The following is a 56709-nucleotide window of genomic DNA, read 5'->3' on the forward strand; positions in this document are numbered from 1 at the left end:
TGCGGGTGCGTTGTGGGTCTCGCGCAGTTCCCCGCGCCCCTGGGTGGGCTGCGGACGCCCGTCGTATGCCCCGGCCGTAGCCACGGTTCGTGGGGCACCCCGGTGGAGTGGGGAGTGGGGAGTGCGGGTGCGTTGTGGGTCTCGCGCAGTTCCCCGCGCCCCTGGGTGGGCTGCGGACGCCCGTCGTATGCCCCGGCCGTAGCCACGGTTCGTGGGGTACCCCGGTGGATTGTCGAGTGCGGGTGCGTTGTGGGTCTCGCGCAGTTCCCCGCGCCCCTGGGTGGGGTTCGGGCGCCCGTTGTATGCCTCGGGTCGCTGTGGGTTCCTAGTGGAAATTCCGCCCCGGACAGTCGCGCGCGGGCCGTCGCCCCGGGGGGATTGGCCGGGGTGACGGCGCGGGCGTCGGTCGGGGGTGGGTCAGACGGCGAGCGCCTGGGCCCGGCGCTTCACCTCCGTGCCACGATTCTCACTCAGCGCCTGCGCGGGCGTACCCGGCAGACTCGGGTCGGGCGTGAAAAGCCATTCGATCATCTCGTCGGCCGTGAAGCCGTCGTCCCGCAGCAGCGTCAGGGTCCCGGTGAGGCCCTTGACGACCTTGTCCCCGTCGATGAAAGCGGCGGGGACGTGCAGCGCGCGGTTCTCACCACGGCGTACGGCGATCAGCTGGCCGTCCTTGACCAGCTGGCGTACACGCGTCACCTCGACGCCGAACTGTTCGGCGATGTCGGGGAGGGTGAGCCAGGCGGGGACGAGAGCATCGATCTTTGCGTCAATCTCGGTCACGACACCAAGCGTGCCATCTCCCACTGACAGTCGGAAGCGCGACCCCCGTGACCTGCGTTTTCCTCGAACCCGATCAGAGCATCGCGGCCGCTGGGGCGCGCGCCCCGATCAGGCCGTCGCCGCTTTCAGGGGCCGGGCCGGGTCGGCCAGCAGCTCCGGGTCCATCAGCGCGCCCGCTTCGAGCAGGCGGCGCCCCTGGGCCAGGTCACGGGGGCGGCCGACGGCCAGCAGGGCGACGAGGCGGCCCTCCCGCAGCCAGCACACGGACCAGGCGGGTCCGGTCGGGTCGCCGCGCCACAGCAGCGTGTCGGCCCCGGCGTGGTGGCCCGCGTACTGGACGAAGCGGCCGAACTGCTCGGACCAGAAGTACGGGACGGGGTCGTAGACGGCCGGGGTCTCGCCGATGATGTTCGCCGCGACCGTACGGGGCCCCTGGAGGGCGTTGTCCCAGTGGTGGACGAGCAGGCGGGTGCCGTAGCGGGCGGACGGGAAGGAGGCGCAGTCTCCGACCGCGTACACGTCGGGCGCCGAGGTGCGCAGGTGGTCGTCGGTGAGGACCTCCCGGTGGGCGCCGAGCGCGATGCCGGAGTCGGCCAGGCGGGCGGTGGCGGGGCGGGCGCCGATGCCGACCACCACGGCGTCGGCGGGCAGCCGGGTGGCGTCGTCCAGGACGACCGCGCCGGGCTCGACGCGCGTCACGCGCGCGTGGGTGCGCAGCGCGGCGCCCGCGTCGGTGTACCAGTCGGCCATGTACGCGGCGACCTCGGCGGGCAGCGCCCCGGCGAGGGGCCGGTCGGCGGCCTCGACGACGGTCACCGCGCACCCCGCCTCGCGCGCGGCCGTCGCGAACTCGGCGCCGATCCAGCCCGCGCCGACGACCACCACGTCCCGTTGCCCGGTCAGGACGGGCCGCAGCCGGGCGGCGTCGTCCAGGGTGCGCAGCAGATGCACGCCGGGGACGCCCTCGGTGCCGGGCAGCGTGATGGGTTCGGCGCCGGTGGCGAGGACCAGGACGTCGTAGGCGACGGGCCCTTCGGCGGTGTCGATCGCGTGGTCGGCGGGGCGGACGGCGAGGACCTCGCGGCCGAGCAGCAGTTCGACGCCGAGGGCGGTGAAGTCGACCTCGAAGGCGGCGCCGTCGGCCTTGCCGAGCAGGACGGCCTTGGACAGCGGTGGCCGGTCGTACGGCTGGTGGGGTTCCGCGCCGATCAGCGTGACGGTGCCGGTGAAGCCCTGTTCGCGCAGGGCGACGGCGGTCTGTACCCCGGCCATGCCCGCGCCGACCACGACGACACGGCGCCCGGCCGGAGTCGCCCGTTCCTGCGTCTGCTCGCTCACCGGATCACCATAGTCAGCTGACCATTCGTCAGCCACCGTTGGTACTCCGTGGCCCGTTCCGGATGGCCGGTTCCGCGCGCGGGCGCGGCGCCGGGCTCTCTTACCGGGGCGCGATCCACGGGCTAGGGTGGCCGACGTACACGCACTCGCGGGAGCCCGGACGCACCGGGCTGAGAGGGAGGCTGGCGGCCTCCGACCGTAGGAACCTGATCCGGGTCATGCCGGCGAAGGGAGGGGCTGGACGCCCATGTCGTCACGTACGTCAGAGGTTCTCGTCGTCGGAGGCGGGATCATCGGCCTGGTCACGGCCTGGCGGGCCGCGCAGCGCGGGTTCGGGGTCACGGTGGCCGACCCGGAGCCGGGCGGCGGGGCCGCCCAGGTGGCCGCCGGGATGCTGGCCGCCGTCACCGAACTGCACCACGGCGAGCAGACGCTGCTCGGCCTCAACCTCGCCTCGGCGGAGCGTTATCCGGACTTCGCGGCCGAGCTGACCGACTTCACCGGGCAGGATCTCGGCTACCGCCGCTGCGGCACGCTCGCCGTCGCGCTGGACGCCGACGACCGTGCCGAACTGCGCGAACTGCACGCCCTGCAACGGCGTTCGGGGCTGGCGTCGGAGTGGCTGACCGGGCGCGAGTGCCGGCGTCTGGAGCCGATGCTCGCGCCGGGTGTGCGCGGCGGGCTCCGGGTGGACGGCGACCACCAGATCGACCCGCGCCGACTGGCCGCCGCCCTGGTCACCGCCTGCGAGTGGGTCGGCGTGACCTTCCACCGGGGCTGGGCCGAGCGCCTCGACGTGGTCCGGGACCGGGCCGTCGGGGTGACCCTGGCGGACGGCACCGCGCTCACCGCCGATCAGGTGGTGCTGGCCGGCGGGAGCCTCAGCGGGCGGCTCGCGGGCGTGCCGGAGGGGGTGCTCGCGCCGGTGCGGCCGGTGAAGGGGCAGGTGCTGCGGCTGACGGTGCCCGCGCGCCGCGCGCCGTTCCTCCAGCGCACGGTGCGGGCGGTGGTGCGTGGCGGCCATGTCTATCTGGTGCCGCGCGAGAACGGCGAGCTGGTCGTCGGCGCGACCAGCGAGGAGCTGGGCTGGGACACCACGGTGACCGCGGGCGGCGTGTACGAGCTGCTGCGCGACGCCCATGAGCTGGTCCCCGGCATCACCGAACTGCCCCTGACGGAGACCCGGGCGGGCCTGCGTCCCTGCTCCCCCGACAACGCCCCGCTGCTCGGCCCGACCGGTCTCGACGGACTGCTCCTGGCCACCGGCCACCACCGCAACGGCGTGCTGCTGACGCCGGTCACCGGCGAGGTCCTCGCGCATGCCCTGGCCACCGGTGAACTGCCGGACGTGGCACGGCCGTTCACCCCGAGGCGGTTCTCCCGTACGGAGCTGCCCGCATGATCGTCCGCGTCAACGGCGCACCCCGCGACCTCACCCCCGGCACGGACCTCGACGCCGTCGTCAGGTCCCTCGTCCGGGCGCCCTCCGGCGTGGCCGCCGCCCTGAACGAGACCGTCGTCCCGCGCGCCCTGTGGCCCTCGACCCGGCTGGCCGAGGGCGACCGCGTCGAGATCCTCACCGCCGTCCAAGGAGGCTGACCCGATGGCCGACGATCCTTTCGTCCTCGGCGGCAGGACCTTCTCGTCCCGCCTGATCATGGGCACCGGCGGCGCGCCGGGCCTCGATGTGCTCGAACGGGCCCTGGTGGCGTCCGGGACCGAGCTGACCACGGTGGCGATGCGGCGCGTGGACCCCTCGGTGCACGGTTCGGTGCTCTCCGTCCTGGAGCGGCTCGGGATCGAGGTGCTGCCCAACACGGCGGGCTGTTTCACGGCCGGGGAGGCGGTCCTCACCGCCCGCCTCGCGCGCGAGGCGCTCGGCACCGAACTGGTCAAACTTGAAGTCATCGCCGACGAACGCACCCTGCTGCCCGACCCGATCGAACTGCTCGACGCGGCCGAGACCCTCGTCGACGACGGCTTCACGGTGCTGCCGTACACCAACGACGACCCGGTCCTCGCCCGCAAGCTCCAGGACGTGGGCTGCGCGGCGGTCATGCCGCTCGGCTCGCCCATCGGGTCCGGGCTCGGCATCCGCAACCCGCACAACTTCGAGCTGATCGTCGAGCACGCGCGCGTACCGGTCGTCCTGGACGCGGGCGCGGGGACCGCGTCGGACGCGGCGCTGGCGATGGAACTGGGGTGCGCCGGTGTGATGCTCGCCTCAGCGGTGACCCGCGCCCAGGAGCCGCCGCTGATGGCCGAGGCGATGCGGCACGCGGTGTCGGCGGGGCGCCTCGCCCATCGGGCCGGGCGCATCCCCCGGCGCCGTTTCGCCCGTGCTTCCTCGCCCGACGAGGGTCGCGCCCGGCTGGACCCGGAGCGGCCCGCGTTCTGACCGGGCAGGCGGGATCGGCCCTGGTGCGAGGGGTCCGCCGGGTCACGGGTCGGCCTCGTTCGGCCAGGGACAAAGGCGGCGCACAGGGGGTTGTCAGCGGTGGCTCGTACACTCACGTGCGTGGATACGACCCTTCAGGACCCTCTGGTCGGGCAGGTGCTCGACGGGCGCTACCGCGTGGACGCGCGGATCGCGGTCGGCGGGATGGCCACGGTCTACCAGGCCCTGGACACCCGCCTCGACCGTGTTCTCGCGCTCAAGGTGATGCACCCGACGCTGGCCGCCGACGTCTCGTTCGTCGAGCGGTTCATCCGGGAGGCGAAGTCGGTCGCCCGGCTGGCCCACCCGAACGTCGTGCAGGTCTTCGACCAGGGCGCCGACGGGTCGTACGTGTACCTCGCCATGGAGTACGTCGCCGGGTGCACCCTGCGGGACGTGCTGCGCGAGCGTGGGGCGCTGCAACCCCGCGCGGCCCTGGACGTCCTGGAACCGGTGCTGGCCGCGCTGGGCGCCGCGCACCGCGCCGGGTTCGTGCACCGGGACATGAAGCCGGAGAACGTCCTGATCGGGGACGACGGCCGGGTCAAGGTCGCCGACTTCGGTCTGGTGCGCTCGGTGGACACCGTCACCCACACCACCGACACGGTCCTGGGCACCGTCTCCTATCTGGCGCCCGAGCAGATCGAGCACGGCACCGCCGATCCCCGCGTCGACGTGTACGCGTGCGGTGTCCTCTTCTACGAGATGCTGACCGGCGACCGCCCACACTACGGGGACTCCCCCGCGACGGTGCTCTACAAGCACATCCACGAGGACGTCCCGCCGCCCTCGGCCGTGGTGCCCGGCATGCCGTACCCGCTGGACGAGTTGACGGCGTCGGCGACCGCGCGCAATCCGGACGTGCGCCCCTATGACGCGGTGGCGCTGCTGGCGCTGGCCCGGGGGACACGGGCCGCGCTGAGCGAGGAGCAGTTGGACGCGCTGCCGCCGCAGGCGATCGACGACGGCCGGCTGGGCTCGGAGGCCCGCACGAGCGTCATCCCGCGACTGCTGCCGGTCGACGAGGACGCCGAGTACGCCGAGGATGCGGAGCGGGAGGTGCTGCGCACCAGCCGGTTCGAGTCTCCCCCGCCGCTGCCGCCCGGACGCCGTTCCGCGCGCGCCCGTCGGCGGGGACCGCTGGCCGCCGTGCTCGCCGTGCTGCTCGCCCTGGGAATCGGGACGGGCGTCTGGTACATCAACTCCGGCCAGTTCACCAAGGTCCCGGCGGTCCTGTCGAAGACGCAGGCGGCCGCGGAGAAGAAGCTGTCCAGCGCCGGTCTGGACGTCGGGAAGGTCACCCACCGCTACAGCGACACGGTGGACCGGGGCACCGTCATCAGCTCGTCCCCGGCGCCAGGCGCCCGTATCCGGGACAACGGCTCGGTGACCCTGGTCGTCTCCGACGGCCCCGAGACCGTGCGGATACCGGCGCTGAGCGGCGTCACCCTCGCCAAGGCGCGGGCCCAGCTGAAGCGGGACGGCCTGGAACCGGGCATGGTCACCAGGGAGTTCAGCGAGGACGTCCCGGAGGGCTCGGTGATCTCCACGGACCCGGCGGCCGGTACCGAGCGGCACGCGGGCGCGGCGGTCGCGCTGACCGTCAGCAAGGGCAGCCCGGTGGAGGTCGCGGACGTCACGGGCGCGGACCTGGCGGACGCGCGGGCGGAGCTGGAGGAGGCGGGCCTGAAGGTGAAGGTCGCCGCCGAGCAGGTCACGTCCGACGAGTACGACAAGGGCGAGGTCGCCGCGCAGACCCCGGACGGCGGCACCGAGGTGGCCGCGGGCGACACGGTGACGTTGACGGTCTCCAAGGGGCCCGAGACGGTCGAGGTGCCGGATGTGGTCGGGGACAGCGTGGACGACGCCAAGCAGGCGCTGACGGACGCCGGTTTCCAGGTCAAGGAGGACCGCGGGCTGCTCGGCCTGTTCGGGGACACCGTCAAGAGCCAGTCGGTGGCGGGCGGCGAGTCGGCGGCCAAGGGGTCGACGATCACCATAAAGATCCGGTGACCGGGCGGCCGGCGCCGCATGGCACCCTGGGCGGGTGAACAGCCAGCACCTCTCCCGCAACCCCGTCGGCGGCCATGTCCCGGTGGCCGGCGGCCTGCACTCCGTCGGCCTGTCGTACGCCCGTGAGCTGAAGGCGGAGACCGTCCAGGTCTTCGTCGCCAACCCGCGCGGCTGGGCGACCCCGGCCGGGAACCCGCGGCAGGACGAGGCGTTCCGGGCGGCCTGCGCCGAGGAGTCGATCCCGGCGTATGTGCACGCCCCGTACCTGATCAACTTCGGCTCGCACACCGAGGCGACGGTGGAGAGGTCGGTCGAGTCGCTGCGGCACTCCTTGCGCCGGGGCCGGGAGATCGGCGCGCTCGGCGTCGTCGTGCACACCGGCAGCGCGACCGGTGGCCGGGAGCGTGCCGTGGCGCTGCGCCAGGTGCGGGAGCATCTGCTGCCGCTGCTGGACGAGTTGACGCACGACGACGATCCGTTCCTGCTGCTGGAGTCGACGGCGGGGCAGGGTTCCTCGCTGTGCTCGCGGACCTGGGACTTCGGGCCGTACTTCGAGGCGCTGGACGCCCACCCGAAGCTGGGGGTCTGCCTGGACACCTGTCACATCTTCGCCGCCGGACATGACCTGACCGGCCCGAGCGGTATGCACCAGACGCTCGATCTGCTGGTGGAGACGGTCGGGGAAGGGCGGCTGAAGCTGATCCACGCCAACGACTCCAAGGACGTGGTGGGCGCGCACAAGGACCGGCACGAGAACATCGGCTCCGGGCACATCGGCGAGGACCCGTTCCGGGCGCTGATGACGCATCCGGCGACCGAGGGCGTGCCGTTGGTGATCGAGACGCCCGGCGGCAAGGAAGGTCACGCGGCGGACGTGGAGCGCCTGAAGACGCTGCGGGACGGCTGAGCCCACCCCTTCCCCAAAACGGGACAACTCGGACTAAGGCAGCACTTACTTACTAAGTGCAGACTTACTGGACGATCTTCGCCGCCAGTGCAATCATGCGGCGCAACCTGCCAGTTACCCCGTGCGGAAGGAGCCTCTGCCATGCAGGGCGACCCCGAGATCATCGAATTCCTCAACGAGCAGCTCACCGGCGAGCTGACCGCGATCAACCAGTACTTCCTGCACGCCAAGATGCAGGAGAACTTCGGCTGGACGAAGCTCGCGAAGTACACGCGGCACGAGTCGTTCGACGAGATGAAGCACGCCGAGGTGCTCACCGACCGCATCCTGTTCCTGGAGGGGCTGCCGAACTACCAGCGCCTCTTCCATGTGCGCGTGGGACAGACGGTCAAGGAGATGTTCGAGGCGGACCGGCAGGTCGAGGTCGAGGCGATCGACCGCCTCAAGCGGGGCATCAAGGTGATGCGCGAGAAGGGCGACATCACGTCGGCCAACATCTTCGAATCGATCCTGGAGGACGAGGAGCACCACATCGACTACCTCGACACCCAGCTGGAACTGGTCGAGAAGCTCGGTGAGGCGCTGTACATCGCCCAGCTGATCGAGCAGCCCGAGAGCTGAGCGAGCGGCCCAGGGGCGGCTAGGCGGCCTCGTTCAGTTCGGTGAGGACCGGGCGGCCCTGGTCGGCCAGGTCGCGGCGGGGGCAGGAGCCGCGGCCCAGGATCGCCTGGATACGGCGGACGCAGTTGCCGCAGTCGGTGCCGGCCTTGCAGGCCGAGGCGATCTGCCGGGGCGTACAGGCCCCGTCCTCCGCGTGTCGCTTCACTTGCGCTTCGGTCACCCCGAAACAGCTGCACACGTACACGCGGAGTCACCTCCCGACGGGATCGATTCGGTTCGCCGTCCCGCTGAGTCGGTGAGGCTAACCTAACCTTACCCGCCACTCCGGGCCCGCAAAAGTGGCGAGGGGCGTGGATCGTCTGTGATCCACGCCCCATCTGCGGTTCTGTGTCCCGCGAGCCCCTCGGGACCCCCTGGTGATGGCTACTGGTCCCGGTACATCTCCGCGACCAGGAACGCCAGGTCGAGCGACTGGCTGCGGTTGAGCCGCGGGTCGCAGGCCGTCTCGTAGCGCTGGTGCAGGTCGTCGACGAAGATCTCGTCGCCGCCGCCGACACACTCCGTGACGTCGTCGCCGGTCAGTTCGACGTGGATGCCGCCCGGGTGGGTGCCGAGCGCCTTGTGCACCTCGAAGAAGCCCTTGACCTCGTCGAGCACGTCGTCGAAGCGGCGGGTCTTGTGCCCGGAGGCCGCCTCGTAGGTGTTGCCGTGCATCGGGTCGGTGATCCACGCCACGGTCGCGCCGGAGGCGGTGACCTTCTCGACCAGCTCGGGCAGCCGGTCACGGACCTTGTCCGCGCCCATCCGCACGATGAACGTGAGCCGACCGGGCTCGCGGTCCGGGTCGAGGCGCTCGATGTACTGCAACGCCTCCTCGGCCGACGTCGTCGGACCGAGCTTGATGCCGATCGGGTTGCTGATCTTCGACGCGAACTCGATGTGCGCGCCGTCCAGTTGGCGGGTGCGCTCACCGATCCACACCATGTGCCCGGAGACGTCGTACAGCGAGCCGGTGCGGGAGTCCACGCGGGTCAGCGCCGACTCGTAGTCGAGCAGCAGCGCCTCGTGCGAGGAGAAGAACTCGACGGTCTTGAACTCCTCCGGGTCGGTCCCGCAGGCCCGCATGAAGTTCAGCGCGTTGTCGATCTCGCGGGCCAGCTGCTCGTAGCGCTGGCCGGACGGGGACGACTTCACGAAGTCCTGGTTCCAGGCGTGCACCTGGCGCAGGTCGGCGTAGCCGCCGGTGGTGAAGGCACGCACCAGGTTGAGGGTCGACGCGGAGGCGTTGTACATCCGCTTCAGCCGCTCGGGGTCCGGGATGCGGGCCTCTTCGGTGAAGTCGAAGCCGTTGACGGAGTCGCCCCGGTAGGTCGGGAGCGTCACCCCGTCGCGGGTCTCGGTCGGCTTGGAGCGCGGCTTGGAGTACTGCCCGGCGATCCGGCCGACCTTGACCACCGGCACCGAGGCGGCGTACGTCAGCACGGCGCCCATCTGGAGCAGGGTCTTGAGCTTGGCGCGGATGTGCTCGGCACTCACGGCGTCGAACGCCTCGGCGCAGTCGCCGCCCTGAAGGAGGAACGCCTCCCCCTTGGCGACGGCCGCCAGGCGAGCGCGCAGCTGGTCGCACTCGCCGGCGAAGACGAGCGGAGGATACGACTCAAGCTCCGCGATCACCTTGCGCAGAGCCTCGGAGTCGGGGTATTCGGGCTGCTGCGCCGCGGGCAGGTCGCGCCAGGTCGCCTGAGCGGCAACGGCTTGGGAATCAGCGTTCACGGTCACATCCTCCACATTAAAGGGTCGTGTCGAATGGTTTTCGTCCCGGCTCGACAGGTGAGACGGATATGCGCTCATCTGTGAACCCCGGCTCGACGCGGAATCGACGGGGCGACGACGGTGCGGTGCTGAGACATCGAGGGACATCGAGGTACATCGATGAGCGTCAAGGGACATCGAGGTACATCGAGGGGATATCGGTGGGATGTCGCTGGGCGGTCGATGGGATAGAGTCCGGCCCATGTTCGCGCATTCGACCCAGAACTGGTGGTGGACCGCTCATCCGGCGGCCCACTGACTGCGCGTACCCAAGACTTCGCGAAGGCCGCCCACGGGGCGGCCTTCCTGCGTTTTCGGGGTCGTCCCACTCCCTCCGGTCCACCGCCTCCCGGTGGACCCTCGTGACGAAGGACACCCCTCATGCCACCGCGTGACCTCTCCGATCTCCTCGCCGGTTCCCGCCCGTTCGCCCTGCTGCACCGCCGCACCCCGGGCCACGACGACCGGAACGTCGATGTCCTCGTCGGCCCGGTCCACACCTACGACCGGCTCACCGAGCTGCCCGACACGTGCCTCGCGCTGGTGCCGTTCCGGCAGATCCGGGAGCGTGGCTTCGACGTCCGCGACGACGGCACGCCCCTCGCCGCGCTGACGCCCGAGGAGACGTACACGCTGCCCCTGGCCGACGTCCTGGACCGGCTTCCGGCGCATGACGTGCGGGTGGACGACGGCGGCTTCGACGTCGGCGACGAGGAGTACGCCGAGATCGTCGGCCGGGTGCTGCGGGAGGAGATCGGGCGGGGCGAGGGCGCCAACTTCGTGATCCGGCGCACCTACACCGGGTCCGTGCGCGGTTTCGGGCGGGCCGACGCGCTCGCCCTGTTCCGGCGGCTGCTGGCGGGCGAACGGGGCGCGTACTGGACGTTCGTCGTGCACACCGGGGAGCGGACGCTGGTCGGGGCGAGCCCGGAGGTCCATGTGCGGATGTCCGGCGGGACGGTGGTGATGAACCCGATCAGCGGCACGTACCGCTATCCGGCGGGCGGACCGACACCGGAGCATCTGCTGGAGTTCCTCGCCGACGGCAAGGAGATCGAGGAGCTGTCGATGGTCGTCGACGAGGAGCTGAAGATGATGTGCACCGTCGGCGACCGGGGCGGGGTCGTCGTCGGTCCCCGGCTGAAGGAGATGGCCCATCTCGCGCACACCGAGTACGAGTTGCGCGGCCGTTCCTCGCTGGACGCGCGCGAGGTGCTCAGGGAGACGATGTTCGCGGCCACCGTCACCGGCTCCCCGGTGCAGAACGCCTGCCGGGTGATCGAGCGGCACGAGAGGGGCGGGCGCGGCTACTACGCGGGCGCCCTCGCGCTGCTGGGCCGGGACCTGGGCGGCGCCCAGACCCTGGACTCCCCCATCCTCATCCGCACCGCCGACATCGACGCGGCCGGGCGGCTGCGGGTGCCGGTCGGCGCGACGCTGGTGCGCGGCTCGGACCCGGCGGGCGAGGTCGCCGAGACCCACGCGAAGGCGGCCGGTGTCCTGGCGGCCCTCGGGGTACGGCCCGCCCGGCCGCGCGATGAGGAGAACCGGCCCCGGCTCGCCGACGACGTGCGGGTGCGGGCGGCGCTGGACGGGCGCCGGGCCGCGCTCGCGCCGTTCTGGCTGCGGATGCAGGAGCGGACGGCGCGGCTCGCCGGGCACGCGCTGGTCGTGGACGGGGAGGACACCTTCACGGCGATGCTCGCGCACCTGCTGCGCTCCGGCGGCCTCGACGTGACCGTGCGGCGCTACGACGAGGAGGGGCTGCGGGAGGCGGTGCTCGGGCACCCGGGTCCGGTGGTGCTCGGCCCCGGTCCCGGTGATCCGTCGGACACCGCCGACCCCAAGATGCGGTTCCTGCGCGCGCTGACCGGCGAGGTGCTGCGCGGCAACCGGCACGGGGTGTTCGGGGTCTGCCTGGGCCACGAGCTGATCGCGGCCGAGGCTGGGCTCGCGATCGTCCGCAAGGAGGTGCCGTACCAGGGGGCGCAGTCGGTGATCGACCTGTTCGGGCGGCCGGAGACGGTCGGCTTCTACAACAGCTTCACGGCCCGCTGCGACGACGCCGATCTCGCGGGCCTCGCCGCCCGGGGCATCGAGGTGAGCCGCACGGCGGGGGGCGAGGTGCACGCGCTGCGCGCGGCCGGATTCGCCTCGGTGCAGTTCCATCCCGAGTCCGTGCTGACCCTCAACGGCCCTGAGATCGTGCGGGAGTTGCTGCCGACACCGTCGCTGCGGCGGGCGTGAGCGGCGGGTGTGCGGGGGTCAGCCGAAGAAGACGGAGACCTCGTCGTAGAGCGCCGGGTCGACGGTCTTGAGGCGGGCGGTGGCCTCGGCGATCGGGACGCGGACGATGTCGGTGCCGCGCAGGGCGACCATCCGCCCGAAGTCGCCGTCGTGGACGCAGGTGACGGCGTGCAGCCCGAACCGGGTCGCCAGCCAGCGGTCGAACGCGCTCGGTGTGCCCCCGCGCTGGATGTGTCCGAGGACGGTGGTGCGGGCCTCCTTGCCGGTCCGTCTCTCGATCTCCTTGGCCAGCCACTCACCGACCCCGGACAGCCGCACGTGCCCGAAGGGGTCGAGGGACGTGTCCTTGAGGACGACCTCGCCCTCCCTCGGCATCGCGCCCTCGGCGACGACCACGATCGGCGCGTACGAGGCCCGGAACCGGGAGGTGATCCAGGCGCACACCGTGTCGACGTCGAAGCGCTGCTCGGGGACGAGGATGACGTTGGCGCCGCCGGCCAGCCCGGAGTGCAGGGCGATCCAGCCGGCGTGCCGGCCCATCACCTCGCAGACCAGGACCCGCATATGGGACTCGGCGGTGGTGTGCAGCCGGTCGATGGCCTCGGTGGCGATGTTGACGGCGGTGTCGAAGCCGAAGGTGTAGTCGGTGGCGGACAGGTCGTTGTCGATGGTCTTCGGAACGCCGACGACGGGCACCCCGTGTTCCTCACCGAGCCGGGCGGCGACGCCGAGGGTGTCCTCGCCGCCGATCGCGATGAGCGCCCCGACGCCCTGCCCGGCGAGGTTCTCGCGGATGCGGCGGGCGCCGTCCGCGCGTCGCAGGGGGTTGGTGCGCGAGGAGCCGAGGATGGTGCCGCCCCGGGGCAGGATGCCGCGCACGGTCGGGATGTCGAGCCGCACGGTGTCGTTCTCCAGGGGGCCGCGCCAGCCGTCCCGGTAGCCGACGAAGTCGTAGCCGTACTCCTGCGTGCCCTTGCGGACGACGGCCCGGATCACGGCGTTGAGCCCGGGACAGTCCCCGCCTCCGGTCAGTACTCCCACCCGCATGAGCCCGTCCCTTCGCCGCGGCCGCCCCCTCTCACGCTAAGGGTGATTCAGCTCACAGGGGATGGGTCGGGAGGGTAAATCCGGGACGGGGAAGGGGAGTTCACCCCTGGGGTCGGCTCATCCGTCGAGGCCGCGCTCTATCGCGTAGCGCACCAGCTCGACCCGGTTGTGGAGTTGGAGCTTGCCCAGGGTGTTCTGGACGTGGTTCTGGACCGTGCGGTGGGAGATGACCAGGCGCTCGGCTATCTGCTTGTAGCTGAGCCCCTTGGCGACCAGCCGCAGCACCTCGGTCTCCCGGTCGGTGAGCCGGGGCGCCCCCGGCTCGTCGGTGCCGTCCGCCCCCGCCGCCGGTTCGGAGGCCAGGCGCCGGTACTCGCCGAGGACCAGGCCCGCGAGCCCGGGGGTGAACACCGCGTCACCGACCGCCGTCCGGCGCACCGCGTCGATCAGCTCCTCGGTGGAGGCCGACTTCAGCAGATACCCGGTCGCCCCCGACTTCACGGCCTCCAGGACGTCGACGTGCTCCCCGCTCGCGGACAGCACGAGGACCCGCAACGCCGGGTTGTGGCCGACGAGTTCCTTGCAGACGGCCACCCCGGGCAGCGCCGGCAGATTGAGGTCGAGGACCAGGACATCGGGGCCCGCCGCCTTGGCGCGGCGCACCGCCTGCTCGCCGTCGCCCGCGGTGGCGACCACGTCGAGACCGGCCTCGGCCAGGTCACGCGCGACCGCGTCACGCCACATGGGGTGATCGTCGACCACCATCACCTTGATCGGGTCACGCTCACTCATCGTCGTTCCGCCTTCCCCCGTGTCACGTTCTTCGGCACCGTCAGTTCGACCTCCGTGCCCTGCCCCGGCACCGAGAGCAGGTCGGCCCGGCCGCCGAGATCGCGCAGCCGGCCCCGGATCGACTGGGCCACCCCGAGCCTGCCCTCCCCCTCGGCCTGCGCGAGCCGCCCCTCCGGGATGCCGGGCCCGTCGTCCCGGACGGTCACGACGACCTCGTCGGGCGCGTCCTCGACGAGAATCCACGCGCGGGCGTCGGCACCCGCATGCCTGCCGACATTGTCCAGGGCGGCACTGACAGCGGCCGCCAACTCCCGCGCCGCGGGCGCCGCGAGCAGCACCGGCGCCCCCGGCTCGGCGAGGCTGACCCGGGCGCCTGCATGGGGCGCGAGCAGGGCACGCAGGTCGACCGGAGCGTCGGGGCCGGCGGGTCCGGGCTCGTCGACGAGGTGAACGACGGTGCCCTCGGCGACGTTGGAGAGGGTGCCGTTCCCGGCGGTGCGGGCGGCCGGGAGCAGGCCGCCGGAGACCAGGGTGCGCAGCGCCACTTCCTGCTCGCCCGCCATCCGGCCCAGCTCGGCTGCCTCGCCGCCGATGACCGCGCCGCGCCGCTGCACCATGGCCAGCACCTGGAGGACGCCGTCGTGGATGTCCCGGGCGAGCCGTTCCCGTTCCCGGGTGGTGGCCTCGATCTCCAGGGCGCGGGCGAGGGTGCGTTCGGAGGCGCGGGCGACCTCGACGACGTAGCCGATGGCGATGGAGGCGACCCAGACCAGGACGACGTTGTGGACGGTGTCACGGGCGGGGGTGCCGCGTTCGACGAGGTTGGCGGCGGCGACCAGGGTGGAGGCGAGGGCCGCCCAGCGCCAGCCGCCCTTGATGGCGAACGCCAGCACCGCGCCCGCCGTCCATATCGACGGCAGGGTGGGGCCGCCCTCGTGCACGCGCGCGGGGGAGTCCGCGAACGGGGTGAGCAGGATGCCGGTGAGCGCGATCGTCAGGTCGACGACGAGGAACCGCTTGGTGCAGGCGGCCGCGTTCGCGACCCGGGGCAGGGTCGCCAGGGTCCAGACGGCGAGGACGGTGTAGTAGGCGACGGCGACGGCGGGGCGGTGGAAGCGGTCGTAGGCGGTGACGAAGAACCCCACCGCGTACACCATGGTGAGCACCCGGTAGCCGCTGAGCGCGCGCCACAACGGCAGCTCGACCGACATTCTCAGGACACGCTCGCGCTTGGCCATCTCCCCCACCCCCGTCGGCCCGAACGGCCGCCGCACTCCCGGCCGTTACGGCGCGGACTTCTCCGACCCGGGCCGCTGCTCAGGCCCTGTGGTGTCCGGTTCGGACTTCGCCGATTCAGGCTTCTCCGGTTCCGGCTGTTTCTCCGCGGCCTTCTCCGGTCCGGGCTGTTTCTCGGCGGCTTCTTTCTCCGCCTGCTCCTTCTCGGCCTGCTCCTTCTCGGCCTGCTCCTTCTCGGCCTGCTCCTTCTCGGCCTGGGCGAGGGCGGCCTTGGCGGCCTTCTCCGCTTCCTTCTCGGCCTTCGCCGCGTCCGAGATCTGCCGCTTGGCGGCCGTCGCGTAGATGTCGACGTACTCCTGGCCGGAGAGCTTCATGATCTCGTACATGACCTCGTCGGTCACCGCGCGCAGCACGAAACGGTCGTGCTCCATGCCCTGGTAGCGGCTGAAGTCCAGGGGCTTGCCGATCCGGATGCCGGGCCGCATCAGCTTCGGCATCACCTTCCCCGGCGGCTGGATCTTCTCCGTGTCGATCATCGCGACCGGGATCACCGGGGCGCCGCTGGCGAGCGCCACGCGCGCGAGGCCGCCGGGCTTGCCCCGGTACAGGCGACCGTCGGGCGAGCGGGTGCCCTCGGGATAGATGCCGAACAGTTCACCGCGCTCCAGCACCTCAAGACCGCTCTTGACGGCCGCCTCGCCCGCGCCGCGCGCACCGGAACGGTCCACCGGGAGCTGGCCGACGCCCTTGAAGAACGCGGCGGTCATCCGGCCCTTCACCCCGGGCGTCGTGAAGTACTCGGCCTTCGCGATGAACGTGACCTTGCGGTCCAGCACCGCGGGCAGGAAGAACGAGTCCGAGAACGAGAGATGATTGCTCGCCAGGATCGCCGGACCCTCGGCGGGAATGTTCTCAAGACCCTCCACCCAGGGTCGGAAGGTGACTTTGAGCGGTCCCCCGATAGCGACCTTCATCGCGCCGTACAACACCCCAGTGCCTCCATTGTCTCTCGCTCAGACCTTAACCCGGAGCGCCGCCGAAGGAGCCGACGACCCTGGTCGGTGTCAGTGCGGTCGCGTACCGTGAAGGTCCTGCGAACGCTTCGCAGACCGGGTGCCCTGTTGTCCGCGCCTTCCACTACCGTGTCCGCCCCTTCCACGAACAGGAGACCGAAGGTGCCGGTCCTTCCTGGAGCCGAGCCGTACCGCCACGAGGGCGGCAGTGTCGGCGTCCTCCTCTGCCACGGTTTCACCGGTTCCCCCCAGTCGCTGCGGCCCTGGGCGGAGCGGCTCGCCGAGCGGGGCCTGACGGTCTCGCTGCCGCTGCTGCCCGGGCACGGCACCCGTTGGCAGGACATGCAGGTCACCGGGTGGCAGGACTGGTACGCGGAGCTGGACCGTGAGCTGCGTGCCCTGGGCGAGCGGTGCGAGAAGGTGTTCGTGGCCGGTCTGTCGATGGGCGGCACCCTCGCCCTGCGGCTGGCGGCCCGGCACGGGGAGGCGGTGAGCGGCCTGCTGCTCGTCAACCCGGGCAACCGCATGCACGGCGCGGCCCAGTACGCGCTGCCCCTGCTGCGTCATCTGGTGCCGTCCGCGCCGGGCATCGCCAGCGACATCGCCAAGCCGACCGGTGTCGAGCTGGGCTATGACCGGGTGCCGTTGCACGCGGCGCACTCGCTGCGCGCCCTCTTCCGGGTGGTCGATCGCGAACTGCCGCAGGTCACCCAGCCGTTGCTGCTCCTGCACAGCCCGCAGGACCATGTGGTGCCGCCGGCCGACGCGGCGCGCATCCTCGGCCGGGTCTCCTCGCGCGATGTCCATGAAGTGCTGCTGGAACAGAGCTACCACGTCGCGACGTTGGACCACGACGCGGACCGGATCGTCGAGGAGAGCCTCACGTTCATCGGGCGGCTCGCACCCAGTGTCGGCAAGGAAGGGACGGCCACCGGTGGCTGAACACGACTTCGAGCGTGAGGACCGCGAGCCCGAGGAGCAGGGCGTTCCCTTCGACGAGGACGCGGCCTGGGCGGCGATCGTCGCGGGATACGGCGAGGAACCGGTCGATCCGCCGGGCGCGAAACCGTTCAAGTCGGTCGAGGATCTGGCCCTGTTGGAGCCGGAGACCAACGGCACCGACGGCGACGAGTCCGGCGAGCCCGAGCAGCCGAAGGCGGCCGAGCCCGCCACCCCGCTGGGCGGTTCCGTCTCCTTCGCACCCGGCGTCGGCCCACGCGACCACTCCGTCGCGGAGCCCGGCGAGAACGACTTCGACGCCGACGACGAGGGCCACTTCGTCCCGCCGGAGCCGCCGCCGCTGCCCGCCGCCGACGTCACCGCCAAGTTCGCCTGGCTGGGCGTGCTCGGCGGTCCGGTGCTGCTGCTGGTCGCGATCGTGCTGGGCTGGGACATGACCTGGTGGCTGGCCACCCTCTGCATCGGCGGCTTCCTGGGCGGCTTCGCCACGCTGGTCACCCGGATGAGAACCGACGACGAGGACGACGTGGACCCCGGACGCGGCGCGGTCGTCTGACACCGGCTGTCCAACACCGGCCGTCCGGACGCCAGTTGTCCGACGCCGGTCGTCCGATGCCGGTCGTCCGATGCCGGTCCTCCGACGCCGGGCGGCTAACGCCGGGTGGTGTCGGCGGGGATGCGCAGGGCGGCGAGGACCGGGAGATGGTCGGTGGCCGCCCGCAGGTCCGCCGCCGTCACGCCGGGCTGCTCCAACGGCACTCCGCAGCCCAGCACTTCGATGCCAGGACCGGCGAAGAGCGCGTCGATGCGGCGGTGGGGCGCGTCCCGTGTCCAGGTGTGTTCGCCACCCCAGGGGGCGGTGGCCCAGCCGTCCTGGAGCGTGGCGGCGAGGCGGCGGAACGTGCGGCCGTCGGGACGTTCGTTGAGGTCGCCGCCCGCGATCACGTGCTCCGTGCCGAAGTGGGCGAGGCGGTCGAGGAGGGCGGCGCCCTGAGTGTGGCGCTCCTGCTCGTCCAGGGAGAGGTGGCAGCTCAGTACGCCTACCCGGGCGGCGCCGAAACGGAGGACGGCGGTGGCGAAGCCACGTCGGTGCAGGCCGGGGGTGGCGGGGAGGAGGACGTCCTCGGTGTGTTCCACCGTCGCCCTCAGTGAGCACAGGATCGCCGGGCCCGTGGTGGGGGCGCCGCCGGTGACGATCACCTGGCCGGTGGCTGCGGCCAGGCGGGCCAGTTTTTTGCGCCAGCGGAAGAAGCGGGGGGCTTCTTGGAGGAGGACGAGGTCGGGGGCGCAGGCGGTGATGACGCGGGCGAGGGCTGCGGGGTCGTCGCGCATCGAGCGGATGTTGTAGGTGAGGGTTCTGATGAGGGGGGAGCCGTCGGGCTCTGTGCGGGAGGAGGGGAGCGGCGGCATTTGGTCAATCTACGCCCGCCCCTGCCGGGGGGCGTGTGCGGCTGACGGTTCGTCGTGGGGTTGCGCCCGCAGCGGCGCCGCATATCCGATACAGCGCCGCGCCCCTTGAACAATCCGGCGTTGTGCTTACCGGGAATTACATGATCGGGTCGGGTTCCCTGGCTAGGTCTGCTGCTCCTACCAGGCCTGCTTCGTTGCCGAGTTGGGCGGCGATGACCTCGGCCACGGGGCGCCAGTTGCCGCCTACCAGCCAGCGCTTGTAGGACTTGCGGATGGGGTCGAGGACCAGCTCGCCCTCGTCGGAGAGGCCGCCGCCGACGATGAACGCGGAGGGGTCGAAGAGGGAGGCGAGGTCGGCGAGGCCGGCGCCGGCCCAGCGGGCGAGTTCCCGGTAGGAGTCGACGGCGACCGGGTCACCCTGCCGGGCGGCCATGGAGATGTGCTTGCCCTCGATGCCCTCGGGGCTGCCGTCCCCCAGGCCGAGCAGCAACTCGGCGTGCTCGGGGGTGGCGTTGGCGCGCTGCTTGGCGTAGCGGACGAGGGCGCGCCCGGAGGCGTACTGCTCCCAGCAGCCCTGCGAACCGCACCCGCACAGCAGCCCGTCCGGCACCATGCGGATGTGGCCGAACTCGGCGGCGACCCCGAAGTGGCCCCGGCGCAGCTTGTTGCCGATGATGATGCCGCCGCCCAGACCGGTGCCGAGCGTGATGCAGATGACGTTGCGGTGGCCCTTGCCGCCGCCGAACCTGTACTCGCCCCACGCCGCCGCGTTGGCGTCGTTCTCGACGACGACCGGGAGGCCGACGCGGCTCTCGACCTTCTCCTTCAGCGGTTCCTGGCGCCAGTCGATGTTCGGCGCGAAGTAGACCGTGGAGCGCTGGCGGTCGACGTATCCGGCGGCGCCGATGCCCACGCCCACGATCTCGTGCCCGGCGCGGGCGCCCTCCACCGCGGAGGCGATGGCGTCCACGATGCCGTCGGCCGTGCCCGGGGTCGGCACCTTGTGCATGGAGAGGATGTTGCCTTCCTCATCGACCACGCCGGCCGCGATCTTCGTGCCGCCGATGTCGACGCCGATGGTGAGTCCCATGAAATCCTCAGTTTCGGTCGAGCCCCGCTACGGCCAACCGTACCCGAGCAGGAACTCACTCCACGTCGATGCGTTCACCCGGGGGCGGGCCCTCGTCGCCGTCGGTCCCGCCGGTCCCGTCGGCCTTCGTGGTCCAGCGCCGTTCCTGGGTCTGGACGGCGGAACGGTACGCGGCGAGGAGTTCGCCGCCGGCGGCGGCCAGGTGGTCGAAGACGTCCGGGTTGCGCTCGATGACCGGTTCGACGGCGGCCTTGGCCTGCTGGACGACCTGCCGCACCACCTGCTGCGCGGCCGGTCCCGCGACCGCGCCGAGCAACGGCGACCGCGTCGACGAGAGCCGGTCGGCGACCGCGTCGACCAGCTTGCGCAGCTCCTCGGCGGCCGATCCCGGGGGCGGGCCGTGCTGGGCCCGGCGGCGGGCCTTCTCCGCGGCGAGGTCCTCGGCGCACGCCGTCGACCAGGCGTCGTCGTCGGTGGCCCGCGGTGCGTCGGCGGGCTTCGGCTCACCGGCATCCGACAGGGGAAGCTCTTCGCTCATGACGGACTCCTGACTACGGTTCGTCTCTCCGACGTTACCCGAACGACCGCGCCCGGTTCACCGGCCGCCGGGCCACAGCGCCGGGTCCGGCGCGAACCGGATGCGCAGCTCGCCCTCGCGCAGCGCCGCCCCGTCGACGGTGCACCGGCGCAGCGCCGACGGCAGCGCGACGATCCGGCGGAACGGGCCCACGGTGACGACGAGTTCGTCGCCGCGCCGGATCAGGTCGAGGTCTTCGCGTATCGCGCCGGGCAGCGGGATGTGCCAGACCAGGACGCCGTCGTCGGCGAGCTGGTCGGAGACCGGCCACTCGACGCCGGCGGCGGCTCCGGCGGCGGTGGGAACGGCGAGGGCGGCGAGGTCGTCGGCGCCGCGCGGATCGTGGCCGAGGTGCGCGGCCCGGTGCACCTCGTGGTCCTGCTGCCACTCCTCCAGCACCTTGCGCTGCTGCGCGACCGGCCCGGCGAGCCACCCCTCGGCGGCCTCCTCCGGCAGCACCCGGCTCGCCACCAGCGCCTGCGGCCGCCGCCCCCGCAGGGCAAGGGCGAGCACCGCGTCCCGCACGGCGGTGGCAGCGGCGGGTCCGGGCTCCGCGACCAGGCGAACGACGGTGCCGGCGTCGGCGAGGACGGCCTCCACGGCGCCCAGCTCCAGGTCCCAGCGGGCGGCCGTCTCGTAGAGCCACTCGGAGGGCATCGGGACACCGGCCAGCCGGCCGAGCACCGGGCGCAGCGCCCGCGCCGCCTGCCGTTCCGCGGGCAGCAACCGGCGCAGATAACGGCGGAGTTCCTCGGGGAGCGCGAGCAGCGCGAGGGCCTGCGGGGTGGCGGGCAGGTCGACGACGAGGAGGTCGTGCCGGTCGGCGAGGGCCGCGTCGCGCAGGGCCCGCAGCAGCGTCAGTTCCTCGGCGCCGGGCAGCGGCGTGACCTCCTCGGTGTCCAGGCGGGAGGCGCCCAGCAGGTCGAGGACGCTCGCCGCGCGGTCCTGGAACGCGGCGAGGTCGGCGCGGAAGCCGGCGGTGGCGTCGGGGCGCCAGGCGGTGAGGTTCGGGGCGACGGTCCTGGGGGTGGGGCCGGTCTCGGTGCCGAGGGCTGTGCCGAGGGTGTCCGTGCGGTCGGTGCCGAGCAGGAGGGTGCGGGTGCCCTCGCGGGCTGCGGTGAGGGCGGTGGCGGCGGCGATGGTGGTGCGGCCGGCTCCGCCGGGGCCCGTGATCAGGATCGTGCGCATGGCAGTGACCGTACCCCCGGAAGTGGCCCGCCTCCGTGGGCCTCGGCACTGGGGGCTGCCGCCCCCAGCCCCCCGCTTCGGCCCTGAACGGGCCTCGTCCTCAAACGCCGGACGGGCTGAAGGGCTTACGCCTCCCCCGACTCCACCCTCTTCTTCAGGCCCGCCAGGGCTCGGTCGATGATGACCTTCTCCGCCTTGCGCTTGATCATGCCCAGCATGGGGATCTTGACGTCGACGGTGAGGAGGTAGGTGACCTCGGTTGCGGTGGGGCCGGCGGGCTTGAGGAGGTAGGAGCCGTCCAGGGAGCGGAGCATCTGGGACTTGACGAGGGTCCAGGAGACCTCGTTGTCGCCGGTCCAGGTGTAGCCGAGGGTCTGGTCGTCCTTGATCGCGCCGGCGTCCATGACGAGGCGGACCTGCTGGGCGCGGCCCCGGTCGTCGGTCTGGAGGACCTCCGCCTCCTTGACCTCGCCGGTCCAGTCCGGGTAGCGGGCGAAGTCGGCGATCACCGCCATGACGTCGGCCGGCGCCGCCTCGATCGTGATGCTCGAACTGGTGTGTTCCGCCATCGCCGTGGCTCCTCCGGATACGGGCCGGTAGACAGGTCGTCGTCGGCACGTGTGTGCCGCGTGAAGGCTATCGCGCAGGTGACCGCCGCCGATCACCCGCACCGGCGTCGCTCACCATTCCAGGACCCAGGGCCGGCCGGTGGAGGCGAAGTGCCCGACGTTGACGCACTCGGTGGCGCCGACGCGCAGGCGCGGGGCGAGCGGCTGATGGACGTGGCCGAAGAGGGAGTAACGGGGGCGGGTGCGGCGGATGGCGTCGAGGAGGGCGCGGCTGCCGCGTTCGAAGCGGCGGGCGACGGTGTCGTAGACCAGTTCGGGGACCTCGGGCGGGATGTGGGTGCACAGGACGTCGACCTCGCCGACGGCCTCGATCTTCGCCGCGTACTCCTCGTCGCTGATCTCGTACGGGGTGCGCATGGGGGTGCGCAGGCCGCCGCCGACGAAGCCGAAGGTGCGGCCGCCGATCTCGACGCGGCCGCCGTCCAGGACCGTGGTGCCGACTCCGGCGTATTCCGGCCATAGATCAGGCATGTCGACGTTGCCGTAGGTGGCGTACGTCGGGTTCGGGAAGGCGGCGAACAGCTCGGCGTACTGCTTGCGCACGGCTTTCTCGATCACGGCGGCCCGGTCGGTGCCTATGGTGGCCCAGAGGCGGGCGCCGAAGTCGCGGGCCTCCTCGAAGCGGCGGGCGGTGCGCAGCTCGACGAGCCGGTCGGTGTTCGCCTCGCCGAACAGGTCGGGGAAGATACCGCGCGTGTGGTCGGCGTAGTCGAGGAAGAGGACCAGGTCACCGAGGCAGATCAGGGCGTCGGCGCCTTCGCCGGCGGCGGCCAGGTCACGGACGTTGCCGTGCACGTCGCTGATCACATGGACGCGGTTCCTGCCGTTACCGGGCGGTGTGGGTGCCATGTCGATCAAGGGTAGGCGTGTGCGGCACCGGTGAACAGTGCCGTCCGGGCCTGTGGTTACTGGCCAGTCAGTTTGTGGGTGGACTACCGTACGCGCAGGAACAGCAACAGGAACATCAATCCGTGTGACGCGGCGAACATCTCACCGGTCCCCCTGTCGGAGTCGCCATACCGGCGGGTAACGTCCGGGCAGTCCAGTTGTGCTCAAGGGTTTCGCCCCGTGAATCCCGAGCACCCGCCCGAGCCTTGGACCGCACCGTCGCATCGCACAACGTCGTGGCGCCGGCGCCCTATGAGGAGCAGCAGTCTTGCGCGAGTTCAGCCTTCCGGCTTTGTACGAGGTCCCAGCGGACGGCAATCTGACCGACATCGTCCGCAGAAACGCCGCGCAGCATCCCGAGGTCGCCGTGATCGCCCGCAAGTCGGGCGGCAGCTGGCAGGACGTCAGCGCGACGGCGTTCCTGGCCGAGGTGGTCGCCGCGGCCAAGGGCCTCATCGCCTCCGGCGTGCAGCCGGGCGACCGGGTCGGCCTGATGTCCCGCACCCGCTACGAGTGGACGCTCCTGGACTTCGCGATCTGGAGCGCGGGCGCGGTGACCGTGCCGGTGTACGAGACCAGTTCGCCGGAGCAGGTGCAGTGGATTCTCTCCGACTCGGGCGCGACGGCCTGTGTCGTGGAGCTGGACGGGCATGCGGCGACCGTCGAGTCGGTGCGGGACCGGCTGCCGGCGCTCAAGCACGTCTGGCAGATCGAGGGCGGCGGTGTCGAGGAGCTGGGCGCGCTGGGGCGGGACGTCTCGGACGCCACCGTCGAGGAGCGCGGTTCGCTCGCCAAGGCCGACGACCCGGCGACCATCGTGTACACGTCCGGGACCACCGGGCGGCCCAAGGGCTGTGTGCTCACCCACCGCAGCTTCTTCGCGGAGTGCGGCAACATCGTGGAACGGCTGCGGCCGCTGTTCCGCACCGGTGAGTGCTCGGTGCTGCTGTTCCTGCCGCTGGCGCACGTCTTCGGGCGGCTGGTGCAGATCGCGCCGATGATGGCACCGATCAAGCTGGGCTGCCTCCCGGACATCAAGCACCTCACCGATGAACTGGCGTCGTTCCGGCCGACGTTGATCCTGGGGGTGCCCCGGGTCTTCGAGAAGGTCTACAACTCGGCGCGGGCCAAGGCGCAGTCCGACGGCAAGGGCAAGATCTTCGACAAGGCCGCCGACACCGCGATCGCGTACAGCAAGGCGCTGGACACGCCGTCGGGGCCGTCGCTGGGGCTGCGGATCAAGCACCGGACGTTCGACAAGCTGGTCTACAGCAAGCTGCGGGCGGTGCTCGGCGGGCGGGGCGAGTACGCGATCTCGGGCGGTGCCCCGCTGGGCGAGCGGCTCGGCCACTTCTTCCGGGGCATCGGCTTCACCGTCCTTGAGGGCTACGGCCTGACCGAGTCGTGCGCGGCGACGGCGTTCAACCCGTGGGACCGGACGAAGATCGGCACGGTCGGGCAGCCGTTGCCGGGCTCGGTGATCCGGATCGCGGACGACGGCGAGGTGCTGCTGCATGGCGAGCATCTGTTCAAGGAGTACTGGAACAACCCGGGCGCGACGGCGGAGGCGCTGACCGACGGCTGGTTCCACACCGGCGACATCGGCACCCTCGACGAGGACGGGTATCTGCGGATCACCGGCCGCAAGAAGGAGATCATCGTCACGGCGGGCGGCAAGAACGTCGCGCCGGCCGTGATCGAGGACCGGATTCGCGCGCACGCGCTGGTCGGTGAGTGCATGGTGGTCGGCGACGGGCGGCCGTTCGTGGGCGCGCTGATCACCGTCGACGAGGAGTTCCTCGGCCGGTGGGCGGCGGAGCACGGCAAACCGGCGGATGCCACCGCCGCGTCGCTGCGCGAGGACCCGGATCTGCTCGCGGAGATCCAGACGGCCGTCGACGACGGGAACGCCGCGGTGTCGAAGGCGGAATCGGTGCGGAAGTTCCGCATCCTGCCGTCCGCGTTCACGGAGGAGTCGGGCCATCTGACGCCGTCCCTGAAGCTCAAGCGGAATGTGGTGGCCAAGGACTACGCGGACGAGATCGAGGCGATCTACCAGAAGTAGCCTCGCCCGCAGGCGAGTTGGCTCATGGCGCGGTGTCCTCGACGGGGACCCGCGCCGTCGTGCGTCCGGGCGGCGCGCGGTGAGCGTCACGGACGGGCGAACGCCCCTTCACCCGGCCGCAGTTGTCGGCCACCCGGCCCAACTCCCCTGCTACAGCAGCGCCTTGAGCTTCTCCGCGAGCAGGTCCCAGCGCCACTTCTCCTCGACCCAGGCCCGCCCCCGCTCCCCCATCCGGCGGCGCGGTGAGCGTCACGAACGGGCCAACGCCCCCGCGTCCGGCCGCAGTTGTCAGCCGACCGGCCCAACTCCCCTGCTACAGAAGCGCCTTGAGCTTCTCCGCGAGCAGGTCCCAGCGCCACTTCTCCTCGACCCAGGCCCGCCCCCGCTCCCCCATCCGGCGGCGCAGCTCCGTGTCGCCGAGGAGGGCGACCACCCGCTCGGCGGTGTCGTCGGCCGAGCCGCCCCGCACGACCCAGCCGGTCTCGCCGTCCAGGACCGCGTCCGGGGCGCCGCCGGAGTCGCCGGCCACCACCGGCAGTCCCGTCGCCGACGCCTCCAGGTAGACGATGCCGAGGCCCTCGACGTCCAGTCCGCCGCGCCGGGTCCGGCACGGCATGGCGAAGACGTCACCGGCGCCGTAGTGGGCGGGCAGCTCGGACCAGGGGACCGCGCCGGTGAAGCGCACGGAGTCGGCGACGCCCCGCTCGCGCGCGAGCCTGCGCAGGTCCTTCTCGTAGGGTCCGCCGCCGACGATCAAGAGGACGGCGTCCGGTTCGGCGGCCAGAATCCGGGGCAGGGCGCGGATCAGGGTGTCCTGCCCCTTGCGCGGGACCAGCCGGGAGACGCACACCACGACCGGCCGGTCGGTGAGCCCGAGCCGGGCCCGCACGGCGTCGCCGCCGGAGCCCGGGTGGAACGTCTTCTCGTCGACGCCGGGCGGCAGTTGGACCATCCGGCGGGCGGCCTCGGGGCTGAGCGCGGTGGCGATCCGGGAGCGCGTGTACGCGCCGAGGTAGGTGAGCGTGTCCGTCGACTCCCCGATCCGGCCGAGCAGTTGGCGGGCCGCGGGCAGCTGGGCCCAGCCCGCCTCGTGGCCGTGGGTGGTGGCCACCAGCCGCTCCGCACCGGCCCTGCGCAGCGCCGGTGCCATCAGCCCGAGCGGCGCCGCCGCCCCGAACCACACCGACGTACAGCCGTGTTCACGCAGCAGCCCGGCCGCCCGGCGGGTGACAACGGGCGTCGGCAACAGCATCGTCGTCCGGTCGCGAACGACGGTGAAGGGCTGCTCGGCGTCGAAGGCGGCGGTGGCGCGGGCGCCCTCGGGGCCGCGTTTCCAGGTGGAGGCGTAGACGACGAGCCGCTCGGGGTCGAGGCGCAGCGCCATGTTGTGCAGGAACGCCTGGATGCCGCCGGGGCGGGGCGGGAAGTCGTTCGTGACGATCAGGGTCTTGTGCATCGCCGCCGACCCTATCGACATCCGGTCAGCGGCCCGCCGACCGGTGCCGTCATGTCGGGTGGCATGCTCACAGCGCGACAAGACATCATGTTCCCCTCAAGGCGGGACGCGGACGGCAGGGGAATCACGGTGAAGACGACGGGCGGGGCGCGATCGCTGACGTGCCTGCTGGGGACCTGGGGCGTGACCAGGCTGGTGCTGCTGCTCTTCGTCTACAAGGTGTGGATATTCCCCGGTCCGGACGTCACCAGCGATGTATCGGTGATCTACCAGGGCTGGTTCGAGGTGCTGCGCACCGGCACCTTCCCGCTGGACGACGTCACCTGGCAGTACCCGCCGGCCGCCGCCCTGGCGATCCTCTCCCCCGCGCTGCTGCCGTTCCTCGGCTACGCGCAGGCGTTCTTCCTGCTGGCCTGCGCGGCCGACCTGGTGGCGTTCGCCCTGCTGGTGTACGCGGGCCGGCGGCCGGGGAGGTCGTCGCGCGGGGCGTGGGTGTGGGTGGTGGGCGTGCCGCTGCTCGGCCCGACGGTGTACTCCCGTTACGACCTGATGGTCACGGCCGTCGCGGTGGCCGCGCTGCTCGCCGGGGGCCGGCATCCGCGGGTGATGGGCGCGCTGGTGGGCCTCGGCGCGATGCTGAAGGTGTGGCCGGCGCTGCTGCTGGTCGGCGTGCGCCGCCGGAGCGCGTGGCTGGCGGCGCTGCTGAGCGTGGCGGGGCTCGCGGCGCTGTTCGCGGTGTCGATGCCGGGTCCGTTCGCGTTCCTGACGTTCCAGCGGGACCGGGGCACCGAGGTGGAGTCGCTGGGCTCGCTGGTCTTCCACATCGCCCGCCACCACGGCTGGGCCGGTCAGGTGCTGCTCAACTACGGCTCGGTGGAGTTCGTCGGCCCGTACGTGTCCCAGGTGAGCACGGCCGCCCTGTTCCTGACCGGGATGGCCTTCGGCTGGCTGCTGCTGTGGCGGCTGGCGGCGACCCGGTTCGAGGCGGGCACGGCGGCGGACGCGGCGTTCGTGGCGGTGCTGATGTTCACCGTGACCAGCCGGGTGATCAGCCCGCAGTACATGGTGTGGCTGGTCGGCCTCGCGGCGGTCTGCCTCTGCTTCCGGGGCAGCCGGATGGGCCTGCCGACGGTGCTGGTCCTGGTGGCGAGCCTGGTGACGCTGTTGGAGTTCCCGATCTGGTTCTCGGAGGTCGTCCAGAGCACCACGTTCGGCGTCTGTCTGCTGGTGGTGCGCAACGGCCTGCTGGTCGCCGCCGCTCTCCTGGGCTCCCGCGTCCTGTGGCGGGCCACGGCCCGCCCCGCCGCCTCGACGCGGGTCCCCGGCCAGGCGACCCGCACGAGCGAGACGTCGGTCTCCCCGTGACTCAGCCGAGCTGCTCGCCCAGGTAGTCACGCCACCGCTCGGTGAACGACGCCGAGTCCGTCCCGAGCACCTCCTTCAGCGCGTTCTGGACCGCGCCGGAACGGCTGTGGCGGGCGCCGACCGCCCGGTAGAACCGGCCGAGCTTCTCCTCGCCCCACCCGTCGGCGATCATCCGGCAGGCCAGCCAGCCGCCCTCGTAGGCCTGCGCCAGCTTCGTCGCGTCGCTGCCGAACCCGAAGTCGGCGTCGGTCGGCAGCGCACTGGGAACGTTCCCCTCGTCGACCGCGCGCTCCAGCTCGGGTGCGGCCTGGCGGGCGGTGCGGCCGGTGTCGCGGTAGCCGACCCAGTCCGCGTACCCCTCGGACAGCCACAGCGGGGTGGCGGCGGAGGTGTGGGCGCGGGAGGCGACATGGGTGGTCTCGTGGGTGAGCACGACCTGCTTGCCGAGGTCCCCGAGCCCGGCGTACGCCTGCGGGTTGACGATGATCCGGTCGGCCGGTGCCTTCCCCGCGCCGCCCACCTCGCCGGTGGTGACGGCGGCGATCCCCCGGTACGAGGCGGCGGGCGACCCTAGCAGCCCCGCCATGCCCTCCAGCGTCCTCGGCACCAGCACCACCACGTGCCGGGCCCAGTCGTCCCCCCAGGCGGCGGTGACGGCCGGTACGGCCCGGTCGGCGAGGCGCGCGTAGGAGCGCAGGGTGACGGTGGACTGTCCGACGCCGAGCACCAGGCTGTGGGTGCCCCGCACGACGCTCACCCGGCCCTGGTCCCACGGCAGCTGGGGTGCCTTCGCGGCGGGCTTGTCGGCGTCGACGGACCAGGTGCCGTCGCTCTCGTGGGTCAGGGTGAGGGCGCGGTGGACGCTGACGGGGGCGCTGTCGTAGCCCCGGACCCGGTAGCGCAGCTCGGCGTCGGCGGTGGCCCGCGCCCCGGAGCTGTGCAGCGAGGTCAGCCGGTACGACCAGGCGGCCAACGGCACCGCCCGCGCGTTCGCGAACCAGGTGGGCGCGCCGGTGGCGAGGAAGGCCCCCTCGTCCCCGGCGAGGACGGCGGTGGCCCGCCGGTCCAGGAGCAGCTGGACCTCGGCCGTGTCGGCGTTGTCGGTGCGCTGTCCGGCGCAGGAGACCAGGGCGGCGAGCAGCGGGGCCACCAGCGCCACCGCCGCCGTTCTCGATCCGCGTCCACGACCCGCCACGTTCCTGATCGTAGTGGGGCGGACGGGATCGGGTCAGACGCGGGTGACGGAGGAGACCGGCATCATGCCGACCGGGTCGTAGCGGACCGGGGCGCCGGGGTAGGGGGCGTGGATGACCTGGCCGTTGCCCATGTACATCGCGACATGGCTGGCGTCGGCGCGGTAGGTGACCAGGTCGCCGGGGCGGGCCTGGGAGAGCGGGATCTGCCGCCCGGCGAACCGCTGCGCCTGCGAGGTGCGCGGCAGCGCCACCCCGGCCCGCCCGTACGACCACTGCATCAGGCCCGAACAGTCGAACCCGGAGGGGCCGTTGGCGCCCCACACGTACGGTCGGCCGAGCGCGGACCGGGCGGCGGCGACGGCGGCCGCGGCCCGGCCCGAGGAGGGCAGCGCCGAGCCGAGGTCGGGGAGCACCTCGCGGGTGCCACGGGAGGCGCGGTCGTAGGCGGCGCGCTGCTCGCGGGGCAGGGCGTTGAGGAGGTGGCGGGCCTTGGCGAGTTTCTTCTCGACGGTGCGCTTGTGGACGGCCACGGCCTGGCGGCTGCGGTCCAGTTCGGCGAGGGCGCCGGTCGCCTCGGCGCGCTCCTGGGTGAGTTCGCGCAGCGCCGACTGGAGTTCCTTGAGGCGGCCCGCCTCGTGGGCGTCGATGCGGCCGAGGACGGCGGCCTTGTCGAGGTAGTCGGCCGGGTCGTCGGAGAACAGCAGCGCGATCGTCGGGTCGATGCCGCCGGAGCGGTACTGCGCGCCGGCCAGCGAACCGAGCGAGTCCCGCAGGGAGTTGACGCGCTGCTGCTGGCGGGCGATCAGGTCCTGGGCGTCGGCGACGTGGTGGCGCAGGCGGTCGGCGCGTTCGTCGGCCCGGTTGTAGGCCTCGGTCGCCTTCTCGGCCGCCGTGTAGAGCCGGTCCACCTCGGTTCGGGTGTCGGTGTGCGGTGCGGCGTCCGCGGGTGCGGAGGCGAGCACGGCGACGGCGGCCGACAGGGCGCACAGGGCGGCGCCGGCCCCCCGGTTGAACCCGGACGACGGTGCAAGGCGGCGATGGGACCCCACGGGAAGCCGCGCTCCTTCCGCTGGCGGACGAGGAAACGCGGCAGACAGTAGCCCCGTGACAGGGGGTCTACCAAAGACCGCCGTGCGCACACACAGTGACGCCCCGCCTCTGACGCAGGTCATCGGCGGGGCGTGGGGTCAGCGACGGCTCACGGGATTCGCCCGTTCGGGCGGTGTGTCGCCCGGGAAGCCGGTCGCCGGCGGGATCAGATCCGGACGCCGAACTGGAACGGCATGTTCCCGATCGACTCGTACCGGACGACGGTGCCGGTGCGCGGGGCGTGCAGCACCTGGCCGTTGCCCGCGTAGAGGCCGACGTGGTGCTGGTCGCTGTAGAAGATGACCAGGTCGCCGACCTTGAGGTCGTTGACGTTGTAGATCCGTGTACCGGCGTTGGCCTGGGCCTGGGAGGTGCGCGGGATGGTGACGCCGGCCTGGGCGTAGGCCCATGAGGTCAGGCCCGAGCAGTCGTACGAGGACGGGCCGGTGGCGCCGTAGACGTACGGGGTGCCGATCTTGGACTGGGCGGCGGCGAACGCGGCGCTCGCGCGGCCGGAGGCGGAGCCGGTGTCGCCGAGGTCGACGCGTTCGCTGGAGGAGCGGCTGGCGCGGGCGTCGGCGGCGGCGAGGGCCGCGCGCTCCTTCGCCGTCAGGGAGTTGAGCAGCTTCTGCGCCTCGCCGAGCTTGCCTTGGACTTCCTTCTTCTTCTTGCCCAGTTCGGTCCGGGTGGAGGCGAGGTCCTTGAGCTTGTCGGACGCCTCGGCGCGCTCCTGGGACAGCTCGCGCTGCTTGTCCTGGATCTTCTTCAGCGCCTCGACCTGCTGGCTGCTGAGCTGGTCGGTGGCGGACGCCTTGTCCAGGTAGTCGTCGGGGTTCGACGACAGGAACAGCTGGAGGGAGGGGTCGATCGATCCGGAGCGGTACTGGGCGGTGGCCGCCAGGCCTATGGAGTCACGCAGCCCGTTCAGCTCTTCCTGGCCGCGGGCGACGTTGTCCTGGATCGTGGAGATCTCCTTCTGGAGCTTCTCCTGCTTCTCCTTGGCGCCGTTGTACTTCTCGGTGGCCTGCTCGGCCTGCTCGTAGAGCTTGTCGACCTTGGACTTGACCTCGTCCTTGCTCAGCTTCTCGGAGGGTGCCGCGTTGGCGGCCTGGGAGCTGAGGACAACCGCCGCTGCGGCTGCGGTGGTGAGCACGGTCACCCGAGCGCGGCTCGGCTGCTTCGGTCGACGGTGGGACGCCACGGACGCGGGCTCCTTCATGTGAGTGATCACCCGTATGGAGGTTCGAGCCCAGACCCTAGTGATGTTTCTGTGATCAGTTCAAATCCCCGAGGGGAAAATGTCGGTCACGGCCCGCATTCTTTGCACTCAACTCACATGCAGTAATGCTCAATTGACGCTACGTTGCGTGACGATTCCATCAATTCGGGCATTAAACCTGTTCATCGACGTTTGAGACAGGCACCCGGAGGCGGGGTCAGATGAGGCGCTTGAGGAGCATCGCGGAGGCGACCGGACGGGCACCCGCGCGGGCCACCCCGTCGGCCACCTCACGGTCGGTCGAGGCGACGATGACCGGACGCCCCGGCGGCTCGGCGCGCACCAGCTGGCGGATCAACTCGTCGGCCGTGACGCCCGGCTTGGAGAACAGCACCCGCACCCCGCGCGGCGGCGCGAGCAGCACCGGCGAGAGCAGTTCGGCGCCGTCGAAGACGCAGGTGACCTCGGCGCCGGTCTGCGCGGCGAGCTGCGAGAGCTGGCCGAGCAGCCGCAACCGCTGCTTCTCCAGGGGCATCTGGGGGTAGCCGGTCTTGGTGACGTTGTAGCCGTCGACCACCAAGTGCGCCTGGGGCAGCGCGAGAAGCTGGTCGAGAACGGCCGGATCGTGCTCGGACAGGGCCCGCGCCGCGATGTCCTTCGGGGTCATCCGCCCCGGCTCGACGGCGTCCACGGTCTCCGCGGGGCGCTGCGAGACCGGCGGCAACGCCAGCTCCCTGCGCAGCCCCTGAGCCGCCTCCAGGACCGTGTCGAGGAGCAGCCGCAGCCGCATGTCCTCGACGCTGCGCCCCTCGCGGGCGGCCTTGCGGGTGGCCTCCAGGGCCGCTTCCGCCTCACCGAGCCGCGCCTTCAGACGCCGGGACTCGCTCTCCGCTGCGGACACCTGAGTCTGCCCCTCGGCCCGCACCGCCTCGCTCTCGGCCCGCGTCCGGCGCAGTGCCGCCTCGCCGCGCTTGACGTCGCTGTGGGCGGCCCGGAGCTTGCGGTGCAGGGACTCCGCTTCCTTCCTGGCCGCCTCCAGCTCGACGCGCAGGCGCTCGGTCTCGGCCCGGGTGTGCTCCCGGGCGGCGGCCAACTCCTCGCGCAGCCGCTCCAGTTCGGCCCGGCTCTCCTCGTCGGCGCGTTCGGCGTCGGCCCGCTGGGCCTCCTCGCCGGCCGCCGTGACGAGCTTGACCCAGTCGGTGGGGCGCAGCACATAGGCGGCGGCGGCCACGTCCAGCGGGTCGGCGGCGGGCGGCGGGGCACCGCTGTCGAGGGCGGCGGCCAGTTCCGGCTGCGCCTCCCTGAGCTTCTCGCCGATGCGCTGGCGGAACAGCGGGTCGGTCTCCAACGCCGAGGCCATCGCGTTGCCCGCGAACTTGGCCCGGCGGTTGGGGGCGAACCGGGCGTACTGCCGCAGCTGCGCGGGCAGCTCGGCGACGGTCAGCCCGCCGAAGCCGTCCGCGACGATCTGGACGACCCGTCTGCGCACGCCGTCGGGCAGCGGACGGTCGAGCACCTCGGCGGCGCCGTCGCCCGGCTCCCCGCCTGTGGTCTCCACCATCCGTCACACCCCAATGCGTGTGCGGGGCCCGCTCCGTCAGGAGTCGGCGCCCGGCCTGTCCACGAGTTCCACCTGGTCCACCGCGTTGCACCAACGGCAGCGCACCGACTCGATGGTCTCACTGACCACCTCGCGCTCCTCGACCTTCGGCTCACCGGCGAGGTCGAGGTGGACGTACTCCACGACCTTCGAGGAGCGGGTCACATCGAAGCGCGTGAGGTTGCCACAGAGCGTGCAGCGCCACCGCGTCGAGGCGGTCGGCAGGGGAACCGTCATCGTCACTTTTCGCTTTCCTTCTCGTCTCCGTGACGCACCAGCTTCTCCGGGGCGTGTCGCGGTAACCCTACGGCCTGCGGGGGAGTCGCCGCCCGTCTGTCCACGGCGGCGAGGCGGTATCGCCCGATGCATCCGGTTACGTCATGCTCTGTAGTCATGATCAGCAACTGGAGCACGACGGTCGGCAGGGCGGCCGGCCTGGCCCGCAGACCCTCGGCGCCGGTCACCCATGGGCTGATCGCCCTGTGCTGTCTGGCCTTCGCGATGAGTCCGGCGTCCGGTCTCGACCCCGGCTACGGCACCGGTGACGCGCTGCTCGCCGTCCAGCAGCGGTACTTCCGGCACTGGGGTGTCGTACCGGCACAGCTGTTCGTCTGGTCCCCCAGGGAGGCGCTCACCCCAGCGACCGCGCTGTTCGTGCACGGCAGCTGGGTGCATCTGCTGGGCAACATGCTCTTCCTCTACGTCTTCGGGGCGATGACCGAGGCCCGCATGGGACGCCTCCGCTTCACCCTCTTCTACCTGGGCTCCGGCTACCTCGCCCTGCTCGGGTACGCCGCCGTCAACGCCTCCTCGGAACAGTCACTGGTCGGCGCGTCCGGGGCGATCTCTGCGGTGCTCGGCGCGTTCCTGTTCCTCTTCCCCCGCGCCCGGGTGACCAGTCTGCTGCCGTTCCTGTTCTTCCTGCCGCTGCGGTTTCCGGCGTGGCTCGTGCTGCCGTTCTGGGCGGGGTTGCAGTGGCTGGCGGCAGGCCAGGCCGACGACGGCCCAGGCGTGGCCTACCTCGCCCATCTCATGGGGTTCGGGCTGGGGTTCCTCTTCGCGTGGGTGGGGTGCCGGCGGACTAGAGTGAACGACGTCCCCGTTCCGGCCCCCGAGGGAGAGAACCAGCCGTGATCACCGCGATCGTGCTCATCAAGACCAGCGTGGATCGGATTCCCGAGATCGCGGAGACGGTCGCTTCGCTGGAGACGGTGAGTGAGGTGTTCTCCGTGACCGGGACGTATGACTTGATCGCGATGGTTCGGGTGCGGCGGCACGAGGATCTGGCCGATGTGATTCCGGGGCGGATCAGCAAGATTCCTGGGGTGGAGGCGACGGATACGCACGTGGCGTTTCGGACGTACTCCCAGCACGACCTGGAGGCCGCGTTCGCCATCGGGCTGGACTCCTGAGTCCCCTCGGGTGGGGTCTTGAGTCACCCCGGGTGAGGGGGCACGGCGCGTGCGGGGCGGGACGCGTGTGCGGCTGACGGTGCGTGCGGGGCGCGACGCGTGTGCCGGGTGCGGTGCGTGTGCGGCTGACGGTGCGTGCGGCGCGACGCGTGTGCCGGGTGCGGTGCGTGTGCGGCTGACGGTGCGTCGTGGCTGGTCGCGCAGTTCCCCGCGCCCCTTGGTTGGCTGGACTTGGCGGCGTCGCCATGTGCCGTCGGGACGCCGCCGGGTTGGCAGGCCTGGCGGCGTCGCCCTGTGCCGTCGGGACGCCGCCAGGTTGGCTGGACCTGGCGGCGTCGCCATGTGCCGTCGGGATGTCGCCAGGTTGGGTGGGTTGGCCTGGGGTGTGGTGCGTCGTCGGGGTCAGTTCACTGCTGGGACGCAGCGGCCGTTTTCTGTGTGGTAGGTCCAGCGGGCGCCGTTGGTGACCAGTTCGCGGACTGCGGCCACGAAGCGCTCGATGTGCTCGTCCGGGGTGCCCGCGCCGAAGCTGACGCGGATGGCGTTGAGGGACTTCTCGCCGGGAGACGCCTCGGGGGCGCCGCACTCGCCCTGGGACTCGGGGGCCGTGCCCAGCAGGGTGCGGACCAGCGGGTGGGCGCAGAACAGGCCGTCGCGGACGCCGATGCCGTACTCGGCGGAGAGCGCGGCGGCGAAGTGCGAGCTGTTCCAGCCGTCGACGACGAAGGAGAGCACGCCGACCCGGGGCGCGTCGTCGCCGAAGAGGGACAGCACCCGCACCTCGGGCACCTCGGCGAGCCCGGCCCTGACGAGGTCGACGAGGTGGCGTTCGCGGGCGACCAGGGTGTCGAAGCCGGCCTCGGTGAGCGCCTTGCAGGCGGAGGCGATGGAGTAGGCGCCGATGACGTTCGGGGAACCGGCCTCGTGGCGGGCGGCGCTGTCGTGCCACTCCACGTCCACTCCCCCGTCCTCGCGCCGGGAGACCTTGCGGCTGGCGCCGCCACCGGCGAGGTAGGGGTCGGCGGCCTGGAGCCAGTCGGCGCGCCCGGCCAGGACGCCGGAGCCGAACGGGGCGTAGAGCTTGTGGCCGGAGAACGCGACCCAGTCGACGTCGAGGTCCCGCACGGAGACCGGGTGGTGCGGGGCGAGCTGGGCGGCGTCGAGGACGATGCGGGCGCCGTGGGCATGGGCGGCGGCGGCCAGTTCACGCACCGGCCACAGCTCGCCGGTGACGTTGGAGGCGCCGGTGACGCAGACCAGGGCGGGGCCGTAGGGGTCGCGGGCGGCGAGGGCGCGCTCCAGGGTCTCGACGGCCTGGTGCGGGGTGCGCGGGGCGTCGAGGTAGCTGACCCGGGCGTCCTTCCAGGGCAGCAGCGAGGCGTGGTGCTCGGTCTCGAAGACGAAGACCTGGCAGTCGGCGGGCAGGGCCTGGGCCAGCAGATTGAGGGAGTCGGTGGTGGAGCGGGTGAAGATCAGCTGGTCGTCGGCGCGGCAGTCGAGGAACTCCGCGACCGTCTCGCGGGCCTTCTCGAAGAGGTCGGTGGAGAGCTGCGAGAGGTAGCCGGCACCCCGGTGGACGCTGCCGTAGTAGGGGGCGTAGGCGGCCACGTCGTCCCAGACCCGCTGGAGGGCCGGGGCGCTGGCCGCGTAGTCGAGGGCCGCGTAGCCGACCTCGCCGCCGGTGACGAGCGGGACGGTGACATCTCGGCCCAGAACCGGCAGCGGGGTACAAATGGCCTGGTCGACGGCGGCGGTGGAGACAGACATGGCGAACTCCTGTGAGAAGCAGGGGGAACCACCGTGTGAGCGGCTTCGGCTCGAACACGGGGCGGAAAGAAAAAGGGGTGTGCGGAGGCGGGGCTCGACGCCCTAGCGCATTCGCTTGCTCACAGGATGCTCCTCGACGACCAGGACCCCTGGTGGTACGAGGGGTCCGCGCTTGCCGTGGACCTCGCTGCCCACGGCCTGGTCTTCACCCGGGGCACCCCGCCACGGACGGAGGGTTGCCGGACAGTCGGCCGGGGCCTCATGACTGTCACTCATGACCTGCGGAAAAACGTACGTGAAGTGATCGGGGTCCCGCAACCCGTGTCCGGATCGCGGGACCGCGACGGTGCTCCGTCAGGCGTTGCTGGCCGCGACCCAGCGTTCCAGGGCCCGCCCGGCGGCGCCGGAGTCGATCGAGTGGGCCGCCTTGGCCATCCCGGCCCGCAGCCGTTCCGCCAGCGGCCCGTCCTCCGCCTCCAGGGCGACCAGGGCCGCCGCCGAGTTCAGTACGACGGCGTCCCGCACCGGGCCCGTCGCGCCGTCCAGGAGCCTGCGGGCGACGTCCGCGTTGTACGCCGGGTCGCCGCCGCGCAGCGCCTCCACGGGGACCAGGTCGAGGCCGACGTCCCTCGGGTCGAAGCGTTCCTCGGCGACCTTGCCGTCACGGACCTGCCAGACGCGGGAGGTGGCCGTCGTCGTCAGCTCGTCGAGCCCGTCGTCGCCGCGGAAGACCAGGGCGGAGTTGCCGCGCTCGGCGAGGACACCGGCGACGATCGGGGCCATCCGCGGGTCGGCGACCCCGACGGCCTGGGCCCGCACCCGGGCCGGGTTGGTCAGCGGACCCAGCGTGTTGAAGACCGTGCGGATGCCCAACTGGCCGCGGGCGGCGCCCACATGACGCAGCGCCGGGTGGAACTTCACCGCGAAGCAGAACGTGATCCCGGCCTCCTCGGCGACCTGCGGGACCCGTTCCAGGGACAGGTCGAGGTTGACGCCGAGCTTCCCCAGCACGTCGGACGCCCCGGACGCGGAGGACGCGGCCCGGCTGCCGTGCTTGACGACGCGGGCGCCCGTGCCGGCCACGACGATCGCCGACATCGTCGAGATGTTCACCGTCTTCGCGCCGTCGCCGCCGGTGCCGACGATGTCGACGGTGGGGCCCGGTACCTCGATCACATGGGCGTACTCGTACATCGTGCGGACCAGGCCGTTGATCTCCGCGACGGTCTCGCCCTTGGCGCGCAGCGCCACCGCGAACCCGGCGATCTGCGCGTCGGTGGCCTCGCCGCGCATGATCAGGTCCATCGCCCAGGCGGTGTCGTCGGCGCTCAGGTCGTGGCCGGCCAGCAGGCCGTTCAGCAGGGCAGGCCAGGAACGGCCCGCCGCGGTGTCGCCTCCAGCGGGGGTCACAGCGCTCATCAGCCGCTCCTGGTCGTATCTCGAAGAGTCGTCGGGAAGGGTCGGTACGAGAGCCACCCTATCCAGCGCCGGGTACGGCGAAGGGCCCCCGTCCGCTGAGCGGACGGGGGCCCTTCGGTCGTCGTGTGGCGACGTGGTGATCAGTGGTGGCCGTGGCCGCTGGTGATCTCCTTGTACTCCTCGACCGTCGGCTTCGGAATCTGCGACTCCGCGCCGTAGTACGACTCGCTGAGCTTGGCGCGCAGCTTCTCGGTGCCCTTCACCTTGCGCTCGACGCCGTTCTCGTCGACCGTGCCGCCGATCTCCACCGGGCGGTACTGCTCGTGCGCGGTGAGGGTGTGCAGCGCGTCCTGGCTGAGCGGCTCGTGCACCTCGATGAACTCACCGTGCGGCAGCCGCTTGATGGTGCCGGTCTCGCGACCGTGCAGCACCTTCTCCCGGTCCCGGCGCTGAAGGCCCAGGCAGATCCGCTTGGTGGCGATGAAGACGAGGACCGGCACCACGAAGAAGCCGACGCGCACGAACCAGGTGATCGCGTTGATCGACAGGTGGAAGTGCGTGGCCCAGAGGTCGTTGCCACCACCGACGAGCAGCACGAAGTACCAGGAGATCCAGGCGGCGCCGAACGCGGTGCGCGTCGGGGCGTTGCGCGGACGGTCCAGGATGTGGTGCTCGCGCTTGTCGCCGGTGACCCAGGACTCGATGAACGGGTAGACCGCGATCGCGACCAGGACCAGCGGGAAGATGATCAGCGGGACGAACACACCCATGACGAGGGTGTGGCCCCAGAAGTTGATCTCCCAGCCCGGCATGAAGCGGATCAGGCCCTCGGAGAAGCCCATGTACCAGTCGGGCTGGGCGCCGGTGGACACCTGGTCGGGACGGTACGGGCCCAGGGCCCAGATCGGGTTGATCGAGGCGATCGCCGAGACGACCGCGATGACGCCGAAGACCAGGAAGAAGAAGCCGCCCGCCTTCGCCATGTACACGGGCAGCAGGGGCATGCCGACGACGTTGTTGTTCGTCTTGCCGGGGCCCGCGAACTGGGTGTGCTTGTGGTAGAAGACCAGGATCAGGTGGGCCACCATCAGGCCCAGCATGATGCCCGGCAGCAGCAGGATGTGGATCGAGTAGAAGCGGGCCACGAAGTCGCCGCCCGGAAACTCGCCGCCGAAGAGGAAGAACGACATGTACGTGCCGACGATCGGCACGGACAGGATCGCGCCCTCCATGAAGCGGACACCGGTGCCGGAGAGCAGGTCGTCGGGGAGCGAGTAACCGGTGAAGCCGGTGAACATGCCCAGGACGAACAGCAGGAAGCCGAAGAGCCAGTTGACCTCACGCGGCTTGCGGAACGCACCCGTGAAGAAGACCCGCATCATGTGCACGAACATGCCGGCGAGGAAGATCAGCGCGGCCCAGTGGTGGATCTGCCGGATGAGCAGACCACCGCGCACATCGAAGGAGATGTGCATGGTCGAGTTGAACGCCTCGGACATCAGCTGTCCCTGCAACGGGACGTAACTGCCGTGGTACTCCACCTCGTTCATCGACGGGTGGAAGAACAGCGTCAGATACACACCCGTGAGGATGATGATGATGAAGCTGTACATGCACACTTCGCCCAGCATGAACGACCAGTGGTCGGGGAAGATCTTGCGCATGTTGGTCTTGGCGAGGGAGTAGATCCCCAGCCGCCCGTCCGCCCAGTCGGCGACACGCTCGCCGGCCGGTGCCTTGCCGCGGCGGGCCTCGGTGTTCTCGTTGGTGCTCATCCGCGCTCCCAGAATGCAGGACCGACGGGCTCCTGGAAGTCGCTGAGCGCTTCCAGGTAGCCCTCGTCGTTCACGCCGATCCGCAGCTGCGGCAGGGCGTGACCGGCGGGACCGAAGATCACTCGGGCGCCGTCGGAGAGGTCGAAGGTGGACTGGTGGCAGGGGCACAGCACGTGGTGCGTCTGCTGCTCGTACAGGGAGATCGGGCAACCGACGTGGGTGCAGATCTTCGAGTAGGCGACGATGCCGTCGTGCGACCAGGAGAGTTCGCGCTTGTCCTTGATGTCCTCCGGCTGGATACGGACGATCATCAGGGCGGCCTTGGCGATCTCGGTCTGGAAGTCCTCGTCGTGCTCCTCCAGGCCCTCGGGCTTGGCGAAGGTGAGCGAGCCGACCGCGACGTCGGAGGCGCGCAGCGGCTCGTTGGTGTTCATGTTGACGAGCAGCTTGCCCTTGGACCACAGGGTGTGCCGGAGCTTGGTGCCGGGCAGCGGGCCCAGGTCGCGCAGCAGCATGACGCCGGAGAGCGGGAACAGGGCCAGCGCGCCGAACATCGTGGTGCGGATCAGCTTGCGACGGCCGATCACGGACTCCTTGGCACCCTGCTTGAAGTCGGCCAGCACCTGGGCCTTGACCTCGGGCGGGGCCTCGATCGGGTGCCGCTCGGCGGCGACCTCGACGTCGGACATCAGGGTGCGGGCCCAGTGGACCGCGCCCGCGCCGATCGCGAACAGCGCGAGGCCGAGGGTCAGGCCCAGCGCGAAGTTCAGCGCGTTGATGTGCCCGATCGGGAAGACGTAGATCGCCTTGTCGTGCGGGATCGTCACATAGGAGGCGATGAAGCCGACGGTCGCGAGCATCGACACCGTGAACAGCAGGGCGACCGCGCGCTCGGACCGGTTGGCGGCCCGCTCGTCGATGTCCTGGATGCGGTGCTCGTGGGGCGGCAGTCCCGGGTCGGCGAACGGGTTCTTGTCGTCCGCGACGCCCACCGCACCGTGCGCGTGGCCCTGCTCTGCGGGCAGGTTCTCTTCTGGAATGTCTTGGCTACTCATGACTTCTTGGCCTTTGCGGTCCGAGCGGCGACCCAGACGGCGACCGCGATCAGGGCACCCAGTCCGAAGATCCAGGCGAACAGACCTTCACTGACCGGCCCGAGGCCGCCCAGCTCCAGGCCGCCGGGGCTCACGGTCTCGTCGCCGTTGACCGCGTTGACGTACGCGATGATGTCCTTCTTGTTCTGCGCGGTGAGGATCGTGTCGTTGAACGACGGCATGCTCTGCGGGCCGGTCTGCATGGCCTCGTAGATGTGCTTCGGGTCGACGCCTTCGAGCGTCGGCGCGAACTTGCCGTGCGTCAGCGCACCACCCTTGCCGGTGAAGTTGTGGCACTGCGCGCAGTTGGTGCGGAACAGCTCGCCGCCCTTGGCGATGTCGGCACCGTCGGCCCCGTACTGGGACTTCGTCGGGATGGCCGGGCCGGCGCCGAGAGCGGAGATGTACGCGGCGAGCTGGTCGATCTCGGCCTGCGTGTAGATGACCTTCTTGCGCGGGATCTGCGCGCCGGGCTGCTGGGCCGGCATCCGGCCGGTGCCGACCTGGAAGTCGACGGCGGCGGCGCCCACGCCCACCAGGCTCGGACCGTCGGAGGTGCCCTGACCGCCGGTTCCGTGGCAGCTGGCGCAGCCGACGGAGAACAGCTTCTTGCCCTCGTCGATGGCAAGGGACTGGGCGGTTTCATCGGCCTGCGCCTTGCTCGCGGGCGCGAACACGGCGTACAGCCCCCCGGTGGCCGCCAGCGCGAGGAGTAGGACGACGACGGCCGCCAGCGGATGGCGTCGTCGTGCGGAGAGCTTTTTCACGGATTACCCCGGTGTCAGGATCTTCTGCGTCGATGCTTCTGGAAAGTGCGCCTCGGGTGCGCGCGTGGGAATCGGGCCCGGCTACTTGATCATGTAGATCGTCGCGAAGAGGCCGATCCAGACGACATCGACGAAGTGCCAGTAATAGGACACGACGATCGCCGCGGTTGCCTGCTCGTGCGTGAACCTCTTGGCCGCGTACGTCCTGCCGAGCACGAACAGGAAGGCGATGAGGCCGCCCGTCACGTGCATGCCGTGGAAGCCGGTGGTCAGGTAGAAGACCGAGCCGTACGGGTCGGAGGAGAGCGAGAGCCCGTCCTTCTTGACCAGCTCGGTGTACTCCAGGATCTGACCGCCGATGAAGATCGCACCCATGATGAAGGTGACGATGAACCATCCCCGGAGCTTCTTCACGTCCCCGCGCTCGGCCGCGAAGACGCCGAGCTGGCAGGTGAGGGAGGAGAGCACCAGGATCGTCGTGTTGGTCGCGGAGAACGGGAAGTTGAGATGGCTCGCCATCTCCTTCCAGTGATCCGGACCGGTCACCGATCGCAGGGTGAAGTACATCGCGAAGAGGGCCGCGAAGAACATCAGCTCGGAACTCAGCCAGATGATGGTTCCGACGCTGGTGAGGTTCGGCCGGTTGACCGACGGGTGCGCGTGCCCGGTTTCTACTGTCGTTGCTGTCGCCACGACCGACATTATGTCGGTCGCTTATCCCGCCCTCACTCCCGGGGGTGCCGTTCGGAGTGTCCGTACCTCGTGTACTGCCCGGATGGCCCATCGAAGCCCTGTTCCCACAGGTGTTGACGGGGTGTTCAAGGGAGTAGCATCCGGCGCATCGGTCCTGTCCGTACGACGCTGACGTCTCGGAGGAAGAATGCAGCCGACTGCCACGGTGTTGGTCTACAGCGATGACTCCACCACCCGCGAACAGGTCCGGTTGGCCACCGGGCGCAGGCCGGCTCCGGACGTCCCGCTGGTGGAGTTCGTGGAGTGCGCGACCCCGGCCGCCGTCCTCAAGGAGCTGGACCGGGGCGGCATCGACGTGTGCGTCCTGGACGGCGAGGCGGTGCCGATGGGCGGCATGGGGGTGTGCCGGCAGATCAAGGACGAGATCTTCCGGTGTCCGCCGGCGCTGGTGCTGATCGGGCGTCCGCAGGACGCGTGGCTGGCCACCTGGAGCCGGGCCGACGCGGCGGTCACTCTGCCGGTGGACCCGGTGGAGTTCGCCTCCGCGCTCGCGTCCCTGTTGCGGGAGAAGAGCGCGCTCAGCGCCTGACGGAGCGCGGCGGCCCGTAGTCGGTGACTGCGGGCCGTCGTCGCCTCGCGCGCTCCTCACACGGCTGTCGGACGCAGCCGGGCGGCCTCCTCGGGCCGGGGCCCGTCGGGCTTGCCCGCCACCAGGGCGCTGCCGTCCCGCCATTCCTTCCAGTCGAGGTTCCAGTCGCCGTAGCCGTTGCCGAACGGCTCCATGTCGTCGCCGTAGGAGTTGACGACCTTGACGACGTCGCCGTCCTGGACGTTCTCGTAGAACCACGCGGCGTTGCCGGTGCTCATGCCGGTGCAGCCGTGGCTGACGTTGGCGGAGCCCTGGGACCCCACCGACCAGGGCGCGGCGTGTACGTACTCGCCGCTCCAGGTGACCCGGGTGGCGTAGTACACGGGCAGGTCGTAGCCCTCGGAGGAGCCCGAGGAGATGCCGACGGTGGTGCCGCGCATCCGTACGAAGTACTCCTTGCCGAGCACGACCTTGACGCCGTTGCGGGTCTCGAAGCCGGGCTTGCCGGTGGTGACGGGGATCTCGTTGATCTCCTCGCCGTTCTTGTAGACCGTCATGGAGTGCGCGGCGGCGTCGGTGACGGCGATGACGCGGTCCCCGGTGGTCAGCTTCAGCGGCTTGGTGCCGGCGCCCCAGAGGCGGTCGCTGATCTTGACGCCGTCCAGTTCGCTGCGGACCTGGATGCTCGCGTGGGCCGGCCAGTACTCCTTGGGCCGGTAGTGGAGTTCCTTGTCGTCGACCCAGTGCCAGGCGCCCTGCGTCGCGGGCTTGGACTCGACCCGCAGGGCCCGTTCGACGATGGCGCGCTGGGCCTTGTCCTTGACGGGCTCGCTCAGTTCGGCGGTGACGGGCTGGCCGACGCCGTACTCGCCCGCGTCCGGTCCGAACTCGACGTTCAGCCGCTTCTTGGTGGTGGGCTTGCTGGTGTCGAAGGTGAGGACCTTGCGGCCGGGCGCCCCGTCGTCGTTCTCGGTGCTCACGCGCACCGTGTAGCGGGCGTTGGCGGCCAGCGGGGAGGTGGAGTGCCAGCGGGTGCCGTCGGCGCTCAGTTCGCCCGTCACGCGGCGGCCGGTGGCGTCGGTGGCGGTGACGTCGGTGATGCGGCCGTCGTCGTGGGACGCCGTCACCTCCAGGGGCTTGTCCGGGTTGGCCTTCTTGGGGCCGCCGGTCACGCCGTTGAAGGAGATCTGGTCCGACGCGTCGTACGGCTTGGTGGACAGCGGGTCGCCGTCGCTGCCGCAGGCGGTGACGCCCGCACCGAGGGCGATCACCAGCAGCGTGCAGCTGACGGTGGTGCGGGCGCGCGGGTGCGCCGGTCTCAAGTGGGTCATGAGGTCACGCTAAGGAGTCGCGTCAGCTCCGGCGCGTCAGGTAACTCGGACGAGTGACCGGCGGTGCGGCAAAAGCAGGAGCCCGGACTCTCCTGACGGAGTGTCCGGGCTCACCGACCTGGTACGCGTGTTACTGCGTGCGGCTCTCACCGCGGTAGTACTCGAAGACCCAGCCCCACAGGCCGAGCAGGATGAGCGGCGCCGAGAAGAACAGCAGCCACCAGCCGATCGCCACCCCGAGGAAGGCGAGCGCGCCGCCGACCGCGAGGGAGAGCGGCTGCCAGCTGTGCGGGCTGAAGAACCCGATCTCGCCGGCGTCGTCCGCCACGTCGGCGTCCTTGTTGTCCTGCGCGCCCACGTCGACCCGCCGGGCGGTGAAGCCCAGGTAGAAGCCGACCATGATGCACAGGCCGAAGGTCAGGAAAAGGGCCGTGGTACCGGCCGGCTCCTTCGACCACACGCCATAGACGATCGCCATGGCGAGGACGAAGACGCTCAGCCACATGAACATCTTGCCCTGGATCTTCACTTGCCTGCCTCCTTGCCGCCGGCCAGAGCCTTGTCACCGTGCGGCGCGTTCTCCAGCTGGTCGAGGGCCGCGATCTCCGGGTGGTGGAGGTCGAACGCCGGGGATTCGCTGCGAATCCGCGGCAGGGTGAGGAAGTTGTGCCGCGGGGGCGGGCAGGACGTGGCCCACTCCAGGGAGCGGCCGTAGCCCCACGGGTCGTCGACGCCGACCGGCTTGCCGTACTTGGCCGTCTTCCACACGTTGTAGAGGAACGGCAGGATCGACAGGCCCAGCAGGAAGGAGCTGATCGTCGAGATCGTGTTCAGGGCGGTGAAGCCGTCGGCCGCGAGGTAGTCCGCGTACCGGCGGGGCATGCCCTCGGCGCCCAGCCAGTGCTGGACCAGGAAGGTGCCGTGGAAGCCGATGAACAGCGTCCAGAACGTGATCTTGCCGAGCCGCTCGTCGAGCATCTTGCCGGTGAACTTCGGCCACCAGAAGTGGAAGCCGGAGAACATCGCGAAGACGACCGTGCCGAACACCACGTAGTGGAAGTGGGCCACCACGAAGTAGGAGTCGGAGACGTGGAAGTCCATCGGCGGCGAGGCCAGGATGACGCCGGTCAGACCACCGAAGGTGAAGGTGATCAGGAAGCCGGTGGCCCAGAGCATCGGTGTCTCGAAGCTCAGTGAGCCCTTCCACATGGTGCCGATCCAGTTGAAGAACTTCACACCGGTCGGTACCGCGATCAGGAAGGTCATGAAGGAGAAGAACGGCAGCAGCACACCGCCGGTGACATACATGTGGTGGGCCCACACCGTCACCGAGAGGCCGGCGATGGAGATGGTCGCGGCGACCAGACCCATGTAACCGAACATCGGCTTGCGGGAGAAGACCGGGATGACCTCACTGATGATGCCGAAGAACGGCAACGCGATGATGTACACCTCTGGATGCCCGAAGAACCAGAACAAGTGTTGCCATAGCAATGCTCCTCCGTTCGCGGCATCGAAGACGTGCGCGCCGAACTTGCGGTCCGCCTCCAGCGCGAAGAGCGCGGCGGCCAGCACCGGGAAGGCGAGCAGGACCAGCACCGCGGTCAGCAGCACGTTCCACACGAAGATCGGCATGCGGAACATCGTCATGCCGGGGGCGCGCATGCAGATGATGGTGGTGATGAAGTTGACCGAGCCGAGGATCGTGCCGAAGCCGGAGAAGGCCAGACCCATGATCCACAGGTCCGCGCCGATGCCCGGCGAGCGGACCGCGTCGGACAGCGGGCTGTAGGCGAACCAGCCGAAGTCGGCCGCGCCCTGCGGGGTGAGGAAGCCACCGACCGCGATGAGCGAGCCGAACAGGTAGAGCCAGTAGGCGAACATGTTCAGCCGCGGGAAGGCGACGTCCGGGGCACCGATCTGGAGCGGCATGATCCAGTTGGTGAAGCCGGCGAACAGCGGCGTCGCGAACATCAGCAGCATGATCGTGCCGTGCATCGTGAACGCTTGGTTGAACTGCTCGTTCGACATGATCTGAAGACCAGGCCGGGCCAGCTCGGCGCGCATGAACAGCGCCATCACGCCGCCGATGAGGAAGAACGCGAACGACGTCGCGAGGTACAGCGTGCCGATCGTCTTGTGGTCGGTGGTGGTCAGCCACTTGATCACGACGTTGCCTGGCTGCTTGCGCCGGACCGGCAGCTCATCCGCGTAGGTGCCTTCACCTGCCGCGGCATCACCCTGGGGTTCGTTGAGGATGCTCACAGGTTGTTCGTCTCCCGGTTCTTCTCGTGGCTCGTCTGCGCGATGCCGGCGGGAACGTAACCGGTCTGCCCCTTCTTCGCGAGGTCCTTGAGGTGCTGCTGGTACCGCTCGGGGGAGACGACCTTCACGTTGAACAGCATCCGGGAGTGGTCGACACCGCACAGCTCGGCGCACTTGCCCAGGAAGGTGCCCTCCCTGTTGGGGGTCACCTGGAAGGAGTTGGTGTGGCCCGGGACCACGTCCATCTTCATCAGGAACGGCACCACCCAGAAGTCGTGGATGACGTCACGCGAGGTGAGGATGAAGCGGACGGTCTTGCCCTTGGGGAGCCACAGGGTGGGACCCGGGTTGTCCGTCTGCGGGTTGCGGGTGCCCGGCGTGCCGACGTCGTAGACGCCGCCGGCGTTCGCGGGGAACTGCTTCTTGAACCGGTCCGGAATGGCCGCCAGGTTCTCGTCGGTCTTCGCGTTCCCGGTGGAACCCGCCACGGGCTCGATGTAGTTGAAGCCCCAGCTCCACTGGAAGCCGACGACGTTCACCGTGACGTCGGGCTTCTTGTCGAGACTCAGGAGCTTCGACTCGTCGCGAGCCGTGAAGTAGAAGAGCACCGAGACGATGATCAGCGGGACGACCGTGTACAGCGTCTCGATCGGCATGTTGTAACGGGTCTGCGGAGGTACTTCGATCTTGGTGCGACTGCGCCGGTGGAACATGGCGCTCCACAGGATCAGGGCCCACACCAGCACGCCGACGGCGAGCGCGGCGGCCCACGATCCCTGCCACAGGGAGAGGATTCGCGGAGCCTCTTCCGTGGTCGGGGTGGGCATGCCAAGGCGGGGAAAGTCCTTGTATGTGCAACCGGTCGCGGTCACCAGGACCAGGCCCGCGGTCATTGCCATCAGCAGCTTCCGCCGCATCGGGCGCCGCGGCGAGCGGTCGGAGCCGTTGGGACTCACGTAGCGCCTTCCCGAGAGTCTCGCCCGCGCGTGCGGCTGCGGCCTGGCCTTACTCGGTGGTCGGTCGCCGCCCTGCGTCGGGCAGGGGTTTGGATGTTTATGCGGAGCAAACCCTAGCCGACGCCTTCCAGGGGGTCGCGGGGAGGGTGGCATACGCGCCGCCGGTCACTCCGAAGGGGGTTTGATGCGCCTCATAGCTCGCGGGTTGAGGTGATTTGGCAGGTGCGGCGGGGTGGTGGCCGGTCAGGTCCGCGCGGCCCGGCCGCGTCCCGGCACGGCCCCGCGCCGTGCCGGGCGGCCCGCGTCCTACCGTTGCCCCATGGCCTACTTCGACGCCGCGTCCGCCCTGCCTCTCCATCCCGTCGCCCGCCAGGCGCTGTTGGCCTCGCTCGACGAGGGGTGGGCCGATCCGGTGCGGCTGTACCGGGAGGGGCGGCGGGCGCGGTTGCTGATGGACTCCGCCCGGGAGGCGGTCGCGGCGGAGGTGGGGTGCCGGGCGGACGAGTTGGTGTTCACCTCGTCGGGGACGCGGGCCGTGCACGACGGGATCGCGGGGGCGCTGGCCGGGCGGCGGCGGGTCGGACGCCACCTGATCGTGTCATCCGTCGAACACTCCTCGGTGCTCCATTCGGCCGAACGGTGGGCGGCCGACGGCGGTTCGGTCACCGAGGTGCCGGTGGGGCGGTCGGGGGCGGTGGACGCCGGGGAGTTCGCGGGGGCGCTGCGGGCCGACACGGCGCTGGCCTGTCTCCAGTCCGCCAACCACGAGGTGGGCACGGAGCAGCCGGTGGCGGCGGTGGCCGAGGCGTGCCGGGCGGCGGGGGTGCCGTTGCTGGTGGACGCGGCGCAGTCGCTGGGGTGGGGGCGGGTGGCGGGTGACTGGTCGTTGCTCGCGGCGAGCGCGCACAAGTGGGGCGGGCCGCCGGGGGTGGGGCTGCTCGTGGTGCGCAAGGGGGTGCGGTTCGCGCCGCAAGGGCCGCTGGACGAACGGGAGTCGGGGCGGGCCGCCGGGTTCGGGAACCTGCCGGCGATCGTGGCGGCGGCGGCCTCGCTGCGGGCGGTGCGCGCTGAGGCGGCCCAGGAGGCGGTGCGGCTGCGGGAACTGACGGCGCGCATCCGGGCCCGGGTGGCCGAGTCGGTGCCGGACGTGGAGGTGATGGGCGACGGGCAACGGCGGCTGCCGGGCATCGTCACCTTCTCCTGCCTCTATGCCGACGGCGAGAGTCTGCTGCACGAGCTGGACCGGGCCGGGTTCTCCGTGTCGTCCGGGTCGTCCTGCACGAGCAGCACGCTGACGCCCAGCCATGTGCTGAAGGCGATGGGGGTGCTGAGCGAGGGCAACGTCCGGGTGTCGTTGCCGCCGGGGACCGCGGCGGCGGACGTCGAAAGGTTCCTTGAGGTGCTGCCGGGTGTGGTGGCGGCGGTGCGCGCGAAGGCGGACCCGCTGCCTGCCGACGGGGGAACGCCGGTGCGGGCGGGGGACGTTCTGGTGGTGGACGCCCTCGGCAGGCGCTGCCCGGTCCCGGTCATCGAACTGGCCAAGGTCATCGGCGAGGTCCCGGTGGGCGGCACGGTCCGGGTCCTCGCGGACGACGAGGCGGCCCGCCTGGACATCCCGGCGTGGTGCGAGATGCGGGGGCAGGAGTACCTGGGTGAGGAGACGGCGGACCAGGGTGCGGCCTATCTGGTCCGCCGGGTCTCCTGACCGGGCCGATCCGCCCCGGACGGTCCGGTGAGGGTGTCCCCTAGGGGAGCAAGGGCTGTACCTCGGCGGCGGCCTCGTGGCCGTAGGCCTTGGTGAAGCGGTCCATGAAGTGGGCGCGGTGCACCTGGTACTCCTGGGTGCCGACCGTCTCGATGACGAGGGTCGCCAGCATGCAGCCGATCTGCGCGGCGCGCTCCAGGGAGACACCCCAGGAGAGGCCGGAGAGGAAACCGGCCCGGAAGGCGTCGCCGACGCCGGTGGGGTCGGCCTTGCGCTCCTCCTCGGCGCAGCCGACCACGATCGGCTCCTGGCCTGCGCGGTCGATGCGGACGCCGCGGGCGCCGAGGGTGGTGACGCGGTGGCCGACGCGGGCGAGGATCTCCTCGTCGCTCCAGCCGGTCTTGGCCTCGATGAGGCCCTTCTCGTACTCGTTGGAGAAGAGGTAGGTGGCGCCGTCCATCAGGATGCGGATCTCGTCGCCGTTCATCCGGGCGATCTGCTGGGAGAAGTCGGCGGCGAACGGGATGGCGCGGGAGCGGCACTCCTCGGTGTGCCGGAGCATGCCCTCGGGGTCGTCGGCGCCGATCAGCACCAGGTCGAGGCCGCCGACGCGGTCCGCGACGGTCTTCAGCTCGATGAGGCGGGCCTCGCTCATGGCGCCGGTGTAGAAGGAGCCGAGCTGGTTGTGGTCGGCGTCCGTGGTGCACACGAAGCGGGCGGTGTGCAGGGTGTCGGAGATGCGGACCGACTCGGTGTCGACGCCGTGCCGGTCCAGCCAGGCGCGGTACTCGTCGAAGTCGAAGCCTGCGGCGCCGACCAGGATCGGCTTGGTCCCGAGCTGGCCCATGCCGAAGGCGATGTTCGCGCCGACCCCGCCCCGGCGGACGTCCAGGTTGTCGACCAGGAACGAGAGCGAGATCGTGTGCAGCTGGTCCGCGACGAACTGTTCGGCGAACCGGCCGGGGAAGGTCATGAGGTGGTCGGTGGCGATGGAGCCGGTGACTGCGATGCGCACGGCGTGGACTCTCCCGGGGAGGGCGAAGGTAACTTGACAGTTCACGCTATCGGGTCGCCTGGTCCCGCTGAAGTGGACAAAACTACCCGATAGTAGATCTTTCTTGGCAGTCCGGGACGTGTCTACGGTGCAGGTATGACGAACCTGCGGATCGAAGCACCGGCCCCGGCCGATCTGGAAGGCGACCTGGCGTCGCTGCGCGGCGACTGTGCCCGGATGGCCCCGCACTGGCTGGCCCCGGACAAGGTCACCACCCTGCCGGTCTCTCCCGCGCTGATCCTCGGAGTGACGGTACCCGTGGGGTCGGCCCGGCTGATCGACTCGATGGCGGAGTACGGCGACTGAGGCTCGAACGAGCTGCTAGAACGGCTGATTCCCGGTTCCGTGCCCTGGGGGCGCGTTTCCGGGAACCGTGCGCCCCCTTGCCGCGTCCCATGGCTGTCCGCTGGACAGTTGCGCAGCCGAAGGAGCGATGCGGTGAACACCGACCGACCCGACCACGACGACGAGAGCGGCCCCGAGGACCGGGAGACCGCCGTTTCCGGGGCCACTCCCTCCGAGGCTGACGTCCCCGGGTCCGCCGTTCCCGAGGCCGATGCCGATGCCGATGCCGCCGAGGCTCCCGATGTCGTCGACGTGACCCCCGTTGCCCATGCCGTGGCCGCGTCCGGGGCGTTGACCACTCGGCCGCCCCGGCGTTGGTCTCCCGTGCTCATCGCGTCCGTGGCCGCGGCCGTGCTGCTCGCCGGTGGGGGCGGGGCCTACTTCGCCTCGTCGGCCTCCGGCGGTGGGCGTGCCCAGGCGGGCTCGGCGGCGGACGACAGCACTCCCCCGCCGCTCGCCCTCGACGGATACGCCCCGGCCACCAGCCGCACCAACGGCATCGCGGCCGGTGAGCCGAACCCGTACGGCGTCCACTACCGTGCCGCAGGCGAGCTGCCCGCCGGGCCCAAGTCCGCGTCCGTGTACGCGGCGCGCGGCGAGGTCACGCAGGCCGAGGTGGCCCGGCTCGCGAAGGCGCTCGGGCTGGACGGGACGCCGGTGACGCAGGGCGAGTCCTGGCAGGTCGGGTCGGCGAAGGACGGTTCGGGGCCGACCCTGACCGTGGACAAGGCCGCACCCGGCAGCTGGATCTTCCACCGGTACGCGACCGGCACCGACCGCTGCGAGGCCACGCTCGCCTGCGCCAAGGGCCCGGCCAACCCGGCCGGTGACACGGTGGGCGAGGCGGCGGCGAAGAAGGCCGCGGCCCCGGTGCTCAAGGCGCTCGGTCAGGACGGCGCGAAGGTCGACGCGAGCCAGGTGATGGGCGCCCAGCGGGTGGTGAACGCCGATCCGGTGGTCGGCGGGCTGCCCACGTCCGGCTGGACGACCGGGCTCACCGTCTCCGCGAGCGGTGAACTCGTCGGCGGCACCGGCCGGTTGAAGACGCCGGTCGAGGGCGACACGTACCCGGTGCTGAGCGCGGCCAAGACGCTGGCCCTGATGAACAAGGCCCCCGCGGCCGACCCCCGGATGGGCATCGGCGGCTGCGCGAGTGCCGTTCCGCTCAAGGACGAGCTTGAGCAGCCATGCGGGTCGGCGGCCTCACCGAGCGGGGCGAACGACTCGACGGTGACCGTCGAACGGGCGGTGCTGGGGCTCGCCGAGCGGACCCGGCTGGGGCAGCCGGTGCTGGTGCCGTCCTGGCTGTTCGAGGTGCGGGGTTCGGCGGCCCGGGGTGCGTTCACGGCGACCTATCCGGCCGTCGACCCCGCCTATCTGACGTCGGCGACGCCGTCCCCGGAGCCGACGGCGAGCGGATCGGCCGCGCCGGAGGACGTGAAGGTGGACGGGTACGCGGTGAACGGCCGTGAGCTGACCGTCGGTTTCACGGGCGGGGTGTGCGCCGACTACAAGGCGACGGCGAAGGAGAGTTCCGGTTCGGTGACCGTGACGGTGACGGAGACGCCCTGGAAGGGCAAGGTCTGCGTCATGATCGCCAAGGAGCTTCAGCAGAAGGTGCGGCTCGACGAACCGCTCGGTGACCGGAAGGTCGTGGGCACGGGCGGCAAGGCGATCCCGGCGCTGAAGAGCGGGGAACGGCTGCCGGAGACGTCCGAGGCGCGGTGAACCGTTGGATCGTCTGGATCTGCGTCTGCCGGATCTCGCCCGAGCTGGTCAGATCCGGATCTGGTCCGGTCTGATCCGGTCTGGTCTGATCCGGTCTGGTCTGATCCGGTCTGATCCCGGTGGGTATGACGAAGGCGGCGACCCTGTCGAGGGGTCGCCGCCTTCGGCGTGCCGTTCCGCTGGGGTTCGGCGGGGTTCAGTTGAAGGAGTCGCCGCAGGCGCAGGAGCCCGTCGCGTTCGGGTTGTCGATCGTGAAGCCCTGCTTCTCGATGGTGTCGACGAAGTCGATCGACGCGCCGCCCAGGTACGGGGCGCTCATCCGGTCGGTGACGACCTTGACGCCGTCGAAGTCCTTCACCACGTCGCCGTCGAGCGAGCGCTCGTCGAAGAACAGCTGGTAGCGCAGGCCGGAGCAGCCACCGGGCTGGACGGCGACGCGCAGGGCCAGGTCCTCACGGCCTTCCTGGTCGAGCAGGGCCTTGACCTTCGCCGCAGCGGCGTCGGACAGGATGATGCCGTCGGTGACGGTGCTGGTCTCGTCCGATACGGACATCTACATCTCTCCCGGGTTGTACGGAGACTGCTTGCCGACGTTGTCAACCGCCGGGGCCGCGGATTCATTCCGGGCCGAGCCCTTTGTCTTTTCCCCTGTTCCTTCATGCTCGCACACGTGCGGGGAAGCGAACAGCGGCCGTCGGGATTCACGTCACATCGACGTTATCGCCATCGTCAATATGACGTGAAGCGGATATGATAGATAGCGTCAATTCGACGAAAAGTAGCGCCGTGTAGCGCCGTTCCGACCCCGGACCGGCGGGCCGCAGAACAGAAAGGGTGCGTGTCGTGACCACCGCCCAGCCCCAGGAGCTCGACGTCCAGCCGACGCCTCTCGCCCTGCTGCTTCTCGGCCGGGACGCCGATCCGCGCAGCGAGCGTGGTGTCGAGTGCCCCGGCGATCTGCCGTCGCCGTCCGACCCGGACCTGGTGGCGCGGGCCCGCGCGGCGAAGGAGAAGCTCGGGGAGAAGGTCTTCATCCTCGGCCACCACTACCAGCGCGACGAGGTCATCCAGTTCGCGGATGTCACGGGTGACTCGTTCAAGCTGGCGCGGGACGCGGCGGCCCGGCCCGAGGCCGAGTACATCGTGTTCTGCGGTGTGCACTTCATGGCGGAGTCCGCGGACATCCTGACCGGCGACGACCAGAAGGTCGTCCTGCCCGACCTCGCGGCCGGTTGCTCGATGGCCGACATGGCCACCGCCGAGCAGGTCGCCGAGTGCTGGGACGTGCTGACCGACGCGGGGATAGCCGAGCGGGTCGTGCCCGTCTCGTACATGAACTCGTCCGCCGACATCAAGGCGTTCACCGGTCGGCACGGCGGCACGATCTGTACGTCCTCGAACGCCGAACGGGCCCTGGAGTGGGCCTTCGCCCAGGGTGAGCAGGTGTTGTTCCTGCCCGACCAGCATCTCGGCCGCAACACCGCCGTGCGGGACCTCGGGATGTCGCTGGACGACTGTGTCGTCTACAACCCGCACAAACCCGGGGGTGGGCTCACGGCCGAGCAGCTCCGGGGCGCGAAGATGATTCTGTGGCGTGGGCACTGTTCCGTGCACGGGCGGTTCAGTCTGGAGTCCGTCGAGGATGTGCGGGCGCGGGTGCCCGGGGTGAATGTTCTCGTGCATCCCGAGTGCCGGCACGACGTGGTCGCCGCCGCGGATTATGTCGGTTCCACCGAGTACATCATCAAGGCGCTTGAGGCGGCGCCCGCCGGGTCGAAGTGGGCGATCGGGACTGAGCTGAACCTTGTTCGGCGGCTTGCGAATCGGTTCGCTTCCGAGGGCAAGGAGATTGTTTTCCTCGACCGGTCGGTGTGTTTCTGCTCGACCATGAATCGGATTGATCTGCCGCACCTGGTGTGGACGTTGGAGTCGTTGGCCTCCGGCACGTTGGTCAATCGGATCGAGGTCGATCGGGAGACCGAGGCGTTCGCCAAGCTGGCGTTGGAGCGGATGTTGGCGTTGCCGTAGGGGGTCACTCCGAGCGGGGCTCGGTGGCCGGCCGACTGACGGTTCGTCGTGGCTGGTCGCGCCCACGCGGCGGAGCCGCCTATCGGATACAGCCCTGTGCCCCTTGAGGGCGTTGCCGGGCCCCGGGATTGGTCGCTCGGGGCCCGGATTGCTTTTGCTCAGGGGGTTTATGCGTTGGCCGGTTCTGGGGTTTCTGAGGGGGTGGGGGCGGGGGTCTTCTTTGTTGCTCGCTTCTTTTTTCTGCGGTCTTTGCGGAGTTCCAGGATGGTGTAGAGGGTGGGGACCAGGAGGAGGGTGAGGAGGGTTGACGTGATGAGGCCGCCTATGACCACCACTGCCAGCGGTTGGGCTATGAAGCCGCCTTCTCCTGTTACTCCCAGGGCCATCGGGAGGAGGGCGAAGATGGTGGCCAGGGCCGTCATGAGGATGGGGCGCAGGCGGTGGCGGCCGCCCTCGACGACCGCCTCGATGACGCCGTAGCCGTCCGCGCGGTACTGGTTGATCAGGTCGATCAGGACGATCGCGTTGGTCACCACGATGCCGATGAGCATCAGCATGCCGATCATCGCGGGGACGCCCATCGGGGTGCCGGTGGCGAGGAGCAGGCCGATCGCACCGGTCGCCGCGAACGGCACCGACACCAGCAGGATCAGCGGCTGGGCCAGTGAACGGAACGTCGCGACCAGCAGCATGAAGACGATCGCGATCGCCGCGAGCATCGCCAGGGCCAGGTTCTTGAACGCGTCGTCCTGGTCCTGCGAGACGCCGCCGATCGAGGCGGTGGCCCCGGCCGGGAGCTTCAGGGCGTTCAGCTTCGTCGTCAGGGACTGGCTGACCGCGCCGGTGTTGTCGCCGGTGGGCTTGGCGGTGATGGTGGCCGCGCGCTGGCCGTCGATGCGGGTCATGGAGACCGGCCCGTCGACGACCCGCACGGTGGCGATGTCACCGAGCCTCACCGCGCCGAGGCGCAGGTCCCGCAGCTCCTTCAGGGTGCGGGCGGGCTTGGCCGAGCGGATGACGACGTCGTGCTCGGCGTCGTCGAGGACCGCCTTGGCGGCCGGGGTGCCCTTGACGGCCTGGGCGACGGCCGCGCCGAGCGTCTGGTCGTCGAAACCGGCCTCCGCCGCACGGGAGTTGGCCTTGACCGAGATGCGCGGCACGCTCTGCGAGAGGTCGCTGGTGACGTCGGTGACACCGTCGAGCCCGGCGACCGTGTCCCGGACCTCGTCGGCGGCCTTGCGCAGCACCGCGGAGTCGGCGGCCTTCACGACCACACTGAGGTCCTGGCTGCCGAAGCCGTCACCGGCGGCGATGGTGGTGGTGCCGATGCCGGTGAGCTTCTTCAGGCCGGACTCGACGCGGTGCTGGACCTCGTCGTAGGAGGCGCCGTCGGCCAGCATGACCTGGTAGGAGGCCTGGTTGGTGTCGGTGCCGCCGCCGAAGGCCGCCATGAAGCCGGAGGAGCCGATGGTGACCTGGTAGTTCTTGACGCCCTCGGTGGCGGCGAGGAGCTTCTCGACCTTCTTGGCCTGCGCGTCGGTGGCGGCCAGGCTGGTGCCGGGCTTCAACTCCTGCTTGACGGTGAGGACTTCCTGCTCGCCCTGGTCGAAGAAGTTCGTCTTCAGCAGCGGCGCCATCCCGAACGTGCCGACCAGGACGACGGCCGCGAGGGCCAGGCTGGTGAGGCGACGCCGGGTCGCGAAGCGCAGCACGGGCACGTAGAGGCGCTGGAGGCGGCTGCCGGCCTCCTTCTCCTCGGCGAGCCTGCGGGCCTCGGCGGCGTCGGCCGGGGTGCCCTTCGGGGCGCGCAGGAACCAGTACGACATCACCGGCACGACCGTCAACGACACCACGAGGGACGCCAGCAGGGCCGCCGTCACGGTCAGGCTGAACGAGCCGAACAGCTCGCCCACCATGCCGCCGACCAGGCCGATCGGCAGGAACACGGCGACCGTGGTGAGCGTCGAGGACGTCACCGCGCCGGCCACCTCGCGGACCGCCTTGAGGATGGCCTCCTCGCGCTCCTCGCCGTAGCCGAGGTGCCGTTTGATGTTCTCCAGGACGACGATGGAGTCGTCGACGACGCGGCCGATCGCGATGGTCAGCGCGCCCAGCGTCAGCATGTTGAGCGACAGGTCACGCGTCCACAGCACGATCAGCGCGAGCACCACGGAGAGCGGGATGCTGACCACGGTGACCAGCGTGGAGCGGATCGACGCCAGGAAGACCAGGATGACCAGGACCGCGAAGAGCAGGCCGAGCCCGCCCTCGGTGGTCAGACCGCTGATCGCCTTGGAGACCGCGGGGCCCTGGTCGCTGACGACGGTGATCTGCGCGTCGGAGCCGAGGTCCTCGCGCAGGCCGGGCAGCTTGTCCTCGACGGCCCGCGAGATGGCGACCGCGCTGCCGTCGTGGTCCATGGTGACGGAGACGGCGAGGCTGGGCCTGCCGTCGGTGCGGGTGATCGCGTCGGCGGGCGCCTGGCCCTGCGCGACGGTGGCCACGTCCCCGAGCCTGACCGGCTTCTTGACGCCCTGCCCCGTCACCATCAGGTCCTGGACCTGCTTCAACGACGTGTAGCCGCCGCCGACCTGAACGGTGCGGTTGGCGCCGTCCTCGTCGAACGAACCGCCCGACAGGGTCACCCCGCCCGCCTGGAGGGCCTGGGCCAGGGCCTGTGTGCTGAGGCCGGCCCGGGCCAGCTTCGCGTCGTCGGGGGTGACGGTGACCTGGAGGTCGCGCGCCCCGTCGACGGTGACCTGGCTGACGCCGCCGATGGTGTTCAGGGCCGGCACGACGGTGC

52 protein-coding genes and 2 riboswitches (1 of these 54 running past the window's edge) are annotated in these 56709 nt (G+C 70.9%); of the genes, 19 read left to right on the plus strand and 33 right to left on the minus strand.

Features of this window, described 5'->3' with window-relative positions; genetic code table 11:
* Positions 1–417 precede the first annotated feature (417 nt).
* Both ACIQOU_RS24775 and ACIQOU_RS24780 read right to left on the minus strand, forming a co-directional pair.
* Positions 418–783 (minus strand): Rv2175c family DNA-binding protein, encoded by a 366-nt coding sequence (locus ACIQOU_RS24775; protein WP_401539083.1) that lies wholly within the window; start codon positions 781–783, stop codon positions 418–420.
* 108 nt (positions 784–891) lie between these two features.
* Positions 892–2121, minus strand: coding sequence for an NAD(P)/FAD-dependent oxidoreductase (locus ACIQOU_RS24780; RefSeq protein WP_401539085.1), 1230 nt, complete (start codon positions 2119–2121; stop codon positions 892–894).
* 138 nt (positions 2122–2259) lie between these two features.
* Positions 2260–2371, plus strand: a riboswitch (TPP riboswitch).
* Here ACIQOU_RS24780 and thiO point away from each other — a divergent pair.
* From thiO to bfr, 6 genes are all read left to right on the plus strand, one after another.
* Positions 2369–3523: a glycine oxidase ThiO gene (thiO, locus tag ACIQOU_RS24785; RefSeq protein ID WP_401539087.1), complete on the plus strand. Its 1155-nt coding sequence runs from the start codon at positions 2369–2371 to the stop codon at positions 3521–3523. (Overlaps the previous riboswitch by 3 nt.)
* Positions 3520–3720 (plus strand): sulfur carrier protein ThiS, encoded by a 201-nt coding sequence (gene thiS / locus ACIQOU_RS24790; protein WP_401539088.1) that lies wholly within the window; start codon positions 3520–3522, stop codon positions 3718–3720. The genes thiO and thiS overlap by 4 nt, the downstream gene beginning before the upstream one ends.
* 4 nt (positions 3721–3724) lie before the next feature.
* Positions 3725–4519 carry a thiazole synthase gene (locus ACIQOU_RS24795; RefSeq protein WP_401539090.1) on the plus strand — a complete coding sequence of 265 codons (795 nt, stop codon included), beginning with the start codon at positions 3725–3727 and terminating at the stop codon, positions 4517–4519.
* Between the two features lie 120 nt (positions 4520–4639).
* The gene (gene pknB, locus ACIQOU_RS24800; protein WP_401539091.1) at positions 4640–6571 is read left to right on the plus strand and encodes a Stk1 family PASTA domain-containing Ser/Thr kinase; all 1932 of its coding nucleotides are present in this window, start codon (positions 4640–4642) and stop codon (positions 6569–6571) included.
* Positions 6572–6605: 34 nt separating this feature from the next.
* Positions 6606–7478 (plus strand): deoxyribonuclease IV, encoded by an 873-nt coding sequence (locus ACIQOU_RS24805; RefSeq protein ID WP_401539092.1) that lies wholly within the window; start codon positions 6606–6608, stop codon positions 7476–7478.
* Positions 7479–7619: 141 nt separating this feature from the next.
* Positions 7620–8099, plus strand: coding sequence for a bacterioferritin (bfr, locus tag ACIQOU_RS24810; RefSeq protein WP_401539094.1), 480 nt, complete (start codon positions 7620–7622; stop codon positions 8097–8099).
* Between the two features lie 19 nt (positions 8100–8118).
* Here the strand turns inward: bfr and ACIQOU_RS24815 are convergent, their stop codons facing one another.
* Together ACIQOU_RS24815 and ACIQOU_RS24820 are read right to left on the minus strand one after the other, a co-directional pair.
* Complete coding sequence (locus ACIQOU_RS24815) at positions 8119–8343, minus strand: bacterioferritin-associated ferredoxin (RefSeq protein ID WP_401539095.1); 225 nt, start codon at positions 8341–8343, stop codon at positions 8119–8121.
* A 179-nt stretch (positions 8344–8522) separates the two neighbouring features.
* Positions 8523–9878, minus strand: a complete 1356-nt coding sequence (locus ACIQOU_RS24820) for a class II 3-deoxy-7-phosphoheptulonate synthase (protein ID WP_401539097.1) — start codon at positions 9876–9878, stop codon at positions 8523–8525.
* Positions 9879–10113: 235 nt separating this feature from the next.
* Here ACIQOU_RS24820 and ACIQOU_RS24825 point away from each other — a divergent pair, with 235 nt between their 5' ends.
* Both ACIQOU_RS24825 and ACIQOU_RS24830 read left to right on the plus strand, forming a co-directional pair.
* A complete protein-coding gene (locus tag ACIQOU_RS24825; protein ID WP_071528813.1) occupies positions 10114–10170 on the plus strand; it encodes a trp operon leader peptide in 57 nt (18 codons plus the stop codon).
* 122 nt (positions 10171–10292) lie between these two features.
* Entirely contained in the window at positions 10293–12158 is a 1866-nt protein-coding gene (locus tag ACIQOU_RS24830; protein ID WP_401539099.1) for an anthranilate synthase family protein, read from the plus strand.
* 18 nt (positions 12159–12176) lie between these two features.
* Here ACIQOU_RS24830 and ACIQOU_RS24835 read toward each other — a convergent pair whose 3' ends face one another.
* The 4 genes from ACIQOU_RS24835 to ACIQOU_RS24850 form a co-directional block, all read right to left on the minus strand.
* Complete coding sequence (locus ACIQOU_RS24835; protein WP_401539100.1) at positions 12177–13205, minus strand: 6-phosphofructokinase; 1029 nt, start codon at positions 13203–13205, stop codon at positions 12177–12179.
* A gap of 117 nt (positions 13206–13322) precedes the next feature.
* Positions 13323–13997: a response regulator gene (locus tag ACIQOU_RS24840; protein ID WP_401539102.1), complete on the minus strand. Its 675-nt coding sequence runs from the start codon at positions 13995–13997 to the stop codon at positions 13323–13325.
* The gene (gene macS / locus ACIQOU_RS24845; protein ID WP_401539103.1) at positions 13994–15235 is read right to left on the minus strand and encodes a MacS family sensor histidine kinase; all 1242 of its coding nucleotides are present in this window, start codon (positions 15233–15235) and stop codon (positions 13994–13996) included. Before macS ends, ACIQOU_RS24840 begins: the two co-directional genes overlap by 4 nt.
* 45 nt (positions 15236–15280) lie before the next feature.
* Entirely contained in the window at positions 15281–16207 is a 927-nt protein-coding gene (locus tag ACIQOU_RS24850; RefSeq protein WP_401539105.1) for a 1-acyl-sn-glycerol-3-phosphate acyltransferase, read from the minus strand.
* A 201-nt stretch (positions 16208–16408) separates the two neighbouring features.
* Here ACIQOU_RS24850 and ACIQOU_RS24855 point away from each other — a divergent pair, with 201 nt between their 5' ends.
* Both ACIQOU_RS24855 and ACIQOU_RS24860 read left to right on the plus strand, forming a co-directional pair.
* On the plus strand, positions 16409–17188 hold the full coding sequence (locus tag ACIQOU_RS24855; RefSeq protein WP_401539107.1) for an alpha/beta hydrolase: 780 nt from the start codon (positions 16409–16411) through the stop codon (positions 17186–17188).
* Positions 17181–17762 (plus strand): hypothetical protein, encoded by a 582-nt coding sequence (locus tag ACIQOU_RS24860; RefSeq protein ID WP_401539108.1) that lies wholly within the window; start codon positions 17181–17183, stop codon positions 17760–17762. The genes ACIQOU_RS24855 and ACIQOU_RS24860 overlap by 8 nt, the downstream gene beginning before the upstream one ends.
* A gap of 95 nt (positions 17763–17857) precedes the next feature.
* Here ACIQOU_RS24860 and ACIQOU_RS24865 read toward each other — a convergent pair whose 3' ends face one another.
* The 6 genes from ACIQOU_RS24865 to ACIQOU_RS24890 form a co-directional block, all read right to left on the minus strand.
* On the minus strand, positions 17858–18616 hold the full coding sequence (locus tag ACIQOU_RS24865; protein WP_401539110.1) for an endonuclease/exonuclease/phosphatase family protein: 759 nt from the start codon (positions 18614–18616) through the stop codon (positions 17858–17860).
* A 136-nt stretch (positions 18617–18752) separates the two neighbouring features.
* Positions 18753–19706 (minus strand): ROK family glucokinase, encoded by a 954-nt coding sequence (locus tag ACIQOU_RS24870; RefSeq protein WP_401539112.1) that lies wholly within the window; start codon positions 19704–19706, stop codon positions 18753–18755.
* Between the two features lie 55 nt (positions 19707–19761).
* Positions 19762–20244 (minus strand): DUF5304 domain-containing protein, encoded by a 483-nt coding sequence (locus ACIQOU_RS24875; RefSeq protein WP_401539113.1) that lies wholly within the window; start codon positions 20242–20244, stop codon positions 19762–19764.
* Between the two features lie 57 nt (positions 20245–20301).
* The gene (locus ACIQOU_RS24880; protein ID WP_401539114.1) at positions 20302–21471 is read right to left on the minus strand and encodes an ArsA family ATPase; all 1170 of its coding nucleotides are present in this window, start codon (positions 21469–21471) and stop codon (positions 20302–20304) included.
* 125 nt (positions 21472–21596) lie between these two features.
* Positions 21597–22040 (minus strand): SRPBCC family protein, encoded by a 444-nt coding sequence (locus ACIQOU_RS24885; RefSeq protein ID WP_401539116.1) that lies wholly within the window; start codon positions 22038–22040, stop codon positions 21597–21599.
* Between the two features lie 111 nt (positions 22041–22151).
* Entirely contained in the window at positions 22152–22949 is a 798-nt protein-coding gene (locus ACIQOU_RS24890) for a metallophosphoesterase (RefSeq protein ID WP_401539118.1), read from the minus strand.
* 307 nt (positions 22950–23256) lie between these two features.
* Between ACIQOU_RS24890 and ACIQOU_RS24895 the strand changes: the two genes are divergently transcribed.
* Positions 23257–25053, plus strand: a complete 1797-nt coding sequence (locus tag ACIQOU_RS24895) for an AMP-dependent synthetase/ligase (RefSeq protein WP_401539119.1) — start codon at positions 23257–23259, stop codon at positions 25051–25053.
* A gap of 313 nt (positions 25054–25366) precedes the next feature.
* Here the strand turns inward: ACIQOU_RS24895 and ACIQOU_RS24900 are convergent, their stop codons facing one another.
* Positions 25367–26509, minus strand: coding sequence for a glycosyltransferase family 4 protein (locus ACIQOU_RS24900; RefSeq protein WP_401539121.1), 1143 nt, complete (start codon positions 26507–26509; stop codon positions 25367–25369).
* A gap of 129 nt (positions 26510–26638) precedes the next feature.
* Here ACIQOU_RS24900 and ACIQOU_RS24905 point away from each other — a divergent pair, with 129 nt between their 5' ends.
* Positions 26639–27874: a glycosyltransferase 87 family protein gene (locus ACIQOU_RS24905; protein ID WP_401539122.1), complete on the plus strand. Its 1236-nt coding sequence runs from the start codon at positions 26639–26641 to the stop codon at positions 27872–27874.
* A 1-nt stretch (position 27875) separates the two neighbouring features.
* Here the strand turns inward: ACIQOU_RS24905 and ACIQOU_RS24910 are convergent, their stop codons facing one another.
* The 5 genes from ACIQOU_RS24910 to ACIQOU_RS24930 form a co-directional block, all read right to left on the minus strand.
* Positions 27876–29069 carry a hypothetical protein gene (locus tag ACIQOU_RS24910; RefSeq protein WP_401539123.1) on the minus strand — a complete coding sequence of 398 codons (1194 nt, stop codon included), beginning with the start codon at positions 29067–29069 and terminating at the stop codon, positions 27876–27878.
* A 33-nt stretch (positions 29070–29102) separates the two neighbouring features.
* A complete protein-coding gene (locus tag ACIQOU_RS24915) occupies positions 29103–30119 on the minus strand; it encodes an NlpC/P60 family protein (RefSeq protein WP_401539125.1) in 1017 nt (338 codons plus the stop codon).
* A gap of 206 nt (positions 30120–30325) precedes the next feature.
* Positions 30326–31360, minus strand: coding sequence for an NlpC/P60 family protein (locus ACIQOU_RS24920; RefSeq protein ID WP_401539126.1), 1035 nt, complete (start codon positions 31358–31360; stop codon positions 30326–30328).
* A 235-nt stretch (positions 31361–31595) separates the two neighbouring features.
* Entirely contained in the window at positions 31596–32939 is a 1344-nt protein-coding gene (locus ACIQOU_RS24925) for an NYN domain-containing protein (protein WP_401539128.1), read from the minus strand.
* Positions 32940–32975: 36 nt separating this feature from the next.
* Positions 32976–33215 (minus strand): hypothetical protein, encoded by a 240-nt coding sequence (locus tag ACIQOU_RS24930; RefSeq protein WP_020137397.1) that lies wholly within the window; start codon positions 33213–33215, stop codon positions 32976–32978.
* Positions 33216–33371: 156 nt separating this feature from the next.
* Here ACIQOU_RS24930 and ACIQOU_RS24935 point away from each other — a divergent pair, with 156 nt between their 5' ends.
* Positions 33372–34112, plus strand: a complete 741-nt coding sequence (locus ACIQOU_RS24935) for a rhomboid family intramembrane serine protease (RefSeq protein ID WP_401539130.1) — start codon at positions 33372–33374, stop codon at positions 34110–34112.
* Positions 34109–34390 (plus strand): Lrp/AsnC family transcriptional regulator, encoded by a 282-nt coding sequence (locus ACIQOU_RS24940; RefSeq protein WP_401539131.1) that lies wholly within the window; start codon positions 34109–34111, stop codon positions 34388–34390. The genes ACIQOU_RS24935 and ACIQOU_RS24940 overlap by 4 nt, the downstream gene beginning before the upstream one ends.
* 402 nt (positions 34391–34792) lie before the next feature.
* Here the strand turns inward: ACIQOU_RS24940 and ACIQOU_RS24945 are convergent, their stop codons facing one another.
* The 6 genes from ACIQOU_RS24945 to ACIQOU_RS24970 form a co-directional block, all read right to left on the minus strand.
* Complete coding sequence (locus tag ACIQOU_RS24945; RefSeq protein WP_401539133.1) at positions 34793–36157, minus strand: aminotransferase class V-fold PLP-dependent enzyme; 1365 nt, start codon at positions 36155–36157, stop codon at positions 34793–34795.
* A 163-nt stretch (positions 36158–36320) separates the two neighbouring features.
* Positions 36321–36437, minus strand: a riboswitch (SAM riboswitch).
* A gap of 74 nt (positions 36438–36511) precedes the next feature.
* Complete coding sequence (gene trpD / locus ACIQOU_RS24950) at positions 36512–37576, minus strand: anthranilate phosphoribosyltransferase (RefSeq protein ID WP_401539135.1); 1065 nt, start codon at positions 37574–37576, stop codon at positions 36512–36514.
* A 140-nt stretch (positions 37577–37716) separates the two neighbouring features.
* Positions 37717–39351 (minus strand): cytochrome bc complex cytochrome b subunit, encoded by a 1635-nt coding sequence (locus ACIQOU_RS24955; RefSeq protein ID WP_401539137.1) that lies wholly within the window; start codon positions 39349–39351, stop codon positions 37717–37719.
* Positions 39348–40406, minus strand: coding sequence for a Rieske 2Fe-2S domain-containing protein (locus ACIQOU_RS24960; RefSeq protein ID WP_401539139.1), 1059 nt, complete (start codon positions 40404–40406; stop codon positions 39348–39350). Before ACIQOU_RS24960 ends, ACIQOU_RS24955 begins: the two co-directional genes overlap by 4 nt.
* Positions 40403–41212, minus strand: coding sequence for a c-type cytochrome (locus tag ACIQOU_RS24965; RefSeq protein WP_401539140.1), 810 nt, complete (start codon positions 41210–41212; stop codon positions 40403–40405). The genes ACIQOU_RS24960 and ACIQOU_RS24965 overlap by 4 nt, the downstream gene beginning before the upstream one ends.
* 81 nt (positions 41213–41293) lie before the next feature.
* Positions 41294–41914, minus strand: a complete 621-nt coding sequence (locus tag ACIQOU_RS24970; protein WP_401539141.1) for a heme-copper oxidase subunit III — start codon at positions 41912–41914, stop codon at positions 41294–41296.
* 178 nt (positions 41915–42092) lie between these two features.
* Here ACIQOU_RS24970 and ACIQOU_RS24975 point away from each other — a divergent pair, with 178 nt between their 5' ends.
* Positions 42093–42494 carry a hypothetical protein gene (locus tag ACIQOU_RS24975; protein ID WP_401539143.1) on the plus strand — a complete coding sequence of 134 codons (402 nt, stop codon included), beginning with the start codon at positions 42093–42095 and terminating at the stop codon, positions 42492–42494.
* 56 nt (positions 42495–42550) lie between these two features.
* Here the strand turns inward: ACIQOU_RS24975 and ACIQOU_RS24980 are convergent, their stop codons facing one another.
* The 4 genes from ACIQOU_RS24980 to coxB all read right to left on the minus strand — a co-directional run bounded on the left by ACIQOU_RS24980 (position 42551) and on the right by coxB (position 47046).
* A complete protein-coding gene (locus tag ACIQOU_RS24980; RefSeq protein ID WP_401539145.1) occupies positions 42551–43825 on the minus strand; it encodes an Ig-like domain-containing protein in 1275 nt (424 codons plus the stop codon).
* Positions 43826–43955: 130 nt separating this feature from the next.
* Positions 43956–44354 (minus strand): cytochrome c oxidase subunit 4, encoded by a 399-nt coding sequence (locus tag ACIQOU_RS24985; RefSeq protein ID WP_401539146.1) that lies wholly within the window; start codon positions 44352–44354, stop codon positions 43956–43958.
* Positions 44351–46090, minus strand: a complete 1740-nt coding sequence (ctaD, locus tag ACIQOU_RS24990) for a cytochrome c oxidase subunit I (RefSeq protein ID WP_401539147.1) — start codon at positions 46088–46090, stop codon at positions 44351–44353. The genes ACIQOU_RS24985 and ctaD overlap by 4 nt, the downstream gene beginning before the upstream one ends.
* Positions 46087–47046 carry a cytochrome c oxidase subunit II gene (gene coxB / locus ACIQOU_RS24995; RefSeq protein WP_401539148.1) on the minus strand — a complete coding sequence of 320 codons (960 nt, stop codon included), beginning with the start codon at positions 47044–47046 and terminating at the stop codon, positions 46087–46089. The genes ctaD and coxB overlap by 4 nt, the downstream gene beginning before the upstream one ends.
* Before the next feature lie 319 nt (positions 47047–47365).
* Between coxB and ACIQOU_RS25000 the strand changes: the two genes are divergently transcribed.
* A complete protein-coding gene (locus ACIQOU_RS25000; RefSeq protein ID WP_401539149.1) occupies positions 47366–48751 on the plus strand; it encodes a cysteine desulfurase/sulfurtransferase TusA family protein in 1386 nt (461 codons plus the stop codon).
* Between the two features lie 40 nt (positions 48752–48791).
* On the opposite strand, the gene ACIQOU_RS25005 is transcribed toward ACIQOU_RS25000, so the two are convergent.
* Positions 48792–49766: a carbohydrate kinase family protein gene (locus tag ACIQOU_RS25005; protein ID WP_401539151.1), complete on the minus strand. Its 975-nt coding sequence runs from the start codon at positions 49764–49766 to the stop codon at positions 48792–48794.
* A 135-nt stretch (positions 49767–49901) separates the two neighbouring features.
* Between ACIQOU_RS25005 and ACIQOU_RS25010 the strand changes: the two genes are divergently transcribed.
* Both ACIQOU_RS25010 and ACIQOU_RS25015 read left to right on the plus strand, forming a co-directional pair.
* Complete coding sequence (locus ACIQOU_RS25010; protein WP_401539152.1) at positions 49902–50111, plus strand: hypothetical protein; 210 nt, start codon at positions 49902–49904, stop codon at positions 50109–50111.
* A gap of 132 nt (positions 50112–50243) precedes the next feature.
* Positions 50244–51878 (plus strand): hypothetical protein, encoded by a 1635-nt coding sequence (locus ACIQOU_RS25015; RefSeq protein ID WP_401539154.1) that lies wholly within the window; start codon positions 50244–50246, stop codon positions 51876–51878.
* Positions 51879–52074: 196 nt separating this feature from the next.
* Here ACIQOU_RS25015 and ACIQOU_RS25020 read toward each other — a convergent pair whose 3' ends face one another.
* Positions 52075–52431, minus strand: coding sequence for a HesB/IscA family protein (locus ACIQOU_RS25020; protein ID WP_401539155.1), 357 nt, complete (start codon positions 52429–52431; stop codon positions 52075–52077).
* A 290-nt stretch (positions 52432–52721) separates the two neighbouring features.
* Here ACIQOU_RS25020 and nadA point away from each other — a divergent pair, with 290 nt between their 5' ends.
* Entirely contained in the window at positions 52722–53906 is a 1185-nt protein-coding gene (gene nadA, locus ACIQOU_RS25025; RefSeq protein ID WP_401539157.1) for a quinolinate synthase NadA, read from the plus strand.
* A 167-nt stretch (positions 53907–54073) separates the two neighbouring features.
* Here the strand turns inward: nadA and ACIQOU_RS25030 are convergent, their stop codons facing one another.
* Positions 54074–56709: the 3' portion of an efflux RND transporter permease subunit gene (locus ACIQOU_RS25030; protein ID WP_401539158.1), read on the minus strand. It continues 472 nt past the right edge of the window; only the last 2636 of its 3108 coding nucleotides appear in the window; the start codon falls outside the window, past its right edge — the gene reads right to left on this strand; its stop codon occupies positions 54074–54076.

It is taken from the genome of Streptomyces sp. NPDC091279 (assembly GCF_044757465.1).
Taxonomy (GTDB): Bacteria; Actinomycetota; Actinomycetes; order Streptomycetales; family Streptomycetaceae; genus Streptomyces.

Bases quoted from the DNA above. Each gene is read 5' to 3' on its own strand.
- thiO (WP_401539087.1), top strand. From the start codon at position 2,369: ATGTCGTCACGTACGTCAGAGGTTCTCGTCGTCGGAGGCGGGATCATC.
- thiS (WP_401539088.1), top strand. From the start codon at position 3,520: ATGATCGTCCGCGTCAACGGCGCACCCCGCGACCTCACCCCCGGCACG.
- ACIQOU_RS24795 (WP_401539090.1), top strand. From the start codon at position 3,725: ATGGCCGACGATCCTTTCGTCCTCGGCGGCAGGACCTTCTCGTCCCGC.
- bfr (WP_401539094.1), top strand. From the start codon at position 7,620: ATGCAGGGCGACCCCGAGATCATCGAATTCCTCAACGAGCAGCTCACC.
- ACIQOU_RS24830 (WP_401539099.1), top strand. From the start codon at position 10,293: ATGCCACCGCGTGACCTCTCCGATCTCCTCGCCGGTTCCCGCCCGTTC.
- ACIQOU_RS24835 (WP_401539100.1), bottom strand. From the start codon at position 13,205: ATGCGGGTGGGAGTACTGACCGGAGGCGGGGACTGTCCCGGGCTCAAC.
- ACIQOU_RS24840 (WP_401539102.1), bottom strand. From the start codon at position 13,997: ATGAGTGAGCGTGACCCGATCAAGGTGATGGTGGTCGACGATCACCCC.
- macS (WP_401539103.1), bottom strand. From the start codon at position 15,235: ATGGCCAAGCGCGAGCGTGTCCTGAGAATGTCGGTCGAGCTGCCGTTG.
- ACIQOU_RS24850 (WP_401539105.1), bottom strand. From the start codon at position 16,207: ATGAAGGTCGCTATCGGGGGACCGCTCAAAGTCACCTTCCGACCCTGG.
- ACIQOU_RS24865 (WP_401539110.1), bottom strand. From the start codon at position 18,616: ATGCCGCCGCTCCCCTCCTCCCGCACAGAGCCCGACGGCTCCCCCCTC.
- ACIQOU_RS24870 (WP_401539112.1), bottom strand. From the start codon at position 19,706: ATGGGACTCACCATCGGCGTCGACATCGGCGGCACGAAGATCGCGGCC.
- ACIQOU_RS24875 (WP_401539113.1), bottom strand. From the start codon at position 20,244: ATGAGCGAAGAGCTTCCCCTGTCGGATGCCGGTGAGCCGAAGCCCGCC.
- ACIQOU_RS24880 (WP_401539114.1), bottom strand. From the start codon at position 21,471: ATGCGCACGATCCTGATCACGGGCCCCGGCGGAGCCGGCCGCACCACC.
- ACIQOU_RS24885 (WP_401539116.1), bottom strand. From the start codon at position 22,040: ATGGCGGAACACACCAGTTCGAGCATCACGATCGAGGCGGCGCCGGCC.
- ACIQOU_RS24890 (WP_401539118.1), bottom strand. From the start codon at position 22,949: ATGGCACCCACACCGCCCGGTAACGGCAGGAACCGCGTCCATGTGATC.
- ACIQOU_RS24900 (WP_401539121.1), bottom strand. From the start codon at position 26,509: ATGCACAAGACCCTGATCGTCACGAACGACTTCCCGCCCCGCCCCGGC.
- ACIQOU_RS24925 (WP_401539128.1), bottom strand. From the start codon at position 32,939: ATGGTGGAGACCACAGGCGGGGAGCCGGGCGACGGCGCCGCCGAGGTG.
- ACIQOU_RS24930 (WP_020137397.1), bottom strand. From the start codon at position 33,215: ATGACGGTTCCCCTGCCGACCGCCTCGACGCGGTGGCGCTGCACGCTC.
- ACIQOU_RS24935 (WP_401539130.1), top strand. From the start codon at position 33,372: ATGATCAGCAACTGGAGCACGACGGTCGGCAGGGCGGCCGGCCTGGCC.
- ACIQOU_RS24945 (WP_401539133.1), bottom strand. From the start codon at position 36,157: ATGTCTGTCTCCACCGCCGCCGTCGACCAGGCCATTTGTACCCCGCTG.
- trpD (WP_401539135.1), bottom strand. From the start codon at position 37,576: ATGAGCGCTGTGACCCCCGCTGGAGGCGACACCGCGGCGGGCCGTTCC.
- ACIQOU_RS24955 (WP_401539137.1), bottom strand. From the start codon at position 39,351: ATGAGCACCAACGAGAACACCGAGGCCCGCCGCGGCAAGGCACCGGCC.
- ACIQOU_RS24960 (WP_401539139.1), bottom strand. From the start codon at position 40,406: ATGAGTAGCCAAGACATTCCAGAAGAGAACCTGCCCGCAGAGCAGGGC.
- ACIQOU_RS24970 (WP_401539141.1), bottom strand. From the start codon at position 41,914: ATGTCGGTCGTGGCGACAGCAACGACAGTAGAAACCGGGCACGCGCAC.
- ACIQOU_RS24975 (WP_401539143.1), top strand. From the start codon at position 42,093: ATGCAGCCGACTGCCACGGTGTTGGTCTACAGCGATGACTCCACCACC.
- ACIQOU_RS24980 (WP_401539145.1), bottom strand. From the start codon at position 43,825: ATGACCCACTTGAGACCGGCGCACCCGCGCGCCCGCACCACCGTCAGC.
- ACIQOU_RS25000 (WP_401539149.1), top strand. From the start codon at position 47,366: ATGGCCTACTTCGACGCCGCGTCCGCCCTGCCTCTCCATCCCGTCGCC.
- ACIQOU_RS25010 (WP_401539152.1), top strand. From the start codon at position 49,902: ATGACGAACCTGCGGATCGAAGCACCGGCCCCGGCCGATCTGGAAGGC.
- ACIQOU_RS25020 (WP_401539155.1), bottom strand. From the start codon at position 52,431: ATGTCCGTATCGGACGAGACCAGCACCGTCACCGACGGCATCATCCTG.